Origin of the sequence: Pseudomonas sp. TH31, assembly GCF_016650815.1 — a bacterium.
Classification (GTDB): Bacteria; Pseudomonadota; Gammaproteobacteria; order Pseudomonadales; family Pseudomonadaceae; genus Aquipseudomonas.
The window spans coordinates 1-48,389 of record NZ_JAEKEZ010000012.1 but is presented as its reverse complement, the minus strand read 5'-3'; the positions used below and the strand labels follow the sequence as shown (position 1 = coordinate 48,389).

Genomic DNA, 48,389 nt, shown 5'->3' with positions numbered 1-48,389 from the left:
ATCACCGCCTGTGCTGCAGGAGCGACGGTATCGATGATCACCCTGTACGGATCAGACTCCTCACTGGCGTTACCGGCCGGATCGGTGACAATCATGGTGAAGTCGTGCACACCGTCGTTGAGCGGGGACGGGGTAAACGACCAGCTGCCGTCTGCTTTGACTTCGACCTCACCGAGGAAACCGTCCTGGTTGTAGATGGCCACCTTGTCGCCTGGCGTCTGGCCGCCACCACTGAGGGTCGGGGTGCTGTCGTCGGTGGAGCCGCCATCGGGGATCGAGCCTTGAGGAAAACCGACGTCATCGTGCACATTGTCGATGCCGCCATTAGCACCTTCGCCCGGCTTGCCGGGGCGGATGGTGTCGATCTCCAGCGTGAACGGGGTTGTAGGAGGGCTTTCAACACCGCTCGTGGGAGTGGCGGTCGCGGTAAAGCTGTGAGGGCCATCGCCCAACGTTGGAATGTCGAACGACCAGCGCCCATTCGCACCGGCAGTAACCGTGCCGATCGGCTGGCTGAGGCTGTCATAGATAGTGACTGTCGCGCCCGGTGTCGCCTGTCCTATCAGCGTGGGCGTGGTGTCATCGGTGACATCGCCGCTGCGCAGCGGATCCTGAATCGTACCCTCGTTATCCGTGGCGTGGGTGATGCTGATCACGACGGCACTGGTGTCAACGGTAAAGTCCGTCGCCGGGCTTTCAGCGCTCTGGTTGCCGGCTGCGTCTTCCACGATCGTGCTGAAGCTGTAATCACCGTCAATCAGCGGCGTGCGTGGCGTAAAACTCCAGCTACCGTCGGGGTTAACCCGTTCGCGGCCAATTTCCGCGCCCTGGTCGAGGATGATGACCCAACTGCCCGGCTCGGCGGTGCCGCTGAAGGTCGGGGTGTTGTCGTCAGTGGTATCGCCATCGTTGATCGGGCCGGGGACACCGACATCGTCAAACAGTAGCTGCCCAGTGGAGGAAGCGGGTGGAGTGATGTCGAGGGTGATCGGATAGTCACCGGTTTCTGGGCTGACGTTGCCTGCCCCATTGGTCGCGGTGGCGGTGATGTTGTTCAGGCCTCCAGGCAAATCCGCGTCAAGCTCTTTGCTCCACAGACCGTCTGGTCCGACCACGGTAGTGCCCCACGGCACGCCATCGGCGTAGATGGTAATCGTACTCCCCGGCTCGCCGGTACCGTGAATGGTCGGACGCGGATCATTGGTGACACCGCCAGGCATCACGTTTTCTACCGTGCCCACGTTGTCGATGATACCAGTGATGGCCGGGGCCGCCGGGGCACCACCTGCGAGGACGTCGAAGTTGAACGGATCAGATTTTTCGCCGATGTTGCCCGCGTCGTCCATGGCCGCGACGGTGATTTCATGAGAGTCATTGCTCAGCGGTAGGCGCGGCTTAAAAGTCCAGTCGCCATTGGCATCGACCGGAGCACGGCCGATTTCCACGCCCCGGTCATAGATGATCACGGTGCTACCCGGCTCGGCAGTGCCGTGGAAATCAGGTTGAGCATCATCGGTGACTGGAGTAAGACCACCCACACCGACTATTTGGCCAGTGACATCGCCTTGATCGTCGATCACGCTGGTGATCGCTGGCTTGTCTGGCTCATCGGTATCGATGATCACCCTGTACGGATCAGACTCCTCACTGGCGTTACCGGCCGGATCGGTGACAATCATGGTGAAGTCGTGCACACCGTCGTTGAGCGGGGACGGGGTAAACGACCAGGTGCCGTCGTCTCTGACCGTTACTATACCGATGGGGTTGGAGTTGCGGTTATCGTAGATGGCCACCTTATCGCCTGGCGTCTGGCCGCCACCACTGAGGGTCGGGGTGCTGTCGTCGGTGGAGCCGCCATCGGGGATCGAGCCTTGAGGAAAACCGACGTCATCGTGCACATTGTCGATGCCGCCATTAGCACCTTCGCCCGGCTTGCCGGGGCGGATGGTGTCGATCTCCAGCGTGAACGGGGTTGTAGGAGGGCTTTCAACACCGCTCGTGGGAGTGGCGGTCGCGGTAAAGCTGTGAGGGCCATCGCCCAACGTTGGAATGTCGAACGACCAGCGCCCATTCGCACCGGCAGTAACCGTGCCGATCGGCTGGCTGAGGCTGTCATAGATAGTGACTGTCGCGCCCGGTGTCGCCTGTCCTATCAGCGTGGGCGTGGTGTCATCGGTGACATCGCCGCTGCGCAGCGGATCCTGAATCGTACCCTCGTTATCCGTGGCGTGGGTGATGCTGATCACGACGGCACTGGTGTCAACGGTAAAGTCCGTCGCCGGGCTTTCAGCGCTCTGGTTGCCGGCTGCGTCTTCCACGATCGTGCTGAAGCTGTAATCACCGTCAATCAGCGGCGTGCGTGGCGTAAAACTCCAGCTACCGTCGGGGTTAACCCGTTCGCGGCCAATTTCCGCGCCCTGGTCGAGGATGATGACCCAACTGCCCGGCTCGGCGGTGCCGCTGAAGGTCGGGGTGTTGTCGTCAGTGGTATCGCCATCGTTGATCGGGCCGGGGACACCGACATCGTCAAACAGTAGCTGCCCAGTGGAGGAAGCGGGTGGAGTGATGTCGAGGGTGATCGGATAGTCACCGGTTTCTGGGCTGACGTTGCCTGCCCCATTGGTCGCGGTGGCGGTGATGTTGTTCAGGCCTCCAGGCAAATCCGCGTCAAGCTCTTTGCTCCACAGACCGTCTGGTCCGACCACGGTAGTGCCCCACGGCACGCCATCGGCGTAGATGGTAATCGTGCTCCCCGGCTCGCCGGTACCGTGAATGGTCGGACGCGGATCATTGGTGACACCGCCAGGCATCACGTTTTCTACCGTGCCCACGTTGTCGATGATACCGGTGATGGCCGGGGCCGCCGGGGCACCACCTGCGAGGACGTCGAAGTTGAACGGATCAGATTTTTCGCCGATGTTGCCCGCGTCGTCCATGGCCGCGACGGTGATTTCATGAGAGTCATTGCTCAGCGGTAGGCGCGGCTCAAAAGTCCAGTCGCCATTGGCATCGACCGGAGCACGGCCGATTTCCACGCCCCGGTCATAGATGATCACGGTGCTACCCGGCTCGGCAGTGCCGTGGAAATCAGGTTGAGCATCATCGGTGACTGGAGTAAGACCACCCACACCGACTATTGGGCCAGTGACATCGCCTTGATCGTCGATCACGCTGGTGATCGCTGGCTTGTCTGGCTCCTGGGTGTCGATGATCACGGTGTACGGATCGGACTCCTCACTGGCGTTGCCGGCCGGATCGCTGACGATCATGGTGAAGTCGTGACTGCCGTCTTTGAGCGGCGGGTTCGGGGTAAACGACCAGCTGCCGTCTGCTTTGACTTCGACCTCACCGAGGAAACCGTCCTGGTTGTAGATGGCCACCTTGTCGCCTGGCGTCTGGCCGCCACCACTGAGGGTCGGGGTGCTGTCGTCGGTGGAGCCGCCATCGGGGATCGAGCCTTGAGGAAAACCGACGTCATCGTGCACATTGTCGATGCCGCCATTAGCACCTTCGCCCGGCTTGCCGGGGCGGATGGTGTCGATCTCCAGCTCGAAGACCGCGCTCGGATCACTTTCAACGCCATCTCCGTCCATCACGGTGGCGGTCAAGCGGTGATGGCCGTCTTTCAGCTCTGGGGTGAACGACCAGTTGCCCGAAGCATCGGACTTGGTGGTGCCGATCGGCAGGCCGTTGTTGTAGATGGTGACGGTGGAGTACGGGGTTGTCAGACCATTGAGGGTCGGCGTGGTGTCATCGGTGACATCGCCGCTGCGCAGCGGCTCCTGAACCGGACCCTCGTTATCCGTGGCACCGGTGATGCTGATCTCAGCGACCACATCGCCGGTATCAATGGTCAGGACATAAGGGTCGGACTCCAACCCTCGGTTACCCGCCGCGTCGACTGCCACCGTGGTGAACGTATATTTATCGTCTGCCAGCGCCGGATTTGGCGTAAACGACCAACTGCCGTCGGCATTGACAGGCGCTTCACCAATTTTTTTGCCGTTGGCAAACACTTCGACCGTCGAACCGGGTTCGGCCGTGCCTTTGAGGGTGGGGGTGTTGTCATCAGTCACACCGTTTTGCCCCACGGTGCCCTGTTCGTCACCCACATTGTCCTGAGCATCGCGGATGATGGACTTGCCCGGAGCCGTCAGGTCCACAATAAGCTCGAAGCCTTCGGAAGGCTTGCTTTCATTACCTTCGGGGTCTTTTTCCACCACGATAATTTCGTGAGCACCTTCACTCAACGGCGTTTCGGGGGTGAACTCCCATTTACCGTCATCCCCGACGACCACCTCGCCGATGACCTTGTCGCCGTCGCTGATAATAATGGTGTTACCCGGAGTGCCTTCACCGCTGAAGGTCGGGGTGCTGTCGTCGGTGACGCCACCGTTCTCGATGCGGCCCGTCTTGTCCCCAACGTTGTCATTGACATCGTCCAAACTAGGGGTCTCAGGTCCCTCGCCCGAGCCACCACCACTGTCGTTGTTGTCGTTGTCCTTGTCGTCACGAGCGACCGCATAAGCGGCCCCGAGCAAACCGACCCCGGCCAACCCCAACACGGCGGGCCAGAACCAGCCAATACCACCACCGGCGACCAAGCCGTTGCCAAAGCCAACCAGTTGCTCCGAACCCAGAACCTGAGGCGAAGACACGCCATCAATGAGGAATGCCGCAGAGTGATCCTGTTCAGCGTCCGAAGAAATGTACTCGTAGTAAGCACCGTCTTCGGCGACACCCACCAACTGACCTTGTGAATCAAAGAAACCTTCGATGATCAGTTGTGGCTGATCGGGATCCGTACCTTCCAGGGCCACGTGCAGGTCTTTGCCTACGCGCTTGATGGTAATGTTTTCCGGGGCGACACCCTTGTCACCTTCGGCGAGGATATATTTACCGTTAGTGATCGCTTTGATCCGAACGGGCTTACCGGAATGGGCGACCTGAAGCTCTGTCGCCTCGGTAATCGTCTTGCCGTCCACTACGGCGACATTCACTGGCTTTGTATTCAACACTCACACCTCTCGCGACAAATATACCAATGCTTCGCAAAGCAGTTGGCTCGACTGATCAACCTGCCGGCATCGCTGTTCAAATGCGTACGTCAGGTATGACTATCTTCTTTGGAGCGAGAATTTGATGATATGAGACGTGTCTCGAAAAACCGCTCAGGGTACTGCCGAAAGAATGTTCAAATGGCGGCCACATAAGGCTGGCTAACTGAAGCAGGCAATAGTCACGGAGCACAAAACCAATGCCCCGCGCTGGACGAGCCCATTGAAAGACAGGACACCGTTCCCTCCCTAACATAAGGGGTAGACAAACGACTGAATTTATGACCAATAAAAACGATAAGAATGTAGAACTGCTTGGCTAAGAGCGGCGACGCCGCTGGAGTCCGGAGCAAAAACTGACGAGGTAGGCGGTAATCGAGAATCCCAGCCTGATCATGTTGCTGATAAGTTCCAGCTTATCAGCAAGAACGCAGGTACTGACGTACTCGGCACTTTTCCAGTGCTGCAGAAGTGCCTTGAGTTCATCCATGACTCCCTGTTCCGTTTCGCTTGCTCCAACATAACCGGACAGCATCAAGGCATTGCCAGCAGTGTCGTAGGGGTAGCGAAATGCCCCGTGCTGATCGGTCCCTTGTGGTCCGGTCAGGTAGGTGGCTGGATAAGCACCGGGTACCGGTTCAAGCCTCAGTGACTTATACAGGTCGTCGCTTATGAACTCAGTGCCAGATGTGCTGGCATACCAGGGTGCTATATGACGGAAGTCGTCCGCGGTCTGCGGATGTATGGCGGTCAGGTGATATTCCCTTATGCCATTGACCATATCCGGGCCACCGTCATGGCCCACCAGCACGGCCGCTCTGATCGAAAACTGCGTCCATCGGACAATTGGTCATGCATAAAGTCCATTGACCAGCACTGATTGATCGCTGCCGGTACGATGAGGGGTTCTGGCTTCTCCCGCACGATGCGCTTGCGCGGTTTGATCCGCAGATTCAGTTCCAGTTCGCGGTAAATCCGGTACACCCGTTTGTGGTTCGAACGATGCCCCTTCACGGTGCGCAGGTACAAGAAAGTACAAGCCAAACCCCCAGTTACGCTGATTGTGCATCAGGCGAATCAGGAGGTCGGCAATCTGGGTATTCTCAGACGACAAACGTGGCTGCTAGCGATAACAGGCGACGCTGATACCGAAGGCATTACACGACCCGGCCTGAACGAACCGCTTGCAGCGCAATCTCTCGTCGTCGAGATGGCTTCACCACTTTTTGGCCATCACCTCCTGGATGATTTCGGCTTTGAGACGTTCCTTGCCGTCCATCTTCTTGAGCCGACGGTTTTCCTCTTCAAGCTCGCACAACCGAGCCATCAGTGACGTATCCATACCGCCGAACTTGGTCCGCCACTTGTAAAAAGTGGCCGAGCTAATGCCGTGCTCCCGACATAGCTCTGGTGCCGGACTACCGGCTTCGGCTTGTTTGAGGATGGCGATGATTTGGCTGTCTGAAAAACGCGATGTCTTCACGCAAAATTTCCTTGATCCTATTAGGAGAAAATTCTACTTCCGACGAGTACCGATTTCAGGGGGAGGATTACCCTTGTGGCTGATCCTGATTGATATGGAGTGGGTTTTCATTGATGGCAGCTATGCCAAAGCCCACCAGTATAGCGAAGGGGCTGTCGGCGGCGAGGATCAGGCAATCGGAAAAAGTCGAGCAGGCAACACCAGCAAGACTCATCTGGGCACGGACGTTGTCATCGCTGATTGAGCTATCCAGCACGACCTTGCACGCCGCAGCAAGCATTGCCGCCGAGCGATCCAGGTCTTTTAGGCTACCCAACCGAGCTTTCTTATCAGCCTTCTCCGCGATGTTGAAAATATCCCGCAGCAGCGCCTCTAGAACTTCCAGAGCATCGTCATGCGCACTGGTTTCCAGGGAAACCGTGAACGCTACCAGCGTCGCCAACCGGCGCGACGCCGGCAGTCGATTGATGGCCGTGACCTTGGCGGTGTTGGCAAAACGGGCCAAGGCTGCGATGCGGCTGGGCGGGATATCCGCAACTGGCGGCAAGGCGATGCCCAACCCGCGCACCTCATCGAGCCGACGCAGCGCTCGAACCAGTGAGGGCATTGTCAGGTGGTTGAGCGCAGTTTGTATCAGGTAGCTTGATGGAAAATCAGGCTGCGATTTCACCCGCATAATCACACCAAAGGCTGAATGCGTCTGCCCTGGCGTGGCGGTATGAAACGGCTGAGAGGGTGTGGCGATGAGGGCGGAAAATGGTTGTCATTTGGTCGTGAGCGCAGAGAAATTTCTGGGCTAGTCTAGGCGATTTGAACCGGCCCATGATTTTCTCGCGTCGTCGTGTATATCGACGCGAAGCTTCTGCCCGATTGTTTAACCCTTTGTGGCTGCGACGGTTGGTGCAGGGGATGAGGTGGCGCAGTGTACAGCCATAACTACCCAGCTTATCCGTCACCACTACGCGCGGCTTGCCGTATTTCTTCAGCAATTTGCGCATAAATCGCGTGGCCGCTTCGGCATTGCGCCGCGATTGCATCAGGATATCCAGCGCATCGCCATTGCCATCAACAGCCCGCCAGAGCCAGAATTCCTCTCCTTTGATCGTAATAACCATCTCGTCCAGATGCCACTTGTCATTGGGCACCGGCCTGTCACGACGAATGCAACGGGCAAACTGGTGACCGAACCGATCAACCCATACTCGGATCGTTTCATAGCTGACAATGATCCCGCGCTATGCCAGAAGGTCCTCGATATCACGCAAGCTCATGGAAAAACGGAAGTAAGCCCAGACCGCATAGGAAATGATTTCGCGAGGATGGCGGAACCCCTTCAGGGGTGTGGCAATAGTTGGACACCTCATACCGTCCTGTTTATCAAATCGGACAGTTGTCTGCAGCATCGATCTCAACAACCTGACAATGCCAACTTAGGCGCCTTCACTCTCAGGTCCGCCAAATCAATAGTTAAATCATGGATCGGCAGGCTGCCCAGCGTATCGTTCAAGTTCATTCTCAACGGTTTATCCGCATTCCCACCGTACTCGAGGTCGGCGTTGACCCGTTTATGGGTATGGCTGAGTCCTGCATTGCTCGAAAACCCGATATTCGTCATTGCCGGTACCGACAGGGCATGGGACTGGCTCGCGGTATGACTGAGGCTCATACTTTTGATACGCAAGTTCTCACGGTTACTCAGGGCACTTTTAATCAGCGGCTCCGGGCTTTCACCGTCGATGATTTTGCGCTCGATGGCGTGCAACACATCCGGCTTCAACTCGAGGCCGATTCTCACCGAGGTCCCTTCGCCGTTCTGCAATTGGTCGAGTACTTGGGCAAACTGTGGGTCATCCTTGAGCCACTGCACAATGGCAGCCTTATTGGCCGGTGCAACATCGTTCAACCAGGCATGCTGCCCATCGTCACGCAAGCCAACAGCGGTGACCGAAGCTTCGACCGACGTCAGTTGGCGAAGTCCGTTCTGCTGCAGGTACTGCTGGTGAGTCAATTTATCCAATAACTGGACAATAACATGGTAAGCCTCGGACTTTGTCGACACCGGTGGATGGCTCGCCAGGAACTGCTGCAGCTTGGTCAATTGCTCACCCTGTGTATTGCCCGAAAGCCCGAGAGCGCCCAGATCCTGCCTGAACGCCGGGGAGTAACGTGACAAGCTGCTGACAACGCCGTCAATCTGCAACTGTGTCACCGGCTCAGGCTGCTTGAAGCTGAAGCTGAAGCCCCGTGATTGCGTGCGATCAAACTTCAGCATGAACGACACCTCTGGTAGCGCGAAGGCGGCGACGTTAGGCGCACCGCCGCCCGGAATGCCCACCATCACCATATTGAGGGGAGCAACGTTGACACCTACACCGCCCTGCCTGCCAAGTTGCAGATTCGCTCCGCCACTGTGACTGATGTTCGTCGCGCCACGGCTGGTTGACTGGCTATTGTCTGCGTGCGCCACGTTGAGACTGCCCACCACGCCAAAGCCTGCTCGAATCACCGTGTCCAGCTCGGCGATGTCCTCTTGGGGGTTGTAGAGCAAACGCAATTGCGCCAACCCATCCAGGCTGAGATCGACGTTGTTTTTCGAACTTTTACCCGCCACATGTGCCTGACCCAACGCCAGCAAGTCGTAGACATTGCCTTGCTCTCCCATGATGATCGACATCATCTTGGGAAAGTCCGCTTCCTTCACATCGAAGCTGATGGTCGAGCCGGTATTCCTTGCTACGGCCGCAGTCACTTCCGCGGCGACCCTCAGCCCCGGTCCCACGGCTTGCGCTCCTCGCCCCAAGGTCAGCCCCGAAGCCACCGAGGCCGCCAATCGCCGGGTGTCATCCATGCTTATTTCAACCCTGGCGCCTTTATCGGTTCGACTGATGCTGACGCCGTTAGCATGGGCCTTGGAAACCCCCACGAAGAATTCCACCGGTGCCAATGGTTTTATTCCGGTCACCATGACTCCAAGACTTTTACCCTGGGTACGGCTCGAGGCCAGAGTCTGGCCACTACCAAGTTGCTGCACTTCCCGGGTCATTGCTTCTTTGAGGCCTGCATCGGCGGGTAAACCCAGCAACCGCGTAAGATGCCAATGGAGGGCGGACCCTGGCGTTCCAAGATCCTTGGCCAGCAACTTGAAATTCTTGTAAAGGGTTTCGGCCTTGTCATAGCTGGGTATATTTTGGGTGGCCAGTTTATACACGGGGCTCTGGGCATAGGCCTGCATCACGGTCTGCAAGGACTGCTCAACTCTCGCCAGAGCGCTTGGGCTATGAGCTGAGGCACTTTCGAGTGCGACCGCCAGATCGGAGAGTTGCTTGAGGGTGTTCGCGTGGTGAATCAGATTCCCCTCGATCAACGCCGAGGGATGACTGCGATCACGTTTTCGTTCCGGGTCCCATGCCGGGAGCAAAAGGGCCTGTCCCTCAAAATTGGCAAGCAGGGCAGCAGTTGGCTTCGCCGGGGTAGGCGACACCCGTTTGAAAGCCTCATATAGTTGATGAAGCGTCGACTCAGGTTGAATACTCGCCCGACTCAAGACGAGCTTCGGATCAAACGCAAGCCCATGCACCTCACCCAACCATCGGGCGGATGCCTCACTGTTTTTTTCCACGCGAACCAGCGCATCGCTGATTGCCTTGGCCAACACCTGTCGCGGCCCGGACTCGCTCAAAAAGGCAAGGCGGACCTTAAGATTGCCTGGTACTGGCTTGGCGTGCGAAAGCGGCTTGAGTTGTTCATGCAGTTTTTTGTCATCCGCGTAGACACTCTCCAAGCCTCTACGTCCGTTAAACCGATGCTGAATGTCCAGCCCCATTTCCCTGAAGCTGTCCAAAGGATGAAAGTGCGACTTCAACCCCGAAAAAAAGCCGCGATTGCGCGGGATGTTTTCCGAGGTTTGCCCCATCACGTTACTGCTGACCGACAGGACTCCACCCTGGACCTGTGCTCGTAGTTGAGGACCTGATAACTTCTCGGCCAATGATTGACTTGGCGCCTGAGTGAAGGACCGCACCGGCCCCCACTCCAACTTCCCCTCGGCAGAAGTGCCCAATCGATAGAAACGATTATCCCACCCACCAATCAGGTGATTGTCAGCCCCCATCCGCAACGAATCCAGCCGTTGACCATTCGGCAGCTCGACCTTGCTCCAACTCGACGGTACCCCGGAGTGACCCTGCCAGCCCTGGTGATCCAGCCTGAACAACTCGCCGTTTCTGCTCTGTGCGTAGAGATGGCCTTCATGATCCAGGGCCAATGCTTGGACGCCAGGCACGGGAAGTGCCAACGACCTGACCTCGCCATCCAGGTGAACCTGAAGCCGATTATCTTGATCGACGGTCGCGAAGGTTCGGCTATCCGCTATGGCGAACATCGTGATACGTCGCTGACTATCCCCAGCCAGCACCTCGTCAACGACGACATGGGTGCGCGGCGCGGGAACAGCGGCCAACTCGTAGCTGGCTCCTTCATGGATCGGCGCTCGTACTTGTCGAGTCGCCACCGCCTTCAGTTGCCCTTCCTGTAGCACATAGCCGCGACCATCAAGCCCGCGCTCCATGCTTTCGATGCAATTTTGCGAGGTGCCTTCCCAGCGTTGCGCCACGGCATCCCAGGACAACAGGCTACCTGCGTCCAGCGCGAGTCTTCCCCGCTGCCCGAGATCAACGACCGCTGCCAATGCTTGTAGGCTGGGGAGTGGCAAACCTTGCTCAACGCCCTTGACCAGCACGTCGCTGAGGTTCCATTCCGGCCTCAACGATTCCACGCGGGTTAACGGAGAGCTATGCAGTTGCTGGCGTGAGTCCCGAATCTGAGCATTAAGTTGTCCTACATCATCATGAAAAAAACCCTCGACGCTGACCGCCCCATTCAACGCCAGCTCCAACGATTCGACAGGTTGCCAGTTCATCAACAACACGCCGTTTCGGGCCTGGCCCAGATCGGCCCGCAGTAACTCGCCATGTGCATTAGCACCATAGAGGGTATTGCCGGTCAGCCCGATGCGCTTGAGTTCAACAGGCTCCCCGGTCTCATCAATTGGACGCAAGGTCTGCTCGCTAGCCCTTTGAAGCCGCAGGACCGAAAAGCCCTGGACCTGACTCAGGGAAACCGTTGTTCGCCCTTCAGCACTGCTGTCCGCCACGCCTTCAAGTATCTTTAGCAACTGGCCCTCCTTGGCCAGGCCAAGACGACTGAGCGTGCGGTTGTCAGCGTCGGGAAGCCAGGAGGTGACTTGTGGCTCAAAGCGATACAGACGTCCGTTCTCCAGACGGTACTGCTGGCCGTCAACGGTGGTGTGCACATGGCTGATCAGCCCAAGGTGGGCCCTGCCTGGGCTATTTAAAGGCTGCCCCAATCCGTTGCCGGTCTCTGCTGGTCGACTGCTTTTGACCACCGCTGCGACAGCAGGCGTGGACTGGATATAAAACAGATGCTGCCGTTCATCCTTGATACGCAACGTGTTCGTTCCCGTCCCGGTGGGAAAGTCGGCGACATAATGCTTGTTCGCCTGATTGAGATGACCCGCGATATATTGACTCGCCACCGTCGCATCCGCTTGGACCTTTCCGTCCTTGAGACTGATGTCAAACAACATTGAGGTCGGTTGCAGCGTTTTATAATGAGTCAATTCGACGGATGGCGGTGAGTTCCTGCCACGCGTTCTTTCGGTTTCCGACCTTACCGATACTTCAACTCTATTACGCTGTAAACTGGCCATACCCTCTAATCTAGAAAACATTGCAACCCCCTGAAAAATCACCATGCTTGGCCCGGCGAGAGCGAAGCTACAAGGCCCATTGGGAGCGAAGCTACAATATGACAACATTTAGACTTTCCACCGCCCCCCAAACAGCCCTCACTTTCATATAATTTTCCCAACCAACGTATAGGAGGGCTTGCTGTGACGTATTCGTGGAATGATCCAGACACTCAGGACTTGTGGACTCTTGCTCCGGTGGGTCAGTTTTCAATCAGCGCCAACAGACAGCCGTCTATTTCTACTTGTCTGCCCTGTTTTCTTTACGGATGTCCTTGAACCAGGGTTGTTCTCTGCCCAGACTTGTCAGTGTATCCGTCACGTTGGAGGCGCGGTTTTTATCGGTTGGGTTGGTGCCGTTGTGCTGGATGTCCCGGGCTTTTTTGTACAGTGAAGCCATCTCTCTGTTTAACTCTTTCTCTTCCTTTTTATTCTCCAGGTGGTTACTGAACTTCGTGACCGGATTCTTGCTGTCAGTGCTGTTCGCCAATCTGTTGATTTTTCTGTCTAGCAGCTCGATAGGGGATTGATACTCATCGCGAGTGAGGCTTCGAATAGGAAAGTCGTTCGGAAGCTTTTGCAGGCTGTCCCTCGTCTTCATCGCCCGATCGAGTTCTTGTTGTTTGGATGCGCTCAAACCGGATATTGGTTTTTTATCCACGAGCGCTGTGGAAGGGCTGCTGTTGGGGCCGCTGTAAACCGAGTAGGCATTGGATGAATGGCTGGTACCTGGCGTTTGGCTCCAACTGGAGGCTGGCGTTTGCTGCCATGAGCCCTGACGTGCTTGGGGTTCGGGGGCAATATCTTGGGTTTTGCTGGCGTATCGATCGGAATAATTGTTGCTGCTGGCGTATCGATTGGCGTCAATGGGCATAAAAAGTCCTTTCGGTTGAAGTCATCGTGGCTTTGTGGAAACGGTATTGGGCTTGGACGAATACCTTCATATTTGTCAAACCTATCTGGAGCGTCCCATGATCTCTCGGAGCGGGCTCATGAAATCGGGCACCCACTTATGAAAAACCTTGAACCGCCCCGGGTTTCTCGGAGGCTCCAACCTTTGAGAGGATGGAGCAATGAAGACAGGCGTTGGTGCAGACTCAGCTGGAAGCGGATCCGTTCTCCGGTCAGATCTTCGCCTTTCGCGGACGGCGCGGTGACCGGATCAAGCTGTTGTGGTGGGATGGCGACGGTTTGTGCCTGTTCTGCAAGCGCTTGGAACAAGGACGCTTTGTCTGGCCGCAAGCGACCAGCGGCATTGTGTCACTGACAACCACGCAGTTGTCGATGCTGTTGGAAGGTATTGGTTGGCGCAGGCCAATTCGTACAGCACCCATCCTCGCAGTCTGACCTGCATCGCTGAAAAATGTCGGTAGGATTCGGTCATGACTTCAGTGACCGACTCCCTGCCAAATGCCCCCCAGGCTTTGAAGGCTCTGGTCACCGCCTTGCGTGCAGAGATTGAGTGCTTGAAACTGATGATTGCCAAGCTGTGGCGCATGCAGTTCGGGCGCAGCTCTGAGCAGTTGGATGCGATGATCGACCAGCTCCAGTTGAGTCTTGAAGAGTTAGAAGTCAGCCAAACTGAACTGACACCTGCAACCGAACCGCCATCGCGCACCGTCTCTCGACGCTAGCCATTACCCGAACACATGCCACGTGAAATCCACCGTGCATTTGCCCGAGCCCCAATGCCCAGGTTGCGGTGGGACGCTTCGCCAGTTGGGTGAGGATGTGGCTGAGGTGTTGGAGTATGTCCCGGCACGTTTAAGGTGATTCAAGTCCCATCGACGCGCAGCTGATCAGGCTCAGTGTCCGGGGCGCGGGAGGCCTGCTGGTGCTTCCCTTGGCTACGTCCCTTTCCTCCACTATCTCCGCAAGGCCAGGCCCTTTGTTCGATGGCTTCTCAGGTACTACGGACGTATCCGACTTCTCAGCGACGTGAACAGCAAGGTTACGGCTTTTGGCCTTTCCTGCTCCGCCCGGTGCTTGCGCACCGGGCGCCGCTGAGATCTCCCAGTTTCTGTGCGAAGGACTTCCCGACGTGCACAGGGTCTGCGACCGCGCGGGATCGGAGCATGACTGGCGTATAGCGCCATGCTCCGTATTGCCTTCTGCTTCGCATAACCGAATGAAAGTGCTGGTTCATGACGGGATTGGTGTTTGGCTGGCGGCACGGCGGTTGAACCAAGGCAAATTCCACTGGCTAGGCATTCGACAAGGTAGCGAGCTGGAACGGGATACCGAACAACTTCAGGCCCTGGTGCTCGGTCTGCCTTGGCAGCGTGTCGGCGCTGGTGGCGCCATCACACTGCTTTAAAAACCGCAATTAGCGCCTCGGCCTGCTGCCGCAGGCGATCTGCTTTGGTAAAATCCAGGGCATGACTTCCTCGCTCAACCTCGACCAAATGCCCCCCGACCAACTGCGTACATTCGCTGCGCAGTTGATGTCGAAGGTCGACACCATGGACAGAAAGATCCACCGCGATCAAACCATCATCGAGCAACTGCCCCACGAGATCGCCATCCTCAAGCGGCACAGGCTTGCCAAGCGCAGCGAGCAGATCAGCCCTGAGCAAGGTAACTTGCTCGACGACCTGTTCAATACGGATCTTGAGGCTATCGACGCCGAGCTGAAGGCCCTCCGGCCGGCTCCCGCTCCAGAAGAAAAGTGCCAGCAACCCAAGCGCGCGCCGCTGCCACCGCAGTTTCCACGCACCGTAATTCATCACAAGCCGGAAAACACCCAGTGCACCTGCGGCTGCCAACTCCAGCGCATCGGCGAAGACATCAGCGAGAAGCTGGATTACACGCCGGGCGTGTTCACCGTCGAACAGCATGTGCGCGGAAAATGGGCCTGCCGTCAGTGCAAAACACTGATCCAGGCACCGGTGGCGGCCTAGGTTATCGACAAGGGAATTCCAACCGCAGGCCTGCTGGCTCATGTGATGGTGGCGAAGTTCGCTGACCACTTTGCCGCTGTACCGGCAAGAGAAAATCTTTGGCCGAGCCGGCTTAGCCATCGCGCGTTCAACTCTCGCGCAATGGGTTGGACAGACCGGTGTACAGCTTCAGCCATTGGTTGACGCTTTGCGAGAAGCTGTTCTGGTCCAACGAGTCGTCCATGACGACGAAACTCCGGTGTAGATGCTTGCGCCCGGAGAGAAGAAAAATCACCGCGCGTATGTCTGGGCTTACTGCACCACGCCGTCCTTGCAATGGCTGCTGACTCACTCGTTTAGCGGCAAAGCTTTAGCCGTGAAACGTGTGTCTGAAAACAAAGGCAAAAATACTCCCGGTGTGGACAAGGTCACTTGGAATACGCCTAGGGCAAAGATCGGTGCGATAGAGTCGTTGAAGCGGCGAGGCTACTCGCCGCTTCCGCTTCGGAGAGTCCTCATTCCGAAGAAAAACGGTAAGACTAGACCTCTCGGAATTCCCGCGATGAAATGCCGGGCCATGCAGGCGCTTCATTTGCTGGCTCTGGAACCGATAGCGGAGACCACCGCCGACCCGAACTCCTATGGATTCAGGCCGGAACGCTCAACTGCGGATGCCGCCGCGCAGTGCTTTGGTGTGCTGTCACGAAAAGCAAACGCGGAGTGGGTGTTAGAGGGCGACATTCAAGGCTGCTTCGACAATATCAGCCATGACTGGTTGATCGCCAACATCCCCATGGATAAGGCGATTTTGCAGAAATGGCTCCAGGCCGGTTATGTCCACCAAAATCAGCTATTCCCCAGCCACGCAGGAACCCCGCAGGGAGGCATCATATCCCCGGTGTTGGCGAACATGACGCTGGACGGGTTGGAAGCGATGCTGGCAAAGAGGTTTCCCAACGCAAAGTGGACAGCCCGAAAAATGCAGATGGTGCGTTATGCAGACGACTTCATCATCACTGGCTGTTCGAAAGAGTGGCTGGAAAATGAAGTCAGGCCCGCCGTGGTTGAATTTCTGGCAGAACGTGGACTTGTCCTCTCTCCGGAAAAAACCAAAGTAACGCACATAGGGGACGGGTTCGACTTCCTCGGATGGAACCTGCGCAAGTACAACGGCAAGCTCCTGATCAAGCCGTCCAAGGCGAACATCGGGGCTTTACTTGCCAAGCTGCGAGAGTTGATCAAGACCAACAAAACGATACGGCAGTCTAACTTGATAGGTTTGCTCAACCCGGTTCTACGGGGCTGGGCGAACTATCACAGTCATGTCGTCGCCAAGAAGGTCTTCAACCAGGTGGACAGCGCCGTGTGGGAAATGCTCTGGCGATGGGCGGTACGTCGCCACCCTCGCAAGACACGCCGATGGGTGAAGGATCGGTATTTCAAAGTACAAGGGGCGCGTCGATGGGTATTCTCATGTACTGAAAAATCCGCCGATGGTCGGAGGCGTCAGTACACGTTACTGGACGCCTCGGACACGCCAATTGTGCGACATATCAAGATCAAGGCTGCTGCCAACCCTCACGACCCTGAATGGGATGAGTACTTCGAATCCCGATGGGGCAAAAGAATGCTTATCTCCCCAAAGGGTCGAGCCAAGCTGCATCGGGTGTGGCTACAGCAAGGCGGCCGCTGCTGCGCATGCCTTAAACCGGTCACCAAAGACACACCATGGCATAGCCGCCATGTTGTGAAGCTGAGTCACGGTGGGACGGATGCGGCCGCCAATCTTGAGATCTACCACCTGCGGTGCCCAAGGGATGTGCAATTTGCCAATGTCGACGATGTATAACCGGGTGCCCAATAGCGCCTTAGCAGAGGCTTGAGCCGTGTGCTGGGAAACTCGCATGCACGGTTCTTAGGGGGTTGGACGCGGGCAACCGCGTCTGACTACCCGACAATCAGATCCGGCCCTGGGCTCTTGGTCGCTCTAACTGGCTATTCGCGGGCTCGCTACGCAGCGGAAAACGCGCGGCGGCGGTCATGAGTTTGATCCAGTCGGCGCGCATGAATGGGCACGACCCTTATGCCTATCTCAAAGATGTGCTGAAGCAGCTGCCGACGCAACGGGCGAGTGAGATCAACCAGCTATTGCCGCATCAATGGGGGCCTGCCTGAGTCATGCAAGGTGACTTCGGCGGACGCTTACGCATAGTTGCCGTTGAGGTTTGCTGTAGCGCTTTATCCAGGCATAGAGACTATGGGTCGACACGCCAAGACGTGCAGCTACATCAGCAACCGGCAGTTTCTTTTCGATCACTTGATTGACCGCTTGGATTTTGAATTCTTCGGGATAACGCGGGTTGCTCATGGCACCTCCTAGTTGGCCTCAGTTTAAGGCATTGTAGTGGTCAACTAATCCCGGACACGACGTTAAGTTTTTCTTCGGCCCGAGCTGGCGCCAGCCCACCGTTGAATTGATGGGGTCGAATCCAGTTGTACCGATGCATCAAAAAATGGCTGATATCGCGCTGAGCTTCTTGAACAAATCTGTAGCCCACGGTCGGTATCCATTCCGTTTTCAAGCTGCGGAACACGCGCTCCATCGGCGCATTGTCCCAGCAATTTCCCCGGCGACTCATGCTCTGACGCATTCGATAACGCCACTGCCGCTGGCGAAATAAACGACTTGCATACTGCGACCCTTGATCCGAGTGAAACAGCAGACCTTGAGGCCTTCCACGTTGCTCGTAGGCCATATCCAGCGCTTTGATAACCAACTCGGCGTCCGGCTTTTCCGACAGCGCCCAGCCCACCACCCGGCGCGTACAAAGATCCAGCACGACAGCCAGGTAATGCCATTTCCCCTGGGCCCAGATGTAGGTGATGTCGCCGCACCAGACCTGATTGGGGGCTGGCACATCGAACTCCCGATTCAAGATGTTCGGGATATCCAACCGTTCAACCGTCGCTCGTTTATAGGCATGTGAGCCGGGTTGTTTACTGACTAAATCAAGCTCGCGCATCAGGCTGCGCACTTTGAATCGTCCGAGCTGCTCACCGTCTTCACGCATCAGTGACAGGATGCTGCGACTGCCCGCAGCGCTGCGACTTTGCGAGAACAGCTCACTGACCCGGCTACGCAACCGAAGCCGTTCAACATCGGGAGTGCGGCGCCGCAGGCGCTGGGCGTAATAACACGAGCGGGTGACTTCAAACACCTTACACAGCCAATCAACCGGCTCATGGGCACTCAACTGATCAATCAGCGCAAACGCTCGTGATCTTCCGACATCAAGAGCGCGGTAGCCTTTTTTAGTATGGATTTTTCTCGCTCAAGCCGAGCGATCCGGGCTTCCAGTTCCTGGATTTTCTGCTGTTCCGGGGTCAGCGCCTTGCTCTGCGGAGTGACGCCTTGGCGCTCCTGCTGAACCTGATCAACCCAGCGGCGCAGCGCTGACTCACCAATGCCGAGTGAGCGGCTGGCTTCGATGTAGCTGTAGTTTTGCTTGAGCACGAGGTCAGCAGCCTCGCGTTTGAATTCAGCAGTAAAGGAGCGGCGTTGTTTGGTCATCTGACACCTCGATCTGGCGAGTATTCTCGCCTAAATGGGTGTCCGGTTTCATTAGACCACTACAACCCGGGGGGATTCATAGTGTTGAAATCAGACGTCTTTTGATCAAAAAAATACAGAAATACGCATCCAAGACTGGCCTAAAATCAACTAGCAATATTATAAATTGTTCTAAACAAATCAAATATTTACGGTTTTCTTGGCAGGCGCCTATACCTAGATAGTAAGTGCGCTTGGCATTAACGTCTCTCCTGTAGCCATTTTTTTGAGGCCCACTAAAGAGTGTAAGAATTATTTTCAAAGGTTGACTGCACTGAAATTTAGGATAATTTTAGGGTGGCATTTCATAAAAAAGGAGAATGCAATGGGTTGTCCAAGCGACATCTATGTCATTGCTTTTATGCAGTCGGCAAAACATGAGACAAAGCTGTCCGACACAGAGAAAGACATCATTCGCAATATAGGGAGGGAGATTAATACCAAAAGACGTCAAACCAATAAAGCCGACAAAACTTCAATTCGGACTAAATGATAAATACTGCGTTCAGGTTGCCCCTCCCTACTAAGGGAGGGGCAAGGAGAAGACATGAATAATATACTTCCGGCTGAAAGGATGGTTGGCTTGGATGAAGCGATGTGTCTGGCCAGAGCATATTTGCACAATAAAAATATTAGTTTCGAATTCGAAGCATATGGTGAGGCTCCAGAATCTTATATTTGTACACTTTACAAGGATGGGCATGAAATCAGTGCAGGCGGAGGCAAAGGCGTTGATGCTGGGCAGTCGATGGTGTCGGCTATTTTTGAGGCGATAGAGCACAGCGCCCTGCATTATGATTTTGTAAAAGACCGGATGACATTAAAGAAATCGTCCGTGATATTAAAACCTGTTTGGTATGAGGATATTCCATTTTCGTTGCTTTCAGATAATGAACAGAATGTCATGTGCATTCCGTACAGAGAAATAGAAAATGGTGAAGAAATTTATCTACCCATAGCATTGATCAATCCGTCCTATATCGAGGCGGAAGAGGGGCACCCTAAGCACCGTTGTTTTACTTCAGAACACAGACAGGGGGATCAATTTGATTATGCATCCCTAATGAAATATAGCACAACAAGTGGTATTTCAGCCGGGACAAGTGCTGAGGAGTGTGTCATTCATAGTGTTTCCGAAATTATTGAGCGTTATACGCTGGGTGATTTCATAATAAAATTTGTAGCACTTAATAACCATGAGGACTATAAATGTATTCGTCCTTCAAGCCTCCCGGATGACTTGAAAGCATTGTATTTTTCATGCTGCAAAGAACTTCATGGAAGCAAGCTGCATATAATCGACATAACCTCGAAACGATGGGGGGTACCTGTTTACCTTGTCTATCTTGAGCATCCCGAACCAGCATTCAGGACATTTTCGGGCGGGGCGTCCCTGAATAATCACTACGCACTTGAGAGAGCTTTAACGGAAATGCTGCAGCGAAGGGCGCATCCACACTCAAAACTGAATAGTGATGAAGTAGAAGTAAGGGTTGCCATGGAACAGTGGTACGAGAAAGAGTATGGAGACATGAATAACGATGACGTGATGAGATTTTTCAATATCACAAAAATCAGAGGAGGGCTTTCTGATATCGCGGAGTGTGACTTTAAAGATGAAGGTGAGGGTATCAGAGAGCAAAACATGTGCGAATACCGTCACCGCCTTATTGACAAGGTGAAAAGTGCCGGAGGAGAAATTTATTACGCCCCTCTTATTGATGAGGATGGCGTCAAAGTCTACTCATGCTTTATTCATCCGTTTGAACCTGCATTTATACTTTCAAGCGGCAGAATAGTGAGTCTGACTCGTGAAAATTTCAAAATGATAAAAAGTTAAAACATATAAATAGCGAGAGTCCGCGATGCTGATAATACACTGCCCTCCTGTATATGGAGAAAATTATCCTGAATTTAACGACGACGCTTATTTTGTAAGCTCTTTCAAAATGAGCAAGATAAGCTCGCGAATACTCAAGGTCGCAGATAAAATCATTAATGAATTGGAGTCAGGCAGTGGGTGTGTGATCCTGAAAAACACATATAATGGCGATAGCATTAACCGTGCCAAATCTGTTCTGCTCAATGTGTGTCGGCATATCGGCTGGCCAGTTTCACAAACCCCCGCTCCGAAATTTATTGAGGAGATTGCTTTCAGGAAGACGAATAATAAAATATCCGAGAAGGCAGGCTACAGGTCAAGAGCATCAATGCCGCTACATACCGACAGGTGTGATTTAAATGTCCTATTCTGCCATACTCAGGCAAAAAGTGGTGGCTGCACTAGGGTCGTCAGTTCAATCAAGTTATATGACAAGATAAAAAAACACATGTCGCAATCGGATTTAGATGCGATGGAAAGTTATTTTCCTTTCAGTCGGCACGGGGAAAACGCAGAGGGAGAGAGTTGTTTTTATCTTTCAAAAATATTTCATTCTTCTGCTAGGCGCTCTGAGTTTGTAGCCCATTACATTCGCTGCTTTATTGAAAACGACGAGATGACCAAGGCTTTTTCGCTGAGTGAATCAATGATTAACATTCTGGACCTCATAGATGAATGTGCGAAAAGCGATGATGTTGGTTTTAATCTCAGACTTTGCAAAGGTGATGTGCTGTTCTTGAATAGCCATACAACTTTACACTCACGCGAAGAGTATTCAGGTGCTGAAAACGAAAGGCTATTATTACGCATGTGGCTGTCACACCCTCTCAGCAGGGCATTGCCTGTTGATTTTTTACACAAGTTCAAAAACCTCTCTGCGGGCTCGTATCGTGGAGGAATATGGGGGAATGAAGATGTCCGGTTATTTTATGAGGAGCAATTTTTACAATCCAGAATAAGATGAGTGTATTGTGATGTTATTCCGAGAAATAAAAATCATATAAAGCGTAGAATGTGGCCGACGTGACGCAGGTTGCCGAACTGCTGTATGGTGACAAAAACGCGGTTTATGCAGGCGCGGGATACGCCGGTGTCGAGAAGCGTAAAGAGTATGAAAGCCGTGAGGTGATCTGGCAGGCGCAGCACCGATTCGCGGCTGCCTACACGCAGCTTGCTCTCTAAGGTCGAGCATGGCACCGTCGATACTAATCTGACACTTCCCCCCTCCTGGACGCCATGTTTTCAACAGACAATGCCGATCCGGGACTGAAAAGCGGCCATGAATCGCTTCAGTATCCAGTTCGAAGATCGGTTGCTGTCGCTTTAACAGAAATTACATTTACGAAAAATCCGGGGTACCTCCAGTAGGCATGACTTCTTTTTAATGGTAAATAATATTGAAAATAGTTTGGCGGCGGCAAAAACTGAGTGCAACACCTGACCTTTCCGGTACGGTGCTGCCCCTATGTCTTAATCCGAACTCAGTGTTGAAGAGCGCGCCACCATTCAAATCGGTCATGCCCAAGGCTTCGGCTTGCGTAGGATCGCCTGCTTGATTACCCGATCCCCTTCGACTATCAGCCGGGAGCTGCGTCGCAATCAAGATGCCTGCGGCTACTACTCGGCCCGTGTGGCTCAGCAGCAGATGCAGGCCCGCCGCCAGGTTTGTCGACCGATGCGAAAGCTGCTGCCGGTAGCGAGCGCTTCGAGTTAGTGGCTCATATGCTGCGTGAGCGTTTGTCTCCCGAGCAGATTGCCGGCAAGCTGCGCAGCAGAACATACCCAACCTCAGAGATGCTTACGTCTGCCGCGAGACGATCTATAACGCGATTTATGCCTTGCCAGTCGGTGAGCTGCGCAAGGAGCTGATCACCTGTCTGCGCCAAAGCAAGACGACACGCAGACCACGCTCTGGCGGCGTAGATCAGCGCGGCCAGATCCCCGAGATGGTCAGCATTCATGTGCGCCCGCCGGAGATCGAAGACCGGCTGATGCCAGGGCATTGGGAAGGCGACCTGATCAAGGGTAAGGCCAACGCCTCGTCCGTAGGCACGTTGGTGGAGCGCACCAGTGGCTACTTGATGCTGGTGAAGATGAATGACGCGACGGCAACCTCGGCGATGGAGGGCTTCAGTGCAGCGCTCAATGGCATGCCGCTGGCGATGCGCAAGAGCATGACCTACGACCAGGGCCGAGAAATGGTGCGGCATGCTGAAATCACCCAGCAGACCGGGGTGGCCATTTACTTCTGCGACCCACACAGCCCCTGGCCGCGCGGCAGCAACGAAAACATCAACGGTCTGATCCGTCAGTACCTGCCCAAGGGTACGGACTTGTCGGGATACAGCCAAGAACAGCTGGATGCCATTGCCTTACAACTGAATATGCGACCCGTAAACGTTTCGATTTCAAATATCCGATCGAAATGATGAGTGAGGTGATGCAAAAGGCCATGGCTATGCGGCACGATGCGCCCACTTCAATTCAATAACCGTGTTGCACTCAGCGCCTGCATCCGCCCACCCATCACAAGTCGGTCAACGAGAAGCTGGCCCATGCACGCCGAAAGTTCTTCGACTTGCACGCGACCAACAAGAGCCAGATTGCCGAAAAAGCGCTGCACTACATCGCGGCCTTGTACGAAGTTGAGCGAGAAGCGCGCGAGCTGGAACCGGATATCCGGCAGCGCATACGAGCAATACGCTGGCCTGTCCACCTGACAGGTTGAAACACAGAGTGATTCCGTTCGAATCGCAAAGCATATGAGTCTTGGTCGTGAGATCGCCGCGACTGTGGCTCAGGGCGGTGGTCATCGACATGACCACCGCCTACGAGCTGCAAATTGGCGTGTATTGTCCAAATGCGCAGATCGTCCACGACCTGTTTGATGTGGTGGCCGAGTACGACCGGGATCCGGATGGATCAAGCCATCAGCTACGCCATGATCGTCCGGCGCGAAAGATGATCAAGTCCAGTTCAGTCGGCAATCCACTCAAGCAACTGCGGTGCGATATTGGGAGCGATCGCGTCGAACGCTGCAAGGGATATCGAGGTGGCGTCCTGATCGATCAACTGAAATCCGAGTACGCAACCACTCACCGCCCCTTCAGCCGCCCTGTCTCCTTTGCCTAAGGCTCGAACTGAGGACAGCCTGTGCCCGAAAAAGGCGCTTCGAAATCTGTGGACGAAAGAGTCTTGGGAGGGCCTGGCTTTCCCCACCCCCTTCCAGTGTCCATCGCTGCGGAAACTCATGTGGAAGACACCTCTAGTAACTTGCGTAACAACCTCGTCGATGTAGCGTCCAGCAGGAACGTGATAGACAGTGTCAATCTTTGAGCCGGAGCTGAGTCGGCTACCGTCCGCGTAGTTTGATTCGAAGCCGAAGATGAAACGCGTGCGCGATTGACTCTTGTCCCATACCTTAAGAACCTCCAAGGGCGATTGCGGACGTTCCCACACGGGGATTACCTCAGGAGGACGATTCTTGGAGTCCCACCAGCCGAGGACTGGCGTGTACACTTCGCGATCAAGTTTTATGAGAGACTTGCCAGGAAAACGAATCGGGTCCAATCCGCTCCATGTATCTCGAAGATCAATGACAGTGATCTGATAGTGAGCCTTTGTTTCTAGCATGGCTGACAGCGGCATGTTCCTGCGTTTCCAATCGGTCCCGTTCGGATTATCGCGTCGTGTTTTGTCGATTGCAGCGGCGACATAAGTGTCCACATACTCGGAATACCGCTTGATCAGGGCGATCATACCGTCTGCGAGACTGGCCACATGCGCGTCACTGATGCCAATTTCCTTACCCTTTAGCACCATGTCTCTAAGTAAGGCTAGATGGAGAGTGGCGGCAATTGCAAATAGGGGTAGCAGTGCCGATTGCTCTCCACTGAGTTGAAATCCCGGCAGCATGGCGGTGAACTGCGTATTGGCCGCAATGCTCTGTTCTCGGATCGTCTCATTGTTTCCGAATGCAACAGCATTCTTGTATAGACTGGCCACATCCGAAAGACCAACCAGATCCCGCTGAACCTTTTTCATCAATGCGTCTGAAATTTTCGCTTCGATCAGACGCCTCCACATTTGCTCTGGTGACTCACCGATGTTTGGTATGAATAGTGCACCCAAGTATGACAGAAGTCCGCCGACGACAGGGACAAGATTCGCCCCACCGAGAATACTGTGTCGCAGGATGTCGTAGAATTGCTCAGAGATGCTGGAGAGTGAATCCTGGCTTTGTATGAGTGGATCGCCATTCGAGTCGACGAGCCCTGTGCTCGATTGAACTACCACACCAGCTACGGCTCCCTGCTGGAGTTTCCTCCGCACCAGTGACGCCCTAACGTTGTCCACCGTATTAAGTTTGCGAACCATCTTCATGCTCCTCGTTTTCAACGGAGTTGTGCTGCCGGAAACGCTACGATGCATATGCGCTCGTCGAAAGCGCAACGTACGATGTGTAACAAAGCGCGATATGCTTTTACTGGAAGTAACAGCGATCTCAAGGATCAAGTGCAACACCCGAGATAAGGTGTTGGAATACAAAATCATTACAACCACTTGACTACAAAAGAACGGATCACGCTGATGCTCCTACGTCGTCAAGGTGAGGGGATTGAAGTCCAACCGAACGGAAACGTACGTTAAGCTATTTTAGATACCAACCCTTTGTAGACCATAGAGCGGCCGATCTTCAATTGCTTGGCAATCTCGGCGGACTGATGACCTTGAACTGCAGACGACATGGCCTGACTACGATATTCGTACCCTCTGCGCCCAATTTTGTGCTGTGAAACACCGTTTACCTTGGGGGTGTAGGCCGGCACCCCAGAAAACTCCACCACGAGCGCAAAACCAGCAGTGGCAAGTGCTGTCGCCAAATAAGTGTTTACGGGCGTTCGGAAGCTTCCTATAGAAGTGGCAAGAGTATTTCAGCGCCATGTGAACGTGATGACGAGCGAGAGTTCGGTGCACCGTCAGACGCGAAACCAAAATAGTTCAGCCAAGCCACTGATCGAATAGGTTCCGCTGCCATGTATTCGACACAACTCTTTCTGCTGTTTGCGGGAGAGTTTGGGTTGCTTTCCCCGCAGTTTTCCTTTGGCTCGTGCGATGGCCATTCCCTCGCAGGTCCGCCTCGAACTCGACCATAGCCAACTCGTTATGTCTGGAATGCAAAGGGAAAAGATATTTTGAACAAAATACAACGAGCCCGTGAGGCGATGTCCTCACAGACTGGCGGATAAGACGGTACACCCAAACCACTCAAGATCTGTCTCAAAAAACCACCCATGAATTGCTAATACCTGGATGACTGGTGGAGAATCGCCTGATTCACTTAATCCAATGGCTGCACCATGAACAACCAGATAGCCATTGTCGAAGACCATCTCGCAGTCCGTATGATCGTTCACCGTTCGTTTTTTGCTGGAGAGTGAGGGTTACAAGGTTGTAGGAGAAACAGAGAATGGTGCGGATGCGCTGGATCTAACCCATGAGTTTCAGCCAAGGACAGTGATCAGCCATCTCACTGATTCCGTTAAACCTTTAGCAATATCCGCCCAATATTCAAAGCAGTTAGAAACAAGACAGTTCCTCTATAGAAAATAGACCACTTCCAGTCCCCTAACACCTCTGGCGAATGTCCGGCCAATGGTCAATAGCGCCTTGGAGACACTGCATTCACTGAACTCAAGTGGCGAGAAAGGTAAATCGATGACTCCCGGTAGTGCATTATTCTGTTTGGCGTTGAATATCTATCATGAAGCACGTGGAGAACCGAAATCCGGGCAGATTGCGGTCGCCATGGTGACAATGAATCGCGCCAAGTGGACACAAGGCGATGTGTGCGAGGTCGTTTATGAGCGCGGGCAGTTTTCCTGGACCCATTCAAAACGCGCCCCTACCCCGCAGGAGCCTCGGGCCTGGAAAAAAGCTCAGGCCATCGCGAAAGACGTGATCGATGGTGATCACCATGACATTACGCTGGGAGCCACGCACTTTCATTCCCATCGGGTGCGGCCGGACTGGATTCGGGAATTCGAGAAAACGGTGCGTATCGGTGATCATATTTTCTATGCGCAGAAGTAGTGAGCGCCCGGCTCCGCCTGCTCAATAGCGCGTCTACACGCACTGCGGCAGATGAGCGTTGAACGTTCAACGAGCGAAATTGAGACAAGTCCTACATTCGCTGTGCGCCGTCCTGGGTGAACCTAGAGAAACAGTCATCGCATAAGGACTGCAGCCTGTGCCCATCATTGCAAGAAAACCAGCCCCCCTTCCCGGCGAAAAAACCATTGGGCCTACGACTGCTTCTCTACATCCAACACCCCAGGAGTCTCGAATGACGGGCACCTCTCGCCTCAGTGTTTTTACCCCACAGCGATTCCTGTGCATCTTGACCACCAGCGCACTGTCTTTCTCGGCCCAGGCCCTTGAACTGACCCGTGACAACGGCGCGGCGGTTGGCGACGACCAGAACTCACAAACCACCGGGGCCAACGGCCCGGTGTTGCTGCAGGACGTGCAGTTGATCCAGAAACTCCAGCGCTTCGATCGCGAGCGCATTCCCGAGCGCGTAGTGCATGCTCGCGGCACCGGCGCCCACGGTGTGTTTACCGCCACCGACAACCTCAGCGAGTTGACCAAGGCCAAGGTCTTTACCTCCGGCACTGTCACCCCGGTGTTCGTACGATTCTCATCCGTGGTACACGGCACTCATTCGCCGGAAACCCTGCGCGACCCTCGCGGCTTTGCCACCAAGTTCTATACCGCCGATGGCAACTGGGATCTGGTGGGCAATAACTTCCCAACCTTTTTCATCCGTGATGCCATCAAGTTTCCAGACATGGTCCACGCCTTCAAACCCGATCCGCGCACCAACCTTGACGACGACTCGCGACGCTTCGATTTCTTCTCCCACGTACCTGAAGCAACCCGCACCTTGACCGAGCTGTATTCCAACGCTGGCATCCCGGCCAGCTATCGGGAAATGGATGGCAACAGCGTGCATGCTTACAAGTTCGTCAATGCCAAAGACAAGGTGCACTACGTCAAATTCCACTGGAAGAGTCTGCAAGGCACTAGGAACCTTTCGCCGAAAGATGTCGCTCGGGTGCAAGGCGCCGATTACAGTCATATGACCAATGATCTGGTCAGCCAGATCAGCAAGGGGAATTTCCCGAAGTGGGATTTATATGTACAGCTACTCAAGCCTAAAGAGCTGAGCCGCTACGAGTTCGATCCACTGGACGCCACCAAAGTGTGGCCGGACGTACCTTTGCGTAAAATTGGGCAAATGGTGTTGAACCGCAATCCGGCGAACGTGTTCCAGGAAACTGAGCAGGCCGCCATGGCCCCTTCCAACCTGATCCCGGGTATCGAGCCATCAGAAGACCGGCTCCTGCAAGGACGTCTCTTCTCCTACGCCGATACGCAGATGTATCGCCTGGGCGCCAATGCGCTGCAATTGCCGATCAATGCTGCAAAAAAACCATCAACAATGGCAATCAGGATGGCGCACTGAATTCGGCCAGCACCATCACGGGCATCAACTACCAACCCAGCCGATTATTGCCGCTTGAAGAATCTTCCAAGACTCGCTATAGCTCGCTCGCCCTGTCTGACCGCACCCAACAGGCAAAGATCCAGCGTGAGCAGAACTTCAAGCAAGCCGGCGACCTGTATCGCTCGTTCAGCAGGAAAGATCGCCAGGACCTGATCGACGCTTTTGGCGGCTCGCTGGCCAGCGCGGATGATGTGAGCAAACACCACATCCTGTCGTTCCTTTACAAGGCCGACCCGGAATACGGGGACGGCGTCACCAAGGCCGCGAAAGGCGATCTTCTTCGCGTTCAAGCACTGGCTTCAAGACTGGTCGACTGAACAATTTTCTCGCTGCATCCCCAAGGTGCAGCAACGATATCGCCGAATAAGGTGTTACATGGATCTGAATATTCTCGAACTGATCAAACATATCTCCCTGCCTCTTTTGTTGAAGTACGGAGCGACACTTACGCTGGCAGTCACCACACTGACTGTCGGTTGGTGGCTGATTGGCACGCTGACCAGAAAAATCAGCGGTGTGCTGGGTAAGCGCAGTGTCGACAAAACCTTACAAGGTTTTGTCGGCAGCCTGGCCAATGTCGCGCTCAAGATCATGCTGATCATCAGTGTCGCATCGATGATCGGCGTGCAAACCACCAGCTTCGTCGCCGCCCTCGGTGCCGCCGGCCTGGCGATTGGTCTGGCGTTACAGGGCAGCCTGTCCAACTTCGCCGGTGGGGTACTGATCCTACTGTTTCGCCCATTCAAGGTGGGCGATACGATCGAAGTGCAGGACACATACGGCACGGTGGATTCCATCCTGATTTTCCACACCGTGATTCTCAGTCCTGACAACAAACGCATCGTTATCCCCAACGGCAGTTTATCCAATGGCGTCATTGTCAACTTCTCCAGCGAAACCATGCGCAAAGTCGTGTTCGATGTAGGCGTGGACTACAGCGCCAACCTTGATACCGCCCGGCATGTTCTGTTGGGCTTGTGTAACGACACCAGAATTCATACAGACCCGGCGCCCATAGTGGTGGTGACTGCCTTGGGCGACAGCGCAGTGACTTTGTCGCTGAGGGCCTGGGCTGCCAATGCCGACTATTGGGACCTGATGTTTCTGTTCAACGAGAAAGCGCGTGATGCGCTGGCGCAGAAAGGTATCGGGATTCCCTTTCCACAACGTGTTGTCACTGTCATCCAGGGCTAAATTGCCGCTTCTTCCAGGGAAAATAGTCATACCAATAAAGAACTGCGAATAGTCATCGTGGATGCCAGTCTGTCCAGATTGGTCCAGATTGAAAAGTCCCTGAACGGACTCGATTACTACAGGATACTAACCATACAGTTTGCGAAGACTTATGGATACTCAGCAACGCGTTCGATTAGCAATAAGTTACTCGCTTTGGAAAACAACGACACTTACGAGTATCCAACCAGAACAGTCCTATGAAGACAGCTCTTTATATCTCCATCATTACAGCATTCGGCTTGGCGGTAATAGGATGTGCAAAAACAACTACAAACCCCAACCTTGTTGAGGCGCGCAAACTCTTCACTCAGCTGCAGAATAAACCCGAGTCTTATTGGTTGGCAGCAGATGAAGTAAAAGAGGCATTTGCAATCCTTATTCAAGCTGATCTGTTATCCAATGTGGATGCTGGCTCACCAGAGATTGATCATCTTTCACAGATAATTAAGCAAAAAATTGCACTCGCAGAGCAGGCAATATCAGATCGTAAAATTGAGCCGCACGTTCATTAAATTCACAGTTCCAACAGGAAGGCACCTCGCTACACACCCTGCTCTATCGACTCAACCTCAACGTAATAGCGCTAGGATCTGTTACCGTTTCGTGCTAACCCTTTGATCTGTAATAGTAAGCTCGTATCGTTGTAGCTCTCACTCAACACCAGTACGAGCTTTCAATACCCCGATTGATGCTCAGCGATGAGCACTGGTCGAAGTTTCGGGAAATTCTGCTGCACAAGACCATCTACAACAAGCGTGATCTACGGACAACCATCGAAAGCATGCTGTATCGCATGCGCACAGGCTGTCCCTGGAGAGACTTACCCGAAGTAGTCTACAAGCGCTTCAATGCGTGGTCTGCCTCAGAGGTGTTTCAAGCGCTTGTGGCTGATCCTGATATGGATTGATGGCAGCTATGCCAAACCCCACCAGCGCAGCGCAGGGGCTACCGGCAGCGAGGATCAGGCAATCGGGGAAAGTCGAGCAGGCAACACCAGCAGACTCATCTGGCTGTAGACGCCTGCGGGCTGCCCGTCGTGCTTGAGATCACTGAAGGTCAGATTAACGATCTGCACGCAGGCACCGGCCTTGATTGCCAAGGTTCCCACTGCGCAAACGATCATTGCGGACAAGGGCCACGAGACAGTGAGGCCACACGGGAACAAGTTGAGCAACAAGGCGCCAAAGTCGTGATTCCCAGAAAACGCAATTCCGTATAAGGCAACGCGGATTTGGATCGAGGGCTTTACTGCAATCGGAACTTGGTAGAAAACGCTTTCGCCCGGCGAAAGCATTACCGGGCAGTCGCGTCACGCTTCGACAAGTTCAAGAGAAATTACGAAAGTGTAGTGGCCATGGCCTGCGCCTTCCTTTGGCTACCGATGTGAAGCGGGAACAGACCTTAGATGATTTCAGCCAATCGAAGCGCCACCGCCAACGCCTGTTCGGCACTGGCGATATTCGCGAAGCCAAGAATCAGGCCGTGGCTAGGCTTGGCTTCCAGGTACCACTGTGACAGCGGTTCGACGGCTATGCCAACGGCCCGGGCACGCTGAGCGAGCTCGATATCATCACCTTCGCGAAGGCCCACGACCAGGTGCATGCCGCCCGCCTGAGGGTTGATCAGCAGACGTTCGCCGAATTGTTGGTGCAGCGCATCGACCAGCCATTGACGGCGGAGTGCATAGAGGCTTCGCATCTTCTTTAAATGCCGCGCGAAGTGACCCTCGTTAAGGAAAGCGCTGACGGTCGCCTGAAGTACGTGCGGGCAGTGGTTATGCAGATGATCCGCCTGACGGGCGAACGCGCCGCTCTGCTCGGCCGGCACAACTAGATACGCCAGGCGCAGGCCTGGAAACAGCACCTTGCTGAAGGTCCCGGTGTAAAGCACACGGCCTTGCTGGTCGAGGCTCTTGAGGGCTGGCAAGGGCTTACCCTGATAGCGGTATTCGCTGTCGTAATCGTCCTCGATGATCCAGCTGCTGCGGCGGTTAGCCCAGTCCAGCAGCGCCAACCGACGTGGCAGTGACAACGACCAACCCAGCGGGCTTTGGTGGGTCGGTGTGACCACGGCGAAGAGCGCATCCGGGGCGCGGGCAATGCCTTGCGCGACATCCAGACCCTGATCATCCACGGGAACCGGCACCAACTGTGCGCCGGCTGCCAGTAGGGCATTCCTGGCCATAAAATAGCCGGGCTCTTCCAACCAGCACCTATCGCCCTGGCGCATCAGTGTGTGACTAATCAGGTCCAGGCACGCGCGATAGCCCGCGCACACAAAAACCTGCTCCGGGTGGCAGGTGATACCTCGCGAAATCCCCAGGTAGGTCGCAATGGCTGCGCGCAAGGGTGCATGACCTCGCGGGTCCGGGTAGACGAGCCCTTCGAGGCCGGCCTGGCGCAACTGACGGCCCGCCAATCGTGTCCATAGCTTGCGGGGAAAGGCATCCAGCGCGGGCAGTCCCAGTTGCAGTGCCAGTGGCAGCACCCCGGAATGAGTGGTTGGGTACGCCGTCGAAGCAACAGAGGTGTGAAGCATAGGCGAGGAAACAGGCGCAAGTTGCGGTGTGACAAACGTCCCGGCGGCACCCCGCCCAATCAAATAGCCTTCACCCATCAGCAACTGGTACGTCGCTTCCACTGTACCCCGCGCCAGGTTCAGCTCCGCCGCCAGTGCGCGAACGGCAGGTACCCGATCTCCGTGCCGCAGGCGGCCGTCGGCAATGGATTCACGAAATCGGTGATAAAGCTGGAGATAGATCGGCGCTGGCTGGCTGCGGTCCAGTTCGAAGGGAAAAATCATGGCCTAGTCGTTTATGCATTTTTAGGCCCTGTAGCTTAAGCCATCGGAGCACTAAGGTGGGCTATCTCTTTACAGTGGATGACAAACATGACCTACACTCTTCAACACTTGGAAGACAAGGAGGCCTTCCAGGCCAGTTTCGACCTGATGCGCGTCTTGCGGTCGCATGTCGCCAACCAAGCCACCTATGTGGCGCAACTGGTTCGGCAGACTCAGCAGGGCTACCGTTTGATGGCAGCGTGGGGCGGTGAGCACATCGTCGGCCTGGCCGGTTACCGCGAGCTGGAAAACCTACTCTACGGGCGCTTCATCTACGTCGATGATCTAGTAGTCAGCCCCGACCTTCAGCACAGCGGCCTGGGGGCGTGGCTGTTGAGCGCTGTTCGCGAGGAGGCCATGCAGCGCAGTTGCGACCATTTCGTGCTAGATACCGGCCTGCATATGCCATTGGCCCAACGCTTCTATTTTCGCCAGGGGCTCCTGGCCCGTGGCATGCACTTCACCCAGAGCCTTCGGGCAGAAGGTTTGGCATGAACAATGTCCTGTTGGTCAATGCCAGCCCTCAGGGGCAGGTTTCCCATGCGAACCAGTTGACACTAGAGTTAGTGGCATCCCTGCGGCGCCGGTATCCGAGGCTCGAACTGGTCGAGCGTGACTTGAGTGCACATCCGTTGCCACCGCTCGGTATGGACTACGCTCGCGCCCTGACCACTGCCACGCCGTTCGACTCGCCAGAGTTCGAGGTCTCCGAAGCGCTGATCGGCGAGTTGGAACGCTGCGATATCTTGCTTATTGCCACCCCGATGCACAACTTTATGCTCCCCGTCGCGCTCAAGCTCTGGATCGACTACGTCCTGCGCGCTCACCGGACATTCAGTTCAAGCTCCGAGGGCAAGGCCGGTCTCCTGAACGACCGCCCCGTGTACGTGCTGGTCAGTTCTGGTGGATTTCATCAGGGCAAGCGGGCACGGCAACCGAATTTTCTAACGCCTTACCTACGCCATGTGCTTCACACCCTCGGGCTGTTCAACCTGAACTTCACCTATCTTCAAGGCTTGGTGTTCAGTGAAGGGGCCGTCCGTGCAACGGTCGAAGATGCACGTGCCCGACTGTCACTGGAATCGCTGTTCAACAACCTAGTTTGCGCCTGATCCCTTTTTCTACACAGGAGTTTCACCATGAGCTAACTTAGGCTGCCATTGCCTTCCCTGTCGCCTGCGGCTTACCAAGCCTGCTCGCCACCAACACGGCGCTGGCCGCGAGCCCGCTAGGCTTGCTGCTGCTTGAACTGGTGTATTTGCGTATCTCGGAGATCAACGGCTGCGCTTTCTGCCTGGGCAAGCATTCGCAGACCCTGCGCGAATGTGAGGTCCAGCAAGAGAAGCTGGATTGCCTCGCAGGCTGGCGAATCAGTGAACTGTTTAACGACCGCGAGCGCGCTGGCATGGCATGGCATGGCATGGCAGACACTCACTCACCTACATCAGCGAAAATGGCGCGCCAGACGAGTTATATGAGCCGTTGAAAGCACACGTCTCCGATGCGATCTGACTTTGGCAGCGGCCTTGATGAATGCCTTTAACCAGCTGGCGGTGGGTATGAAGCTCTAAGAGTCTGTTTACGATTTTGTCTAAATTCTCGAAACTATAGGAGCCCAAGCGCTTGCGCGGGCGTAAATTGATCTGTGACCACTCGGTTGACGGCGGCAACGGTCAGCTTGCTGAAGTCGTTGCCCTTGGGGAAATACTGGCGGAGCAGGCCGTTGGTGTTTTCATTCATACCGCGTTGGCAGGATGCATATGGGTCAGCAAAATACCCCCGACAACGGCTCTTGCGCGCAATGTGTTCATGACCGGGCTGTCCATCTAATTTACCGTTTGCCTATCCCTTATCGTAAGAGGGAAACGGTGTCCTGTCTTTCATGGGGCTCATTCAACCAACATGTCCTAGTCATTTTTCCAGTTTTTGGCTCTGTAGGATAAGTCATAAAGACAGTACTCTTTGATCACGTTCTTCGGCGAGATGATGCTTATGAAACGGTGGGAGTGTTAGCGCTGATTTAGCCACCCTGCCGATTGAAATTTGACCCAGGGCGGATTGTTGATTTTGTATTAGCAATTGTGGGTGACGCTGTTTGCGCTGTCGAATCTGTGGATGGCCCGCGAACATTTACTGAACAATGCAGGAGAGGTGCGCCTGTAATGTGGGGAATAGCCGCTGCGAGGTGCTCGCAGCGGCTAAAAAGATAGGAATGAGTGAGTGATCTGAGCATTTTGGATCGACTCGCCACTGTCAAAATCCGCGGTGGCCGAGAAGTCAGCCAGAAACACATGGCTACTTCAGACCATCCTTAACGCGAAAGTTTGTAATGTCGATCAATACAATTCGGATTGAGCGATGAAAGGACCGAGGTCCTGATCAGCTCGGTAAATAATTATGGACTGCTACACCCAAGGAAATGGATTATGCTGATAATCAGCCGTACCACGAATAAACAACTACGCATTGATGAAAATATCACGATCACTGTGTTAAGCGTAGATGAGGCACAAGTAAGGCTTAAAATATGTGCGCCTATGGAGGTCAGGGTACTTCGTTGCGAGCACTATGACTGGAACAAGTCCCACAATGGTGCCACATCCAAGGTGTTTAACCAGTCGTAATAATTGTCACACCTCATCACGTTATTTTCAGATCGCGCTTATAAGTATTGTAGTGGTCAACTAATCAAGGATACGACGTTAAGCTTTTTCCAAGGAAACTCCGCTCAACTCGCGGTGAGCGTGCTGTTAGTCGAAACGAAAACGACTTTCAGCGTTGCTTAGGGAAACTCCGAACAAGTCCTCAAGTATGCTGAAATACACCTTCACCACCTGACCCGAGCCACGCATGAGCCAGATGCGCTTTTCCGACTTTGAATACCCCGGCAAGCGCAAGCAAACCCGCCGTGAACGCTTCCTTGCCGAAATGGATCAGGTGGTGCTCTGGAGTAGTTTGCTGGGGTTGATCGAGCCGTATTATCCGAAGGCTGGTGGTGGCCGTACACCGTATCCGCTGGAGACCATGTTACGCATCCATCTGCTGCAAAACTGGTTCTTGCTGAGCGACCCGGCCATGGAAGAAGCGCTATATGAAATCACTCCCATGCGTCAGTTCGCCCTTCTTACATTAAGCGCGCCGATCCCTGAAGACACCACGGTCATGAACTTCCGGCACTTGCTGGAGAAGCATAAATTGGCGCCTGCGATCCTGGCTGTCATCAACGGTTATTTACAGGAAAAAGGTCTGCCCCTCCGCCAGGGCACCATCGTCGATGCCACGATTATTCATGCGCCCTGCTCAACCAAAAACGAAGACGGCAAGCGTGATCCTGAGATGCATCAGACCAAAAAAGGTAACCAATACTACTTTGAAATGAAGACCCATATCGGCGCCGATGTGGACTCGGGGATGGTACACCACGTCCACGGCACAGCCGCGAATGTGGCCGATGTCACGCAGGTTGCCGAACTGTTGCATGGCGATGAAAACGCGGTCTATACCGACGCGGAGTACACCGGCGTCGAGAAGCGTGATGAGCACGAAAATCGTGAAGTGATCTGGCAGATCACGGCGCGACGTAGCACTTATTCACGACTGAATAAACACAGCCAGCTCTACAAGGCCAAGCGCAAGATCGAGTACTGCAAAGCCCAGACACGGGCCAAGGTCGAACACCCTTTCCGAGTGATCAAGCGACAGTTTGGTTATGTGAAGGTGTGCTTTCGTGGGCTGATGAGAAACACTGCTCAACTGACCACGCTGTTTGCTCTGTCGAACCTTTGTATGGCTCGAAAACAGCTGATGGGTATGGGCGAGTTACGCGTGTAACGCGGGGAGCGGGGCTGAACAGCCCGACGAAGCAGTGCGGACGGGCCTTTCTGCGCTAAGCAACGCTGAAAGTCGTTTTCGTTTCGACTAACAGCACGCTCACCGCGAGATGATCGGAGTTTCCCTAAGCCTGAGCCGGCGCCAGCCCACCGTTGAATTGATGGAATTGTACCGATGCGTCAGATAACGGCTGATGTCTCGGTGCGCTTCTTGGGCTGTGGACGAGCCCCGTGAAAGACAGGACACCGTTTCCCCCTTACGATAAGGGATAGGCAAATGGCTATGTTTATGACTAACAGCAACGATAAGAGTGGGGAGCTTTTAGGCCAGGAGCGGCAGCGCCGCTGGAGCCTGGAGCAAAAACTGGCGATGGTTCGCGAGAGCCTTGAGCCAGGACAAAGCGTTTCGCTGGTAGCCCGGAGAACGGCGTCAATGCCAATCAGCTGTTCCTGTGGTGCAAGCTGTACCAGGACGGCAGCCTGTCTGCGGTCTGTGCTGGCGAAGCCGTGGTGCCCGCCTCCGAGCTGAGTGATACGCTCAAGTAGATCCGTGAACTGCAACGAATGCTGGGCAAGAAAACGATGGAAGCAAAAATCCTCAAAGAGGCTGTGGAGATCACCCAGTCGCAATATGGACTGCGCACTCACCTTGTTGCGAGGGGACGACCAGTGAGGCTGGTCAGCGAAAGTCTCAGTGTGGTGCGCTCGCAATTAACGGTTCGAATCAAGCAATCGGCTGGGTCGCGAGCCCGACCGGGGACAGCGGCGATGATATCCACGATTTGATGCTGGAAATCGTGGAGAAGCGCTTTGGTGATCAACTGCCCGCCACGCAGGTGCAAAGGTTAAGCGACAACGGCTCGGCGTACACCGCCGAACAGACACCCCTGTTTGCTCGGCAGATCGGTTTACAACCGGTGACCACACTCGTTCGCAGCCCGCAACGGCCTGCCCTCTCATCTAGCAACACTACGTTGGAAAGCCGCAGCAACGCGTGCCCCGCCATCACATCGCGCACCGACACCGGCCACCGGGACACGCCACACACCCATCACCTGCGGCGACTCGGGCCAGTCGGTAGGCAAGCACCGGCGCGCACAACGCCGCATTCAGCTGCGGTTTGTTGAGTGCCTGAGCACTGACCATCACCGCACTGTCTGCGGTGAGCGCTTGCCGAGAGAGATCGATGTGCAGCGGATGCCTATTTCGGACCAGACCGGACAGGCCTTGGGCACCGACGATCCAGTCCGGTCCCCGCGCCGTCATCGGTGCGTAGACCACGCCAAGGACCGGTATTGTACCCTGCAACAGACCGACGGAAATTGCCGAGCCCATCACCCCGCTCAAGAAATCGGCGGTGCCGTCATTTGGATCAATCCCCCAACACCATGACTGGCCGCTCAGGGAATGGCCGGTTTCCTCGCCCCAGAAATCCGCGACCAACAGCATCAAAAGCAGGGGCAAAAAAAACGCTCGATTTCCCAGGTCAATATCAGCTTTATCGCCCTATCCCCGTGGCCCGCCGGCGCACAGCCATTCTGTGGCTAAGAACTCGCCGGCACACAGCTCTAGGATGATGACCTGAGGCAGCAACTGCGACAAAGGGATGGCGGACATGCTGATCCTCGGCTCGAGGTAAAGCCGCTCGGCAATCAATGCGAGCGGGAGGCGATGGGCGGGGCATGCCTCTGGAGTATAGAGGCCGGTGCGACGCCGGTCCGCCCTTTGAGGTACCGCACTCATCATCGACGACGCGGCGGCCACCTAACTCTGGCAGCACGGTAGCATGTCCAAAACCGAACTACGCTAAGCAGGCAGTGGCCGCGGGCGGGGCGGAGCGCACAAGCCAAAAGCTGGGGAGTGGCGAGCGCAGTGTAAGGAAAAACACGACGAATCCGGAGAAAAGTGCAGGCATACAGCTCTTCCCATCGATCATTGCGTCGCAATGATCGATAGGTTGTTGCTTAGCGTTTCTTATTGCACTTACGGACCAGCTTCATCACCACTACAAAGAACACTGGAACAAACACGACCGCGAGCGTTGCGCTGACCATCCCGCCGATCACCCCTGTACCGATAGCCTGCTGACTCGCGGAGCTGGCACCGGTGGCTATCGCCAATGGCACCACACCGAGGATGAATGCCAGCGAGGTCATGACAATCGGTCGCAATCGCAGGCGTGCAGCTTGCACCGTGGCGTCGATCAGGTCGTGCCCCTCGTCATGCAGTCGCTTGGCAAACTCAATGATGAGAATTGCATTCTTCGCCGACAGACCAATGATGGTGACCAGGCCGACCTTAAAAAATACATCGTTGGGCATGTCGCGCAGGGTCACTGCCAGTACTGCCCCCAGTATACCCAGCGGCACCACAAGCAGGACCGAGGTCGGGATTGACCAGCTTTCATAGAGCGCAGCCAGACACAGGAACACGATCAACAACGACAACCCCAACAGCAGCGGTGCCTGGTTGCCTGACAACCGTTCCTGCAGTGATAGCCCCGTCCATTCATGCCCCAGCCCTACCGGACCTTGGGCAACCAGCCGTTCGATTTCTTCCATGGCTTCTCCAGAGCTGTAGCCTAGTGCCGGCTCACCGGAAATGCTGATAGCCGGGTATCCGTTGTAACGCGTCAACTGAGTGGGCCCCAGCGTCCACCTGGCCTGCACGAACTCTGTCAGCGCTACCATTTCTCTGCTGTTGTTGCGTACGTGTATTTTCAGCAGGTCAGCTACCTGGCTGCGCTGATCGCCTTCGGCCTGAACTACAACACGTTGCATCCGTCCCTGGTTGGGAAAGTCGTTGATGTAGGCAGACCCCACAGCGGTGGACAGCACGCTACTGATATCGGCAAACGAAACGCCCATAGCATTGGCTTGCCTGCGGTCAACGATCAGTTGCACTTGCGGCGCTTCGGCCAAGGCACTTTCGCGTACGTTCATCAGCACCGGGCTCTTCTCGGCGGCGTCGAGTAACGCTGTACGTGCCTGCATCAAGGTTTTGTGGCCCAAACCGCCACGGTCTTGCAAGCGGAATTCGAAACCACTGGAATTCCCCAGGCCGTCCACTGGAGGAGGCAGGACAGAATAAGCTACGGCGTCCTTGATCTGACCAAACGCGCCGGTGCCACGGTCGGCGATGGAGGCGGCTGAATCATCGATGCCACGCTCAGACCAATCCTTGAGTGTGCTGAATGCCAGCGCTGCGTTCTGGCCACTGCCGGAAAAACTGTAGCCCAGAATGATGGTGCTGTCCGCAACTCCAGGCTCCGTGGCGTTGTGCCCTTCAATCTGCTCCACCACTTGTACCGTGCGGTTCCTGCTCGCACCAGGCGGCAGTTGGATGTCGGTGATGGTATAGCCCTGGTCTTCGACCGGCAGGAACGACGTGGGCAGTCGACTGAAGCAAATCACCAAACCGATCAGCAGCACACCATAGATCACCAAGTAACGACCACTGCGTTTCAACGCATAGACCACCCAACCTTCATAACGAGTGGTCAATTGCTCAAAGCGTTTATTGAACCAGACAAAGAAACCCGCTTTTGCATAGTGCTCGCCTTTGGCAATGGGTTTGAGCAGAGTGGCGCAAAGGGCTGGCGTCAGGGTCAGGGCGAGAAACGCGGAGAACAGAATCGAGGTCGCCATCGACAGGGAGAACTGCTGGTAGATCACGCCCACCGTGCCCGGCATGAATGCCATCGGGATAAACACCGCAACCAGCACCAGGGTGATACCGACAATGGCACCAGTGATCTGGTGCATGGCCTTGCGTGTCGCCTCAATGGGCGACAGGCCTTCATTGGCCATGATCCGCTCGACGTTTTCGACCACCACAATGGCATCGTCAACCAAAATGCCGATGGCCAGAACCATACCGAACATCGTCAGCACGTTGATCGAGAACCCCAGGGCCAACAAGGTAGCCAACGTGCCCATCAGCGCCACCGGCACCACCAGGGTTGGAATCAGGGTATAGCGGATGTTTTGCAGAAACAGGAACATCACTGCGAACACCAGCACCATCGCTTCAAGCAATGTGTAAAAGACTTTGGTGATCGATACTTTGACGAACGGAGAGGTGTCGAATGGCAGCTGATATTCCACGCCGGACGGGAAGTAGCGCGACAGCTCATCCATCTTCGCCTTGATAAGGCCAGCGGTTTCCAGAGCGTTGGCCCCAGGTGCCAACTGCACGCTAATGGCCGTTGATGGCTTGCCATTGAGACGGGTGGAAAACTGATACTCCTGACTGCCAATCTCGACTCGCGCGACATCCCCCACGCGCACGACGGAGCCGTCGGGATTGGCCCGTAGCACGATGTCCGCAAACTCTTGCGGTGTCGATAACTGACCTTGGACCAACACGGTTGCGGTGACTTCCTGGGTGTTGGAATTAGGCAAGTCACCGATACTGCCTGCCGCGACCTGGGCGTTCTGTTCGGCAATGGCGGTGTTAATATCAGCGGGCGTGAGATTGAATCCGATCAGCTTCTGCGGATCGATCCATATTCGCATGGCTCGTTCGGCCCCATAGAGTGAGGCCTTGCCGACACCCTCCAGTCGCTTGATTTCGTTCATGACATTGCGTGCGAGGTAATCGCTGAGCGTCACGTTATCGAGCGAGCCATCAATAGAGGTCAGTGTGATCAGCAGCAGGAAACTGGTCGAGACCTTCTCCACCTGCAGGCCTTGTTGGGTGACTGCTTGCGGCAGACGCGACTCAACTGCCTTGAGACGGTTCTGTACGTCAACCTGAGCCATATCCAGGTCGGTTCCGGGTTTGAAGGTCGCCGTGATGGTGGCGCTGCCAAGACTGCTTTGCGATTCGAAGTACAGCAGGTGATGGGCGCCGTTGAGTTCTTCCTCAATCAGACTGACGACGCTTTCGTCGACGGTCTGCGCCGACGCACCTGGGTACGCCGCCTGGATTTCGACTTTAGGCGGTGCGACATTGGGGTACTGCGCCACGGGCAGTTGCGGGATGGCTAGCGCACCGGCCAACAGGATGAACAGCGCGACTACCCAAGCGAATACTGGGCGTTCGATAAAGAATTGCGGCATAAAGTCTATGTCCGTCCTACTGCCCAATCATTTGGGCAAGTGGTGAGGGGTATCGTCAACCAGCACTTTTTCGCCGGGACGGGCATGCTGCAGGCCTTCGATGACAATGCGGTCACCGGGTCTGAGACCACCGGTAACAATCCAGCGATGGTTAAGTACCTGGCCCAGTTGCACCGGCCGCTGATTGACACGGCCACTGGCGTCCAGCAAAAGCACCTGCGCTATGCCAGCGCTGTCACGCTGGATCGCCCGTTGCGGCACACTAATACCTTGCTGATTCAACGCTTGCTCCAAGCGCACGCGAACAAAGCTGCCGGGGAGCAGATCAAGATCCGGGTTGGGAAACTCACTGCGCACAATGACCTGGGCGGTGCCTGGATCGACACTGATGTCGGAGAACAGTAGCTTGCCCGGCAGCGGGTAAAGGTTGCCGTCATCCTGAATCAGAGTTGCCTTGACCTGATCGCGATCAACCGGTTGCATCTGCCCGGCCCGGAAGGCCTTGCGCAACTCGCTGAGTTCGCGCATCGACTGAGTCAAGTCTGCGTGGATTGGATCCATTTGCTGGATCAGTGCCAAGGGCGTGCTTTCGCTCTGACCTACCAGGGCGCCTTCGGTAACCAATGCTCGACCAATCCGACCGGAAATCGGTGCGGTGATGGTCGCGTAACTCAGGTCCAACTTTGCGCGTTCCACTGCTGCCTTGTTGGCGGTTACGTCGGCGCTGGCTTGGTGGTCGGCGCTGACGGCGTTGTCATACTCCTGGGTGCTGATCGCTTTGCTCTCGATCAGTTGGCTGTAGCGTTGCGCTTGCAGTCGCGCCTGCAAGGCGTTGGCTTCTGCCTTGCGCAGACGAGCCTGGGCACTGTCCAGATCGGCTTTGAACGGTGCAGGGTCGATACGAAAGAGCACCTCGCCTTTCTTTACATCGCTGCCTTCACGGAACGTGCGCTCCAGCACCACACCCGCGACACGGGCCCGAACTTCTGCGCTGCACGGTGCGGCGATTCGCCCGCTGAGTTCGTTGTGGATCGATAATGCTTGTGTCTCGATGGTTTCAATGCGAACGGTAGCCAGCGGTCCGGTTTCTTCTTTGAGAGAAGGTTTGCCACAGGCCACTAGTGCGAGCGACAGCGTAATCAGGCTGAACTTTACTAACAGGCTTTTTGCCACGTAATGACCTCAATGATGCCCCCGGCTTCCAGCGGACTACCGCGCGGGGCACGATGGGGGCTCTGTAACTATTTATTTTCAACTGTTTGCCCAGGCAATATCCGCCTCATACACACGTCGTATGGCAGATGCCGTAACACCAGACCTGAGGTTTTTTTGCAGTAAAACGAACCACCTTTCAGGTATTGCGATAGCTGAAAAATAGTTGACGTAAAGACCCATCTACTTGGCGAAGGACATGACTTAGTGAACGAATTTAAAGGTCGCTCCGATTTTCAGAACTGCCAGGAACGACACTCATAAACGCGCGGGATACTCCTTATGCAAACGCCGGATAGATTTAATCGAGCCAGGTACTTCACCTATTAATCAGCATAGCAAAAACAGCGGCGCCCATGGATCTTATTAGGGCACTACAGAGTGAGCGTTCAACAGTTATCCTTCTGACCCTTCTCTCTGAGCATTCTGCTCAGCGATAGGCTGTTCGTCTTTGTTCAGACTTTTAGCTCGCTCCGCTATTCGCGCGTCTCGCATTTTTTCATACCGTTCGATAACACGATCACCGCCACCCTCAGCTTGAGAGATGATCGGCAGCATGAGCAGGATAGCCAATGAGGAAATTCTAACAATAGACATATACAACCCTTCAGTTAAAGTAGACAGCAATTTTACTGTTAGAAGATTTTTGCGCATGCTGATTAAGTGAAAGTTAAACTGCCTCACTTTTTTTGCAAGCAACCCCATGAAAGGTAGGAACCGGAATAGCACCAGCTATTTATTACCCTAAAATACCATCATGTAGTGGTCAACTAATCCCGGACACGACGTTAAGTTTTTCTTCGGCCCGAGCTGGCGCCAGCCCACCGTTGAATTGGTGAGGCCGAATCCGGTTGTACCGATGCATCAAAAAATGGCTGATGTCGCGCTGTGCTTCCTGCGCAGTTCTGTAGCCTAAGGTCGGTATCCATTCAGTTTTCAAACTCCGGAACACTCGCTCCATCGGTGCATTGTCCCAGCAATTTCCCCGGCGACTCATGCTCTGGCGTATGCGGTATCGCCACAACCGCTGGCGAAACAACCGGCTTGCATATTGGGACCCTTGATCCGAGTGGAACAGCAGATCCGAAGGCCTGCCACGCTGCTCGTAGGCCATATCCAGGGCTCGGATCACGAGTTCGGCGTCCGGGTTTTCCGACAGTGCCCAGCCCACTATCCGGCGCGTGCAGAGATCCAGAACGACAGCCAAGTAATGCCACTTTCCTTGTGCCCAAATATAGGTGATGTCACCGCACCAGACCTGATTGGGGGCTGGCACATCAAACTCACGGTTCAAGGTATTCGGGATATCAAGTCTTTCTACTGTCGCTCGTTTATAGGCATGTGAGCCGGGTTGTTTACTGACTAAATCAAGCTCACGCATCAAACTGCGCACTTTGAATCGACCGAGTTGCTCACCATCTTCACGCATCAGTGACAGGATGCTGCGACTGCCCGCAGCGCTGCGACTTTGCGAGAACAGCTCACTGACCCGGCTACGCAACCGAAGCCGTTCAACATCGGGAGTGCGGCGCCGCAGGCGCTGGGCGTAGTAGCACGAGCGGGTGACTTCAAACACCTTACACAGCCAATCAACCGGCTCATGGGCACTCAACTGATCAATCAGCGCAAACGCTCGTGATCTTCCGACATCAAGAGCGCGGTAGCCTTTTTTAGTATGGATTTTTCTCGCTCAAGCCGAGCGATCCGGGCTTCCAGTTCCTGAATTTTCTGCTGCTCTGGGGTCAGCGCCTTGCTCTGCGGAGTGACGCCTTGGTGCTCTTTCTGAACCTGGTCAACCCAGCGGCGCAGCGCTGACTCACCAATGCCGAGTGAGCGGCTGGCTTCGATGTAGCTGTAGTTTTGCTTGAGCACGAGGTCAGCAGCCTCGCGTTTGAATTCAGCAGTAAAGGAGCGGCGTTGTTTGGTCATCTGACACCTCGATCTGGCGAGTATTCTCGCCTAAATGGGTGTCCGGTTTCATTAGACCACTACACCCGCTGCGTTGACAGCCGCGTGAGCCCTTCCTTCAGATAGGCAAACGGATCATGTCCATTCAGCCGCGCAGCCTGGATCAGACTCATGATCGCCGCGCCCGTTTTTCCGCTGTGCAGTGATCCTGCGAGTCGAGTCAGCCGAAGGGAGTTTCACCCCTCGACTGCTCACAGAACCGTACGTGACAGTCTCCCGTCATACGGCTCTTGATCACGCATTCGATGCACGTAGTAAATACCAATGCGAGAACAGCTCCGGATTCTCTCTTCGAACAAGACGCAGCCGATGCTCCGCTTGACGTATAGAGATTCGGTACTTGCTCTTCATCCATTTGAGCAGGCGCGATTGCAACGCGCTCCACAATCGATAGCTGAAGTTTCTGTACCAGAACTTACCGTAGTATTCGATCCATCCTCGAATCACAGCGTTGTACCTGCGAGAAAAATCCCTCAGGTCATCCGTAGTGGATCGATGGATGCGCCAGTGTTTGATCGTGTCTACCATCCTGCGCATCGCCTTCATCGACGCTCCCGGCATGCACTTACGAAAGAGTTCGCCCTTGGAGTTCCTCAGGGTTCGCACCTTGAAGTCATATCCAAGAAAGGTGAAGCTCGTCGCGACATTGTGCCGCTCGAATGTGTCGATGTAGACAATCTTCGACTTTTCTTCGTTGATGGTCAGACCCACTTCACTCATCCGTCGCGTCAGGCTCTCCCTGATTCGAACAGCCTCGCTCATCCTTGTGCAGTGAATAACAATATCGTCGGCATACCGTTCAAACGGCACGCCGCGATGCGTCCTGTCCATCCAACGATCAAAGGCGTAATGCAGGAATAAATTGGCTAACAAGGGCGAGATCACACCCCCTTGAAGGGTCCCTCGTCCCCGTTCCTGAAGCAACCCCGTCTCACTCTGCATCGGCGCTTGCAGCCAGCGTCGACAGTACAAGATCACCCATTTCGGCATCTGGTGATGTTCCAGAGCCTTGATGATCAGGTCGTGCCCAACGTGGTCGAAGAACGCGCTGATATCCACTTCCAGTACCCAGTTCTTACGACGGCACCGAATGGAACATTGACGCAAAGCATCGTGGGCCGATCTTCCGGGCCTGTACCCATACGAGTCAGGATGAAAGATCGGATCGATCACAGCCTCCACATATCTTTTCACTGCGCCTTGGGCTACCCGATCAGAGACCGTTGGGATGCCAAGGATGCGTTCCTTGCCATTGTCTTTCGGAATGCGCTTTTCCCGTACAGGTGGCGGGAAATACGACCCTGAGCACAACCGGTTCCAGATGCGATAGAGGTTGTGATCGCGCTGCCGATCAAAGTCCGTGAGCGTCTGACCATCACAGCCCGGCGCACCACGGTTGCGGCGTACATCCTGGTACGCCATCCACACCAGCGATTTCGGTATTTCGAATGGTTTTCGCTGCACTAAAACGTCATCCTCGTTTGAGTTGTGTCCCGCACAACGAAAGTGATCCCCACCCCTTCGCTCCAGCCCCATTACAGGTCCTTCGTCACTACTACGGATGAGTCCGTCCCTATTCTCTCGATACGTGCTGAGGATAGGTTCTCACGTTCCCCAAAATGGCCTGACTCAGGTTCTTGCTGCCTTAACAACGGGTGCCGTGCAGTCGGTAGACAGGTGTCCTCTGCACTTCTCGGGGCCCGGCTATACAAGCCCGTTTTGACACCAGTGGAGATTTCGTCGCTTCATCAGTCAGTTCACTTTCGTTCAACTACCTGAGCCTTACGTGACAGTAGTTTCTCTGCCTTTTCCCGAATCGCTCACCACCAACATGCTGAACATGTTCGCAGCATCGGGTCGTTTGATCAGTACGCCTGCACGCCCTGACCGGAGGGCCTACCTCCATCCATCTTGGAACATGGAGTGTCATGCCGCCGTTTTCATGTCGTCGTCATGACGCCTCCTTCGTGACACACAGAGCCAGTTCTTGCGCCCCAACGCCCAAGGCCGGATCTGGTTCTCTGCCCAATTATTTTCAATGGGTACGACGCCATCATCGAGATAGCGCGACAGCACCGTCCAGCGTTTGAGGCTGTAATCCAAAGCTTTAGCGATAGCTGAGCCATCGTGCACAAGTAGGCGCTGGGCGATCATCCAGGCATGCAAGGCGTCCATCACCGGCAGGGCTTTTTCTCGCCGTATTCGGCGGCGTAAATCTGGTTCCAGGTCACCGACTTCTCCGACCGCGCGGGATCAGGGCATGACTGGCACATAACGCCATGCTCCGTATTGCCTTCTGCTTCGCTTAACTAAGTTCGCCGATCTTTTAGAATACGAATGTCCTCGGGCGTGGCCTGTGGGTGTCCGATGGGCATTAGGCCACTACAAAAACCGTTGGTCAGTTTTCAATGCAATCCAACAGGCAAGAGGCTATTTTTTTGACCGGGTCGGTAGAATGACGGGAGATAGTAAGAAGTAATTGAAGCGATAATTTGAGCTGGACCAAATGACGTTGATTTCAGGATGGAGCTTGACTAAGGCGCGGTGCATCGTTCAGGCGATGCGTATCCAGACTTCTAGTCTGTAACGCAAAACCCGCCACCTTTAGCTTGTTAAGGAGAACACAGATGGCAATCAGCGAAGTACTCGAAACACCAGATAAGACAGCTCTCGTCGAAGCTGAGGTGTACCGTTGGTATAATCTCTTCTTTCCGTGGTCACGCGGCGTGTCTTCCAAGTCGGAAGGTGCCATCAAGCCCTTGTACGATGCACTGGCGAGCGAGTTCCGAGTGGTGCTCACGGATGGTCAGATCATGGGGCGGGCGGACTACTGGGAGCGACTCTGGGGCCTGCACGGGAAGCGTGCTGGAAGCCCCGAATCGCGCATCATAAATCTTTCGATCACCCCCCTTCCAGGGGACGTCTTCCTGACGGTATTCGAGCTCGTCAAGGACGGAATCACCAAGAAGAAAATCGATTCGGCGCTCATGCGCATCGAACACACCTCTCCATCGGGAATCTCGTGGATTTACGTCCACGAAAGCGAGCACGAGAGGTCGTTCACGTGAGTCGCTCAATTCCCATTCGGTACGCCGGGGTCGGTGGACGACTCACAGTGTGCCGAGGTTCTCATGGAAACCATGCGCAAGGGCGAGCCGTTCTACGCAGACTCGACCCACTGTTCAGCTGCCACGGTGCTGCGAAGCGCATGGTCTGAAGGACCACACGATATGGCCGCTGACGAAGCAGCAAGAAGGCTGGAACAAGGTGCGCGCGTGGAGCACGTATTGCGCGCACCGACCTGTTCCGGGACAGCAAGTCGCTGCGCTATATGGGCTTGGCGCGGGCGACGATGCGCATCGGATTAATGAGCCTCATGCACAATTTGCGACGGCTGATGACGAAGCACCGGATAGTGATGGGGGTGGGTATGAAGAAGGCTGGAGCGGTGGTGCGAATCGGCTACCGAGATCGCGGCTCTATGCCTCATACCATACGGAAGCCATGCGGGCGATTTCGCTGAAAACGCGCGACAAGAGGGATGCGCTGTTGCGAAAGGGTTGTTCAAACCAATCGTCCGTACACCTAACTACAATTCTCCAAACGCGTAATCGTAAGACGAGTTACTCAGTTGCCTTCCAGATCCAATTGATGCGGTGATCGTTATGACACATCGTCACCAATGATTCCACTTAGAAATGAAATAGCGAGCAATTCCCCGGGCGCGATGAGCAGTACCCCAAATTCTATGCTTTCGTTGGGTCCTTACTGTGCAACACATCGCTTCGAGCAAACGGAAGCTCTACGCGACACCACACGGCTCCATGATGGTGCGATCTTTAACGAGTGACATTCGATGACACCACTACGCAAAAGACTTCTTGGTCGATTGAGAATGCCTCGTCTACGCGACAAACTGCAGTGACCTTTCACCATCGGCTACTTGTCATGAAGCTATTCTATCTGCCCGGCACGTGCGCACTGGGTATGC

General features: G+C 54.9%; 26 protein-coding genes and 19 pseudogenes. 25 read left to right on the top strand and 20 right to left on the bottom strand.

Features of this window, described 5'->3' with window-relative positions:
- The 3 genes and pseudogenes from JFV26_RS09565 to JFV26_RS09555 all read right to left on the bottom strand — a co-directional run.
- On the bottom strand, positions 1-5,015 hold a 5,015-nt coding region (locus tag JFV26_RS09565; protein WP_242487783.1), incomplete at its 3' end, for an Ig-like domain-containing protein.
- A 361-nt stretch (positions 5,016-5,376) separates the two neighbouring features.
- Positions 5,377-5,868 carry a hypothetical protein gene (locus JFV26_RS09560; protein ID WP_201191770.1) on the bottom strand — a complete coding sequence of 164 codons (492 nt, stop codon included), beginning with the start codon at positions 5,866-5,868 and terminating at the stop codon, positions 5,377-5,379.
- 11 nt (positions 5,869-5,879) lie between these two features.
- Positions 5,880-6,540: pseudogene (locus tag JFV26_RS09555) on the bottom strand (transposase); the annotation flags it as partial.
- A 91-nt stretch (positions 6,541-6,631) separates the two neighbouring features.
- Between JFV26_RS09555 and JFV26_RS33385 the strand changes: the two are divergent.
- A pseudogene (locus tag JFV26_RS33385) lies at positions 6,632-6,766 on the top strand (IS5/IS1182 family transposase); the annotation flags it as partial.
- Here the strand turns inward: JFV26_RS33385 and JFV26_RS09550 are convergent.
- The 4 genes and pseudogenes from JFV26_RS09550 to JFV26_RS09535 form a co-directional block, all read right to left on the bottom strand.
- Positions 6,752-7,144, bottom strand: a pseudogene (locus tag JFV26_RS09550) (Tn3 family transposase); the annotation flags it as partial. The pseudogenes JFV26_RS33385 and JFV26_RS09550 overlap by 15 nt on opposite strands.
- Positions 7,145-7,193: 49 nt before the next feature.
- A pseudogene (locus JFV26_RS09545) lies at positions 7,194-7,904 on the bottom strand (IS6 family transposase).
- A 44-nt stretch (positions 7,905-7,948) separates the two neighbouring features.
- Positions 7,949-12,145: an AvrE-family type 3 secretion system effector gene (locus JFV26_RS09540; RefSeq protein ID WP_242487782.1), complete on the bottom strand. Its 4,197-nt coding sequence runs from the start codon at positions 12,143-12,145 to the stop codon at positions 7,949-7,951.
- Between the two features lie 403 nt (positions 12,146-12,548).
- The gene (locus JFV26_RS09535; RefSeq protein ID WP_201191764.1) at positions 12,549-13,181 is read right to left on the bottom strand and encodes a hypothetical protein; all 633 of its coding nucleotides are present in this window, start codon (positions 13,179-13,181) and stop codon (positions 12,549-12,551) included.
- A 215-nt stretch (positions 13,182-13,396) separates the two neighbouring features.
- Here JFV26_RS09535 and tnpB (JFV26_RS09530) point away from each other — a divergent pair, with 215 nt between their 5' ends.
- The 6 genes and pseudogenes from tnpB (JFV26_RS09530) to JFV26_RS09505 all read left to right on the top strand — a co-directional run.
- Complete coding sequence (tnpB, locus tag JFV26_RS09530) at positions 13,397-13,654, top strand: IS66 family insertion sequence element accessory protein TnpB (RefSeq protein WP_446739910.1); 258 nt, start codon at positions 13,397-13,399, stop codon at positions 13,652-13,654.
- Positions 13,655-13,689: 35 nt separating this feature from the next.
- Positions 13,690-14,077: pseudogene (locus JFV26_RS09525) on the top strand (IS66 family transposase); the annotation flags it as partial.
- Positions 14,078-14,435: 358 nt separating this feature from the next.
- Complete coding sequence (gene tnpB / locus JFV26_RS09520) at positions 14,436-14,624, top strand: IS66 family insertion sequence element accessory protein TnpB (RefSeq protein ID WP_201191759.1); 189 nt, start codon at positions 14,436-14,438, stop codon at positions 14,622-14,624.
- Between the two features lie 61 nt (positions 14,625-14,685).
- Positions 14,686-15,514, top strand: a pseudogene (gene tnpC, locus JFV26_RS09515) (IS66 family transposase); the annotation flags it as partial.
- A 3-nt stretch (positions 15,515-15,517) separates the two neighbouring features.
- Entirely contained in the window at positions 15,518-17,035 is a 1,518-nt protein-coding gene (ltrA, locus tag JFV26_RS09510; RefSeq protein ID WP_242487784.1) for a group II intron reverse transcriptase/maturase, read from the top strand.
- A gap of 104 nt (positions 17,036-17,139) precedes the next feature.
- A pseudogene (locus tag JFV26_RS09505) lies at positions 17,140-17,361 on the top strand (transposase domain-containing protein); the annotation flags it as partial.
- Between the two features lie 37 nt (positions 17,362-17,398).
- Here JFV26_RS09505 and JFV26_RS09500 read toward each other — a convergent pair.
- Together JFV26_RS09500 and JFV26_RS09495 are read right to left on the bottom strand one after the other, a co-directional pair.
- Positions 17,399-17,554: pseudogene (locus tag JFV26_RS09500) on the bottom strand (transposase); the annotation flags it as partial.
- 40 nt (positions 17,555-17,594) lie between these two features.
- A protein-coding gene (locus JFV26_RS09495; RefSeq protein ID WP_201191757.1) for an IS3 family transposase occupies positions 17,595-18,757 on the bottom strand; the annotation gives its coding sequence in 2 pieces (ribosomal slippage) (positions 17,595-18,502 and positions 18,502-18,757; 1,164 coding nt in all).
- Between the two features lie 586 nt (positions 18,758-19,343).
- On the opposite strand from JFV26_RS09495, the gene JFV26_RS09490 reads away from it, so the two are divergent.
- From JFV26_RS09490 to JFV26_RS33375, 6 genes and pseudogenes are all read left to right on the top strand, one after another.
- Positions 19,344-20,636 carry a YcaO-like family protein gene (locus JFV26_RS09490; protein WP_201191755.1) on the top strand — a complete coding sequence of 431 codons (1,293 nt, stop codon included), beginning with the start codon at positions 19,344-19,346 and terminating at the stop codon, positions 20,634-20,636.
- A 25-nt stretch (positions 20,637-20,661) separates the two neighbouring features.
- Positions 20,662-21,642, top strand: a complete 981-nt coding sequence (locus JFV26_RS09485) for a TauD/TfdA family dioxygenase (protein WP_201191753.1) — start codon at positions 20,662-20,664, stop codon at positions 21,640-21,642.
- A gap of 47 nt (positions 21,643-21,689) precedes the next feature.
- A pseudogene (locus tag JFV26_RS09480) lies at positions 21,690-21,827 on the top strand (IS5/IS1182 family transposase); the annotation flags it as partial.
- 325 nt (positions 21,828-22,152) lie between these two features.
- Positions 22,153-23,169 (top strand): annotated as a pseudogene (locus JFV26_RS09475) (IS30 family transposase); the annotation flags it as partial.
- 57 nt (positions 23,170-23,226) lie between these two features.
- A pseudogene (locus JFV26_RS09470) lies at positions 23,227-23,373 on the top strand (IS66 family transposase); the annotation flags it as partial.
- Positions 23,374-23,474: 101 nt separating this feature from the next.
- Positions 23,475-23,654, top strand: a pseudogene (locus tag JFV26_RS33375) (transposase); the annotation flags it as partial.
- Here the strand turns inward: JFV26_RS33375 and JFV26_RS09465 are convergent.
- On the bottom strand, positions 23,655-25,055 hold the full coding sequence (locus tag JFV26_RS09465) for an insecticidal delta-endotoxin Cry8Ea1 family protein (protein WP_201191751.1): 1,401 nt from the start codon (positions 25,053-25,055) through the stop codon (positions 23,655-23,657). It abuts the pseudogene before it with no gap.
- A gap of 1,278 nt (positions 25,056-26,333) precedes the next feature.
- On the opposite strand from JFV26_RS09465, the gene JFV26_RS09460 reads away from it, so the two are divergent.
- From JFV26_RS09460 to JFV26_RS09440, 5 genes and pseudogenes are all read left to right on the top strand, one after another.
- Positions 26,334-26,771 (top strand): cell wall hydrolase, encoded by a 438-nt coding sequence (locus tag JFV26_RS09460; protein ID WP_242487781.1) that lies wholly within the window; start codon positions 26,334-26,336, stop codon positions 26,769-26,771.
- Positions 26,772-27,024: 253 nt separating this feature from the next.
- A pseudogene (locus tag JFV26_RS09455) lies at positions 27,025-28,565 on the top strand (catalase).
- A gap of 58 nt (positions 28,566-28,623) precedes the next feature.
- Positions 28,624-29,442 carry a mechanosensitive ion channel family protein gene (locus tag JFV26_RS09450; protein WP_201191749.1) on the top strand — a complete coding sequence of 273 codons (819 nt, stop codon included), beginning with the start codon at positions 28,624-28,626 and terminating at the stop codon, positions 29,440-29,442.
- Positions 29,443-29,681: 239 nt separating this feature from the next.
- A complete protein-coding gene (locus tag JFV26_RS09445; protein WP_201191747.1) occupies positions 29,682-29,996 on the top strand; it encodes a hypothetical protein in 315 nt (104 codons plus the stop codon).
- 164 nt (positions 29,997-30,160) lie between these two features.
- Positions 30,161-30,871: pseudogene (locus JFV26_RS09440) on the top strand (IS5 family transposase).
- A gap of 14 nt (positions 30,872-30,885) precedes the next feature.
- Here JFV26_RS09440 and pdxR read toward each other — a convergent pair.
- The gene (gene pdxR, locus JFV26_RS09435; protein WP_201191745.1) at positions 30,886-32,286 is read right to left on the bottom strand and encodes a MocR-like pyridoxine biosynthesis transcription factor PdxR; all 1,401 of its coding nucleotides are present in this window, start codon (positions 32,284-32,286) and stop codon (positions 30,886-30,888) included.
- 87 nt (positions 32,287-32,373) lie between these two features.
- Here pdxR and JFV26_RS09430 point away from each other — a divergent pair, with 87 nt between their 5' ends.
- From JFV26_RS09430 to JFV26_RS33370, 3 genes are all read left to right on the top strand, one after another.
- Positions 32,374-32,820, top strand: coding sequence for a GNAT family N-acetyltransferase (locus JFV26_RS09430; protein ID WP_201191743.1), 447 nt, complete (start codon positions 32,374-32,376; stop codon positions 32,818-32,820).
- A complete protein-coding gene (locus tag JFV26_RS09425; protein ID WP_201191740.1) occupies positions 32,817-33,437 on the top strand; it encodes an FMN-dependent NADH-azoreductase in 621 nt (206 codons plus the stop codon). Before JFV26_RS09430 ends, JFV26_RS09425 begins: the two co-directional genes overlap by 4 nt.
- A gap of 122 nt (positions 33,438-33,559) precedes the next feature.
- On the top strand, positions 33,560-33,811 hold the full coding sequence (locus JFV26_RS33370; RefSeq protein ID WP_242487780.1) for a carboxymuconolactone decarboxylase family protein: 252 nt from the start codon (positions 33,560-33,562) through the stop codon (positions 33,809-33,811).
- A gap of 127 nt (positions 33,812-33,938) precedes the next feature.
- Here JFV26_RS33370 and JFV26_RS09415 read toward each other — a convergent pair.
- A pseudogene (locus JFV26_RS09415) lies at positions 33,939-34,140 on the bottom strand (IS30 family transposase); the annotation flags it as partial.
- Between the two features lie 611 nt (positions 34,141-34,751).
- Here JFV26_RS09415 and JFV26_RS34755 point away from each other — a divergent pair.
- The 3 genes and pseudogenes from JFV26_RS34755 to JFV26_RS33365 form a co-directional block, all read left to right on the top strand.
- Positions 34,752-34,949: a carbon storage regulator gene (locus JFV26_RS34755; protein WP_201191738.1), complete on the top strand. Its 198-nt coding sequence runs from the start codon at positions 34,752-34,754 to the stop codon at positions 34,947-34,949.
- 226 nt (positions 34,950-35,175) lie between these two features.
- Complete coding sequence (locus JFV26_RS09405; protein ID WP_201191736.1) at positions 35,176-36,156, top strand: IS5 family transposase; 981 nt, start codon at positions 35,176-35,178, stop codon at positions 36,154-36,156.
- Positions 36,157-36,444: 288 nt separating this feature from the next.
- A pseudogene (locus JFV26_RS33365) lies at positions 36,445-37,120 on the top strand (transposase); the annotation flags it as partial.
- A 40-nt stretch (positions 37,121-37,160) separates the two neighbouring features.
- Here the strand turns inward: JFV26_RS33365 and JFV26_RS09395 are convergent.
- The 8 genes and pseudogenes from JFV26_RS09395 to JFV26_RS09360 all read right to left on the bottom strand — a co-directional run.
- Positions 37,161-37,619 carry an inositol monophosphatase family protein gene (locus JFV26_RS09395; protein ID WP_242487779.1) on the bottom strand — a complete coding sequence of 153 codons (459 nt, stop codon included), beginning with the start codon at positions 37,617-37,619 and terminating at the stop codon, positions 37,161-37,163.
- Positions 37,620-38,119: 500 nt separating this feature from the next.
- On the bottom strand, positions 38,120-41,218 hold the full coding sequence (locus JFV26_RS09390) for an efflux RND transporter permease subunit (protein WP_201191732.1): 3,099 nt from the start codon (positions 41,216-41,218) through the stop codon (positions 38,120-38,122).
- 16 nt (positions 41,219-41,234) lie between these two features.
- Positions 41,235-42,391, bottom strand: a pseudogene (locus tag JFV26_RS09385) (efflux RND transporter periplasmic adaptor subunit).
- Positions 42,392-42,826: 435 nt separating this feature from the next.
- Positions 42,827-43,135 (bottom strand): co-regulatory protein PtrA N-terminal domain-containing protein, encoded by a 309-nt coding sequence (locus JFV26_RS09380; protein WP_201191728.1) that lies wholly within the window; start codon positions 43,133-43,135, stop codon positions 42,827-42,829.
- 61 nt (positions 43,136-43,196) lie between these two features.
- Positions 43,197-44,359, bottom strand: a protein-coding gene (locus JFV26_RS09375) for an IS3 family transposase (RefSeq protein ID WP_201191726.1) whose coding sequence is annotated in 2 segments (ribosomal slippage) — positions 43,197-44,104 and positions 44,104-44,359 — 1,164 coding nt in all. Because the reading frame shifts where the segments join, the coding sequence is not laid out codon by codon here.
- A gap of 59 nt (positions 44,360-44,418) precedes the next feature.
- Positions 44,419-44,550 (bottom strand): annotated as a pseudogene (locus JFV26_RS09370) (transposase domain-containing protein); the annotation flags it as partial.
- Between the two features lie 82 nt (positions 44,551-44,632).
- Positions 44,633-45,862 (bottom strand): group II intron reverse transcriptase/maturase, encoded by a 1,230-nt coding sequence (ltrA, locus tag JFV26_RS09365; protein ID WP_201191724.1) that lies wholly within the window; start codon positions 45,860-45,862, stop codon positions 44,633-44,635.
- Between the two features lie 513 nt (positions 45,863-46,375).
- Positions 46,376-46,609: pseudogene (locus JFV26_RS09360) on the bottom strand (IS66 family transposase); the annotation flags it as partial.
- 416 nt (positions 46,610-47,025) lie between these two features.
- On the opposite strand from JFV26_RS09360, the gene JFV26_RS09355 reads away from it, so the two are divergent.
- Positions 47,026-47,466: a hypothetical protein gene (locus tag JFV26_RS09355; protein WP_201191722.1), complete on the top strand. Its 441-nt coding sequence runs from the start codon at positions 47,026-47,028 to the stop codon at positions 47,464-47,466.
- The last annotated feature ends 923 nt before the right edge of the window (positions 47,467-48,389 follow it).

What these genes read in the sequence shown, in the direction of transcription:
- JFV26_RS09540 (WP_242487782.1), bottom strand. Translation starts at nt 12,145, where the DNA reads ATGTTGTTTGACATCAGTCTCAAGGACGGAAAGGTCCAAGCGGATGCG.
- JFV26_RS09535 (WP_201191764.1), bottom strand. Translation starts at nt 13,181, where the DNA reads ATGCCCATTGACGCCAATCGATACGCCAGCAGCAACAATTATTCCGAT.
- tnpB (WP_201191759.1), top strand. Translation starts at nt 14,436, where the DNA reads ATGAAAGTGCTGGTTCATGACGGGATTGGTGTTTGGCTGGCGGCACGG.
- JFV26_RS09490 (WP_201191755.1), top strand. Translation starts at nt 19,344, where the DNA reads ATGAATAATATACTTCCGGCTGAAAGGATGGTTGGCTTGGATGAAGCG.
- JFV26_RS09485 (WP_201191753.1), top strand. Translation starts at nt 20,662, where the DNA reads ATGCTGATAATACACTGCCCTCCTGTATATGGAGAAAATTATCCTGAA.
- JFV26_RS09465 (WP_201191751.1), bottom strand. Translation starts at nt 25,055, where the DNA reads ATGGTTCGCAAACTTAATACGGTGGACAACGTTAGGGCGTCACTGGTG.
- JFV26_RS09460 (WP_242487781.1), top strand. Translation starts at nt 26,334, where the DNA reads ATGGTCAATAGCGCCTTGGAGACACTGCATTCACTGAACTCAAGTGGC.
- JFV26_RS09450 (WP_201191749.1), top strand. Translation starts at nt 28,624, where the DNA reads ATGGATCTGAATATTCTCGAACTGATCAAACATATCTCCCTGCCTCTT.
- JFV26_RS09445 (WP_201191747.1), top strand. Translation starts at nt 29,682, where the DNA reads ATGAAGACAGCTCTTTATATCTCCATCATTACAGCATTCGGCTTGGCG.
- pdxR (WP_201191745.1), bottom strand. Translation starts at nt 32,286, where the DNA reads ATGATTTTTCCCTTCGAACTGGACCGCAGCCAGCCAGCGCCGATCTAT.
- JFV26_RS09430 (WP_201191743.1), top strand. Translation starts at nt 32,374, where the DNA reads ATGACCTACACTCTTCAACACTTGGAAGACAAGGAGGCCTTCCAGGCC.
- JFV26_RS09425 (WP_201191740.1), top strand. Translation starts at nt 32,817, where the DNA reads ATGAACAATGTCCTGTTGGTCAATGCCAGCCCTCAGGGGCAGGTTTCC.
- JFV26_RS34755 (WP_201191738.1), top strand. Translation starts at nt 34,752, where the DNA reads ATGCTGATAATCAGCCGTACCACGAATAAACAACTACGCATTGATGAA.
- JFV26_RS09405 (WP_201191736.1), top strand. Translation starts at nt 35,176, where the DNA reads ATGAGCCAGATGCGCTTTTCCGACTTTGAATACCCCGGCAAGCGCAAG.
- JFV26_RS09390 (WP_201191732.1), bottom strand. Translation starts at nt 41,218, where the DNA reads ATGCCGCAATTCTTTATCGAACGCCCAGTATTCGCTTGGGTAGTCGCG.
- JFV26_RS09380 (WP_201191728.1), bottom strand. Translation starts at nt 43,135, where the DNA reads ATGGGGTTGCTTGCAAAAAAAGTGAGGCAGTTTAACTTTCACTTAATC.
- JFV26_RS09355 (WP_201191722.1), top strand. Translation starts at nt 47,026, where the DNA reads ATGGCAATCAGCGAAGTACTCGAAACACCAGATAAGACAGCTCTCGTC.